This is a genomic window from Cellulosilyticum sp. ST5 (assembly GCF_046529625.1).
Classification (GTDB): domain Bacteria; phylum Bacillota; class Clostridia; order Lachnospirales; family Cellulosilyticaceae; genus Cellulosilyticum; species Cellulosilyticum lentocellum.
Window position 1 is genome coordinate 2,016,806 of record NZ_CP132338.1, and the last position, 57,671, is coordinate 2,074,476.

The following is a 57,671-nucleotide window of genomic DNA, read 5'->3' on the forward strand; positions in this document are numbered from 1 at the left end:
AGCATCCTAGCTGCTTTTGAATCTAAAGCCCCTGTCGGCTCGTCTGCTAAAATAAGGCTAGGTTTGGTCACAATCGCTCTTGCTGCTGCTATTCTTTGCTTTTGCCCCCCTGACATTTCATAAGGATATTTATTTAAAACCTCTTCTATTTCTAACCTCTTAGCAACTTCTTTAATCCTATCATCAATAGCTTTTGCTGGCGTCTTAATAATGGTTAACGCTAGCGCAATGTTTTCATAAGCAGTCAAGGTATCTAACAGATTAAAGTCTTGAAAAATAAAACCTAGCTCCTCTCTTCTAAAGCTAGCTAGCTTCTTACTATTTAAAGCAGTAATATCTTTCCCTTTAATTAAAATATGACCTGAAGTGACCTGATCTAAAGTAGCAATACAATTGAGAAGTGTTGTTTTACCGCTTCCTGAAGCTCCCATAATCCCTATAAATTCACCCGATTCTACTTCAAAACTGATATCATTTACAGCTTGTGTAATATTTCCTCTTGTGCCATAGTATTTCTCTATATGACTTACCTTTAATATATTCTCCATTGTTTTCACCTCTTTTTTTGATACCTTTATTTTAAGTCTCTAAGTAGTCAGGCTCCATGGCTTTTACTTACAATAACCTTACAGTAATGTCACAAAACCAATAGATGCATTTTACTCTTAGGGAAAACAATGCTAACGGTAGTTCCTATTTGCTCTGTACTCTGAATACCTATTTCTAGTCCTAGCTTGCTACAAAGCTTTTTTGCAAGGTAAAGTCCTAGACCTGTAGACTTGCTATAGCGTCTACCATTTTCTCCTGTGAAACCTTTGTCAAATACTCTTGATAAATCTGTTTCTTTAATGCCAATACCATTGTCTTGTATCTGCAAAACAATGCTATTTTCTAAGATGGTTGCTTTAAAAGAAAGCTGAGGATGATTACTTCGGTACTTAATAGCATTACCAATGACTTGTCCTAATATAAAGTCCATCCACTTGCTATCTGTATAAACACTATAATCTAATCCTCCTAATTCAATGGCTATTTTATGTTCTATGAGTACTCTCGAATATTTTTTAATACTTGCTTTAACCAGACTTTCTAGATTTACCTTCTTTATAATATAATCTTTTTCCACATCGCTACTTCTTGAATAAAATAGCGCCTGCTCAACAAAACCTTCTATTTTGTCCATTTCTTCGCCTAAGCTTTTTGAAATAGATGAAGGATGATTAGACAACATTAGTCTACTAGCTGCAATAGGTGTTTTCACTTCATGAACCCAAGTCTCAATATACTCTCTATACTCCTTGGCTGAGTATTTATAAAGAGCAATTTGATCATTCATACTTTTAGTAGTTCCTCGAAACAAATCATACAAAAAAACACCCTCTTCAAAGGTAGGTCTTTCCATTACCTCTGATAACAGATATTTCTTCTCCAACCCCTCATATTGTTTCACTAATTTTTTATAAAAATGATATTTTCTTAGATAACTATGTAAAAACACCAACCATTCAGCACCTATTAAAACACTCATAATAAAGCCAATAGCATAACCACCTATATCAAGTACACTTAATAAGGCTGCTATAAATATAAAAACAAAAGCCTTAATCATTAAATCTAAACTTCTATCCTTTAAATAATCTTTTAAGCTCATAAACGATACCCCTGACCACGTTTTGTCATGATATAATCATTAGCCCCTACATCCTCTAATTTACGCCTTAATCGATTAATATTAACGGTCAAAGTATTGTCATCTACAAATTCATCTGATTGCCAAAGTTCATTCATGATTTCATCTCTAGATACAATGGTTGTTTGATGCTTCATCAGCAAATGTAAAATGCGAAGTTCATTTTTTGTCAGTTCTACTTCTTTATTTTCAAAACTAGCTTTACTTTGAGATAAATCTAAAGTTAACCCTTTGTAAGTAATGGCTTTAAGTTCTTGGTGTCTCTGAGTTCTTCTTAAAACTGAAGCTATACGTGCTAATAAAATTTGGATATTATAAGGCTTGGTCACAAAATCATCCGCACCTAGATTCATGCTCATTAATTCATCCATTTCACTATCCCTACTAGTGACAACAATAATGGGGATACTCGAAGCTGCTCTAATCCCTTTACAAATATGATAACCATCTACATAAGGTAAATTAATATCTAATAAAATAAGATCTGCTTCACTACTTAAGGCCTGTTCTATTACATGTTCAAAAGATTCAATCAGAATACATTCATAGTCATAGCAAGTTAATAGGTTACTTAACTCTGTCCTAATTTTGACATCATCCTCAATAATTAAAATCTTAGCCATTTCTCCGCTCCTTTATATCAAACGTTCATATTATTTTTAGGATTTCCTCTTTGCTTTATTATAACTAAATACTTGTTTGAAAGTAACCATCCGAGCCTATTAAATTCATATCCTATTAGTCATTTTGAAAAACTACATGTCACTGTTAGTGAGCTTAGTAGTAAAAGGATGGCATAAAAATACCAGTAGCAGCTTCTTTAGTGAAGTCATTACTACTGGTCATATTTCTTATTCTTCCATACGATAAATACTCATTTTAGCTTTAAAAAGTTCTGTATTACTAGGTGGCGTATAGGTAATACAATTAGCGCCTGCTTCAACTGTTTCTCTTACTGTTTCCTCTGTCGGTCCACCCGTTGCAATAATCGGCAATTCTGGATATTGAGCTCTAATAACTTTTACAATCTCAGCCGTTTGTTTCCCACCACTTACATTGATAATATCAGCACCTGCTGCAATTTTACCTGCTATATCTGCATCACGACTTACAACCGTTACGATAACTGGAATATCAATGTGTTGTTTTACATGAGTAATCGTTTCATGAGGTGCTGGGGCATTTAAAACAACACCTATAGCACCTTGAAATTCAGCATGTAAGGCAATATTAGCGGAACGAATACCATGAGTTAGGCCACCACCTACGCCACATACTACTGGAATATCTGATACTGCTAAAATGGCTTGAGTAATCGTAGACTGTGGGGTAAAAGGGTATACTGCCATAACCGCATCTGCATTATTATTTTTAATAATAGCAACATCTGTTGTAAAAATAAAAGACTTAATACGCTTTCCAAAGATACGAATACCACTACATAACCGTGTGGCTTCTGGTACTTTCACATAGTTTTTTCTAAGGTTACTAGTTACTTCTGGTATGTAGTTCTGTTTCATGTCGGTCTCCTTATCAAGTCATTATAGTGTCATTTACTATCATTATAGGCCTATCTATGCCTTTCTTATACTGTAAAAGATTAATTTCTGTATAAATTAAAAATCCTCAATTCTAACACCATCGTTAGAGATTGAGAATACCCAAATATTACTGATTTTGTTTATTCATAGCTGCCTCTGTCATTTGTGAAGGCGAACTTGGTTTAAACTTAATAGTTTCTAGTCCTTGTAATTCACCACTTAGCTTGTATGTCATTTCACAATCTAAGCATACTGCCTTGTAAAATGCTGTTTTAGTAGTGATTCTTACAAGTGGTTTCCCACAAGTTGGGCAAAAATCAAGTCTCATATGCTTCATCCCCTTTTGCTTATATTATAGTTATTATACATTTTTCATCTATAGATTACAATAGACAGCCTGCATATTCTTATATAAATCAAGGTGTTTTTATCAAGTAAATATTTTTCATTTAACTTACGCATACTACTAAATAAATATGACTTATGAAAGAGAGGTTTTGTAATGAAGCGTATCATTCAAACTTTATTTTTACTTCTTCTTAGCTTATGCTTTATTTTTCCTTTTTCACTTTCAGCTAGCAGCATAACTCCTCCTCAAGAAACAGATGAAAAAGTTGTTTATCTTACTTTTGATGATGGGCCAACACCTAAAGTAACAGAACAGATTTTAGATGTTTTAAAAGCAAATGATGTAAAAGCTACATTCTTTATAGTAGGCAAAGAAATCAAAGGTCGTGAAGCAATCTTAAAACGCATTTATGAAGAAGGCCACGGTATTGGCCTTCATACTTATAGTCACAACTTCAAGATTATTTATAAAAATCCTGAATCCTTTATTATGGAAATGGAAAAGGTTAAATCTACCATTAACGAAACCTTAGGAACTCATTTAGATATTAAAGCCATTCGTTTTCCTGGCGGTAGTGCTGGTAGACTTAATACTAAATTCTATAACGCTCTTTGCGCCAAAGGATACTGTATTTATGACTGGAACGTTGATTTACAAGATGGTATTAAAGGTACCTTACCCCCTTCTACTTTTGTGAAAAATGCAAAAAAATGTCAAGATGGTCGTATGCGCCGCATTATTTTAGCTCATTGTAACGGCAATAATAAAAATACTGCTTTAGCTTTAAATGATATTATCACTTACTACAAACAAGAAGGCTATATCTTTAAAGCCATTGATCATACCACTACACCTTATTTTTATCGCTTTAAAAAATAAGAATTATATTAACCTATTTATAAAGTAGGCGTACTTTAGTGTTTTTCTCTTCCTACTAGGGGAACTCAGTTCCCCTAGTATAAGAATAAGGGTACTCGTTTATTTTCTAATGTCCTTTCATCATTGACATAAATATTGCCATTTATATCTTGTATGTTTATACTAAAATTATCACAATGAAAAGGATTTTTTTATATGAATAGAATAATTAAACTTAATTTGTTTACATATTTTTCTTTATGTGCTATTGTTTTAATCTTTATTTTAAAATTTATTCTTTATTTTAATACTACTACCTATCAAAACTCTATTGTGGTAGGTGTTGTTAATTTTCATAGTGAGTGGGGTGATAAGGCAGCTAATATCGAACAAATGAAAACTTATATTGAAGAAGCGTCTACCCACGGTGTTAATATTCTTGTTTTTCCTGAACTTGCTTTAACCGGTTATTCAGACGAAGAAAAACGCGATGGCGCTTACTTAAACGGACTTAGAAAAAATGAAAAAATGCATGTTCAATTAGCTGAAACCGTTCCTAGTTTAGACCCTCTAGCTTCTTCTAATCAAATTGCTGGCTTATGTGAAAAATACAATATGTATGTGGTCTATGGACTGCCGGAAAGAGACCCTAGTAATGATACTGTTTATAATGCTGCTGCCATTATCTCTCCTTCTGGTGTAGAAGGTACTTATAGAAAAATCAACCCCATTGAACCAGAAACTTCTTGGTGCGTAGCTGGTAGTGATCCTTTTGTACTCGACACAAAATGGGGACCTATAGGTATTAGTATTTGCTATGACACCTATGCTTATCCAGAACTTAGTCGTTATTATGGCGCTAAAGGCTGCAAACTTATTTTAAATCCTACAGCAAGTTCAAAGGCTTATGGTGGTGCTAGTAATGATATGACTAAATGGTTTTGGTATTATACCAATCGTTTAGAAGGTGTCGTTAATACTAACGGTCTTTATATTGCGAGTGCTAATTTAATTGGTGAAGAAACTGCTCCTATTGATCGCACGATTGCTGATAATACCTTTCCTGGAGGTAGTGTCATCGTTGGGCCTTCTGGTAGTTCAAAAGACTTACCTTCTACTTATTACGGTGTTCGTGCTTCTTCCCCTTATATTCCTGCTAAACCACTTAATGATGAGGAAGGTCTTTATTTAGCTACCCTTGATTTAAGTTTAGCCACTTTGGAAGGCTTTTCTACTGAAATGTATAAACCTGCTCTTTATCAGACTTGGTACACCTTTTTAGCTTCTGCTGATAAAGAAGAGCCTTCTACTGCTGAGGTTCGTGTGGGTGTTATGGACTTTACTCCCGTATGGGGTAATAAAACTGCTAATTTAAATCAGATTAAAGAAGCTATTATAAAATCTGGGGAAGATGGCCTAAAGCTTCTCCTCTTTCCAGAGCTTGCACTGTCTGGTTATAGCTTAGATGAAAATGGTACTTCTACTATGCAAGAAACTTTAGCTGAATCCATTCCTGGGCCCTCCACTCAGGAAATAGCAGCTCTTTGTAAAAAGTACAACCTTTATGTGATTTTAGGCATGCCTGAAAAAGCAGAGGATGATAAATTTTATAATGCTTTAGCTATTATTGGTCCCCAAGGCATTATTGGCTCGTATCGAAAAATTCATCCTGATCCAAGTTCTTCTTGGTATGAAACAGGCGAAACACCTTTTATCATTGAAACTGAATTTGGCAAAATAGGTCTTTGTATAGATGATGAACTTTCTACAGAACTCATTCGGTATTATGCAGGTATGGGATGTCAAATCGTCTTAAATGCTACTCATGATTCACCTACCCTTCACACTGATCAGAGTTCACCTTACTTCAAAATGGCTTACAAAAACCAACTGGAGTATGTGGCTGATACTAACAGTATTTTTATTTTGGTTGCTAATCTAAGCGGAACAGAATATGGTAAAGCGGGTGATATTTTAGCTACTTATCCAGGTACAAGTACCATCATTGGTCCTAAATACGGAGCTGTTACTCATGCTAAGCATGAAGCTAAAAATGATTATTATGTCGATTATTATGGCGAGCCACTTGCCGAAATGCCCTCCTTATTATCCGAAACAATTAAACTTACCAAAGCTCGTTTAGGAAGTTTATACGCTACTCTACCTAGTAAAATTGCTCTTTATGCTACTTGGTACCAAAAGCTTAAGTTCGATACTTAAGCTTTTTTTAGCGACATAAAAAGGCCCGATTTTCTCTTCTTGCTCTAACTATAAAAATAAAAAGCTATTGACTTAGTAAATTATATTTGTTATACAATATATATAACAAATATAATTTTTATATTTTAATAAAGGGGGCGCTCCTATGCTACGTATTGTGAATTATAGTAAATCATATAAAAATGGACATAAGGCCGTGGACCAACTTTCTCTAGATGTACAATCAGGCGAAATCTATGGTTTTATCGGTCATAATGGTGCAGGTAAAACGACCACCATTAAAGCCATCGTAGGCATTTTAGACTTAACGGAAGGAGATATTTTTGTCAATGGTCATTCTATCAAATCAGAGCCTCTGCTTTGTAAACAAACCCTTGCTTATATTCCTGATAATCCTGATCTGTATGATGCTTTTACAGGTATTGACTATTTAAGTTTTATTGCTGACCTATTTGGTATGTCAACCAAGGAAAGAGAAAATCAAATCAAAAAATACAGTGAGGCTTTTGAACTTACACCTTACCTAGGAGACCTGATTGCCAGTTACTCTCATGGTATGAAACAAAAGTTAGCTTTAATCTCTGCTTTTATTCACTCCCCTAAACTCTTAGTGCTGGATGAACCTTTTGTAGGACTTGACCCTAAGGCCAGTCATACCTTAAAACAGCTGATGCGAGAGTTTTGCGATAAGGGCTCTGCTATTTTCTTTTCCACTCATGTTTTAGAGGTAGCAGAAAAGCTCTGTGACCAAATTGCCATTATTAAAGCAGGTAAACTTATGGCAAAAGGTAAAGTAGCTGATGTTATTGGTAATCAAAGTTTAGAAAATGTATTTATGGAGTTGATTGATAATGAATCCTTATCCAATATTAATTAAAGCTTATTTAAAACAATTATTAGGGCTTAATCAATTACGATATACCAAATCCAAAACCGAAAAAGCTAAAATGATTGCTATGGGTATACTAATGCTTTATGCTGCTGTGGTTTTTGTAGGGCTCTCAACCTGGTATGCTTTTATGTTAGCTAATGGCCTAGAAAGCGTAGGTGGCTTAAACCTTTTACCACTTCTTGGTTTAACTCTTATTAGTTTAATCATCATTATTTTTTCTACCTATAGTATCCAAGGTAGTGTATTTACTGCTAAGGACTATTCCTTACTTTTTTCTTTACCGATTAAACCTTTAGCTATTTTACTGAGCAAATTATTTTTTACTTACCTCATGAACTGTTTATTAACAGTTGCTTTCTTTACACCTATTATGATTATTTACTACTTGAAAACAACTTGTTCACCTTGGATATTTGTTATGATGATTTTCGCCATCGTTTTAGTACCGTTACTTCCTACTTTAATAGCAACTATCCTTGCTTATGGCACCTCTTTTATTGCTTCTCGCTCTAAAAAGCATGGGTCTATGGTCGTATTATTTTTAATGGTTGCTTTAACACTTGGTGCTTTTGCTTTGCAATTAAATGCCAATAAACTATTACCACTTTTATTGACCCATCGTGAGATGATTTTTGAAAGTATCAAACGTTTTTATCCACCTGCTTATTACTTAACAACGGCACTGGTTGAGTTAAATAGTGTTGCCCTTATAAGCTTTGGCCTTTATTCTATTATCCCTACTGCCATTATTCTTGTTTTACTGGCTAAAGGCCTAAAAAAAATTGTAGCCAATTTAAGTGAAACACATCAAATGGCTAACTTTAAACTAGGGCATTTGGAAACAAAATCCGTTATTAAAGCGCTGTATCATAAAGAAGTCAAACGCTATTTAGCCTCACCTATTTATGTCATGAATACCTCTATTGGTATGCTTTTAGTTGTCATCATGGCTATAGGTTCTTTCTTCTTCTCGCCTGATCAGCTTGAAGCTTTATTACAAATGCCAGAACTTCAAAATTATTTAGTAGGTGGTTTAGTCACCATCTTAGCCGGTAGTGCAGCAATAAGCTTTACAAGCTCTGTTTCTATTTCAATGGAAGGTAAAAACCTATGGATTGTTAAATCCTTACCTGTAACACCCACAACTTTATTTACTGCAAAAATTTTGCTGAACCTAACCGTTTGTTTACCTGCTATTTTATTAGCTAGCTTGTTATTTGCCTTTAACTTTAAACTGGGCCTAGTCGATTTATTTTATCTTTTGAGTATCCCTAGTTTATATGCCTTTTTAACTGCTACCTCCGGCTTACTCATTAATCTCTTTTTTCCTAAACTGAATTGGAGTAATGAAACTGCTGTGGTTAAGCAAAGTGCAAGTAGTATGATTTCTGTTTTCCTAGGTATGGGACTCATAGGAGCACCAGTTGGCCTTTTCTTTTTACTAAAGCCACAAAACCTTACCCTCTTTTTCATAGGTGTTATTGTGGTTTTGCTCCTTTTAAATAGCCTCTGTCTTTATCTACTTAAAACTATAGGTATCAAACGTTTTAATACGATTTATTAAGCATAATGGTTTCTATAGAAAGGAGAGCGTAGCTTCTTAAATATAAGATTGCTACGCTCTCCTTTGTTCTATAAAAACTATTTTTCTATATTTTAATAGGCAATGATTTCTATGCCTGTTTCTGTAATATGGATAGTATGCTCCCACTGTGCTGAAAGTGAATCATCTTCTGTATAAACAGTCCATCCATCTTCGTCATCAATATAGACGCGGTAATCACCTGCATTAATCATTGGCTCTACCGTTAAAGTCATCCCCGGTACAAGCAGCATTCCTTCTCCTTCTTCTCCTACATGAGGAACAAAAGGTTCTTCATGGAATAGCTTTCCTATACCATGTCCACCTAAATCTATTACGACAGAGCATCCATTTGATTCGGCACAAGCTTGTACTGCAGCCCCAATGTCTCCAAGGTGTCCCCAAGGTTTAATAGCCGCTATACCTACTTCTAGGCATTTTTTAGCTACCTCTACAAGCCTCCTAGCTTCTTCACTGACTTCACCAATCATATACATTCTAGAAGCATCAGCAAAATAACCATCTACAATAGTGGTTACATCCACATTCACAATATCGCCTTCTTGTAAAATGGTTTCTTCTGAAGGAATACCATGGCAAACCACATTATTAATAGATACACAAACACTCTTTGGATAGCCTTCGTAATTAAGAGGTGCTGGAATACCACCATGACTTACTGTATACTCATGAACTAATTGATTAATTGCTTCTGTAGACATACCCGCTTTAATCTTTGTGCCTACTAAATCTAGTACAGCATTATTAATCTCGGCAGCTTTTTTCATACCTTCAATATCAGCTTGTCCTTTGATAATTTCTCTAGGCGGCACTTCCTCACCTTGTAATTCTAAATGTTTAAGCTTTTCATCAAAGCTTAAATGACACTTTTTATATTTTTTCCCACTACCACACCAGCATGGGTCATTACGGTCAATTGACATCTTTTTACTCCTCCCTACTAGATAAGTTTTCTCTTACCATCAGTCCTTATTATATACCTGTTTTGAAAAATTTACACGTTTTCTTGGAAATCCTACTAGAATCTCTTTTAGGAGTGGTTTATACTAAAAGCAATTGTTCTACATATAAGTCACGCAAAATGCCATAATACTTATGACGGCTTTGACATTTCATACAGCCCTATTGAATTGTATCATTACACATTTTAGAAAAAATCAGAAAATAACATGGTATAAAGTTACTTTTTTGAAGATGGCTGATTGATACATTTTACTATTATTTGTAGAATATGATTAAAACTTATAGGAGATTAAAATATGATTAAACATTTTTCACATAATGATTTAGATGGGTATAGTTGTGTACTTTTAGCACAATTAGCTTATGGACCTAACGAAGTGAGTTTTGACAACTGCTCTTATGAAGATATTAATGAGAAAATCTCTCTTTATATCACTAATAAGGAATATTTAAATTATGAACATTGCTATATTACAGATATCTCTATTACCAAAGATTTAGCAGAAACCATTCAAAGCTTGATTGACACTACTGATAGTGACCTATCTGCTTCACATTTTCAGCTTATTGACCATCACCTTTCTGCTACAGCCCTAGAAGTTTTCCCTTGGTGTCAAGTACGTATTCAAGATGAAGCAGGTATTAAATGTAGTGGTACTTCTTTATTTTTTGACTATCTTAAAACACATGCATCAAGTAAGCTACTTCTAAATCCTCTTACAGCTGCTTATGTTGAAAAAGTAAGACGTCTAGACACTTGGGATTGGCAACCTTTAGGAGACCTTGAAGCGAAACAGCTCAATGACTTATTTTCTATTTTAGGTAATGAACGCTTTATGACTTATTGGTGGGAACGCCTGCAAACAGATGAGGGCCCTTTTACTTTTGATGAAACGCAACAGCTTCTTTTAGAAATTCGTCAAAATGAAATTGATAAATATATTGAGGCACGTAACGAAGAAATTATTGAAAAAACAATTTTAGGTTATAAAGCGGGAATTGTTTTTGCTAATCGTTTTCAAAGTGAACTTGGTAATAAGCTAGGGGAACTCCATCCAGAATTAGACTTTATTGCTATGATTAATGTGGGCGGCGGTGTTTCCTGCCGTACTGTCAAAGATAATGTGAACCTTGCTACAGATATTACAGAAGTTTTCGGTGGTGGCGGTCATGCAAAAGCTGCTGGTATGCCAGTTCCTCCTTCTATTAGAGAACTGGTTATTAATACTTTATTTCACTTGACAGAGGAAAATAAAGCCAAGTAAAACAAGTGAATGGAGGGAGATTTATGACAAAAACGCTTATTAAATGTTTTATAAAAAATTACGAAGATATTACTAATCCTAAGGTGCGAGAGGCTTATGGACATTTAGGAAGTATGGTTGGTATTATTGCTAATCTTATCTTATGCTTAAGTAAAATGGGGATTGGCCTACTCTTTAAAAGTATGGCTATCTTTGCCGATGGTATCAACAACTTATCAGATGCCGGTTCATCAGTAGTAACTCTCATTGGCTTCAAGCTTTCTGCAAAACCAGCAGATGAAGACCATCCTTTTGGTCATGCACGTATTGAATATATTTCAGGTATGATTGTTTCATTTATTATTTTACTTTTAGGTTTAGAACTTATTCGTTCATCTATCAGTAAAATTTTAAATCCTGAACCCATTTTATTTAGCCCTATCTTAATCATGGTATTAGTCTTTTCTATTATGGTCAAACTTTGGTTAAGTCGCTTTAACCGCATACTGGGTACTAAGATTCAATCTACCACAATGATTGCTACAGCCACAGATAGCCGTAATGATGTTTTAGCTACAAGTGCTGTACTTCTCGCCACCATCATTGCCTATTTTACAGGTATTAACCTGGATGGTCTAATGGGCGGAGTAGTAGGCGCTTTTATCTTTTATTCAGGTATTTCACTCATTAAAGAAACTACAAGTCCTTTACTAGGGCAAGCACCTGACCCTGAGTTTGTAAATGCTATTCAGACCAGGCTCCTCAGCTATAAAGAAATTACTGGCTTTCATGATTTAGTCATCCATAGCTATGGGCCTAACCGCTGGTTTGCTTCTGTCCATGCAGAAGTACCTGCAGATGCTAATTTACTTCACTGTCACGATATAATAGATAATATTGAACGTGACCTTCAAAGAGAAATGGGGATTGATTTGGTCATTCATATGGATCCTATTGTCACTAACGACCCTGTGATTAATGACTTAAAAGCACAAGTTAAAGAATTCGCTAAAACTATAGACCCCAGACTTTCCATTCATGATTTCCGTATGATCATGGGACCTACTCATAGTAATATTATTTTTGATATTGCTATTCCTATAGGTTTTAAGCAATCACCTTCTGAGTTAGCTAAAGCTTTAGATACAGCTATTAAAACAATTAATCCAGACTACTATACAGTCATTACAGTAGATACCAATTACATCTCAACCTCTATTGCTTCACACATAACCAATCAATCTTCTTAGCTAGGTAAGTGTATTCCTCTTTGGACGTACACTCACTTAGCCTAATAATATATCCTTTAAAAGAGCTATAAGGTGTACACCTCCTTTGACAAGGTAGTGCTTCTATAGCTCTTTTACTATTTTAACTTTCATCTACTGCTAAGATTGTTGCTATAAACATGCCTGAAAATAGCATGCCAGAAAGAGCAATCATTATGGTGAGTACCTTAGCCAAAGTTGTTTGAGGGTAAACATCCCCAAACCCAACTGTAGTAAACGTAATCACCAGATAATAAAATAAGTCCACCGCACTTTGCTGATTAAAGGTTTCAGCTTGTATAAAATGATGAACTCTAGAGTGTCCTGTAAACTGAACCAGAACTAATAAGGTATAAAGATTACTTAAAATAATAACCAGCCATGCAATAATACTCTTTACCTTTAATGCTTTTCCTCTTTTTGTATCTGGCTTATAAGGTACTTCGCCTGTTATAAAATGAAGCATTTCTAAATACACCATGACAACACTTGTAATAAGTGCCATAAAAGCTACCTGTCTTGTAATAACCGTATTAATTGTTGAAAAAAACATTAAAATCACAGTAGGTGTTAAAATAGAAAATGCAATATCAAGTGTCATACTCATTAAGTATTCTTCCAGCCACAGTGTAAAACTGATAAGTAGTTTTAGTAATAAACTATACATTACAAATGCTAGTAAAAACACAATGCATTTTTGAATTTCACCTTCTTGTTTTAAGACCTTGCCAATGCTTAATAAAATCACAACGCCCTTTTGCAGCAAATCTATCATTTGATCTTGCCAACTACCTTCTACCCAAAAGAATTCCTTTACTATATTCTTCAAAGATAATTGCTTACTTTTTGCCCCTACTATTAATTGCCCCATTAGTAATATTAACAATATAAGAACGAGGTACATAGTCTTCCTCCTAGCTTATCCACCTTGCTTCATTATATTCCGCCTTCGTCCTAGTCATGCCCATCTATCTGTATCTTTCATAGCTCCTTCGAAACGAATAGATTGATAGTAATCCTAAAAGATGTTATACTACTAAAGCAAATTCACAAAACAGATTTACATACAAAAATGAGTAAAAAATTGTAGTTTATAAAATAATATATCGAAGAGCTTATTTTGATAGGCTCTTTTTTAGTAGCAAAGACAAGAAAGGACATTCTATGATAAACGTTGATAACTTATCCTACTCTTTTCCCCAAAAAGATCTCTTTAATCATATTTCATTTACATTAGAAGAAGGTCAGCACTGTGCTTTTATAGGTGTAAGTGGTAGTGGAAAAAGCACCTTGATTGATTTAATCATGAACCCAGAAAAATATATGTTCGAGGGTGATTTAGAGATAACACCTAACTGCCGCATTGGTTATGTGAGTCAGTTCATTGAACCTACACAAACAAAAGATATGACTGTATTTGAGTATATAGGCGGCCCATGTATTGGGTTACAAAATGAATTAACAGCCATTTGCACTGAAATGGAAACCTCTTCTGATATTGAGGCCTTACTTGAAAAGTATCAAGAAACGTTAGATGCTTTTGAAGCACTTGGTGGAGATGATTTTGAAAGTAACATTAATAAAAAATTAAATTTAGCCGTTCTTATGAAACATAAAGACCTAATGGTTTCTCAGCTAAGTGGCGGTGAATTCAAGCTTGTTCAGGTTATTAAGGAAATGCTCAGTAACCCACATTTAATGATTATGGATGAACCAGATGTATTTTTAGATTTCGAAAATCTTAATGCCCTTAAAAACCTCATTAATGCCCACAAAGGCACACTTCTTGTCATCACCCATAATCGCTATCTACTCAATTATTGCTTTAATAAGATTATTCACTTAGAAAATAAGGAGCTACAAGAATTTGACGGTAACTATATGGATTATAACTTCTCACTCCTTGAGAAAAAGATTGAACTACAAGAACTGGCTCAAGCTGATACAGATGCCATTGAGCGAAATGCTGAAGTTATTGAAAGACTTAGAACTGCCGCAACGAATCTGGCTGACCCTTCTAAAGGGAAATCTTTAAAAGCTAGAGTAAAGCTCCAAGAACGTTTAGAAGCACGCAGAATTAAAGCACCCTTTGTTTACATCAAAGAGCCTGCTATTCATTTGCTTACCAATCATGAAATAGAACCAGAAACCACTATTTTAAAAGTAACGGATTACAGCGCTGCCTTTGAAGAAACACTTTTAGAAAATGTCAGCTTTGAAATTAAATCCACTGATAAAGTAGCCATCATTGGCGCTAATGGCACTGGAAAAACGACTTTACTACGAGAAATTTTTAAAAATGATCATCCAAGCATTGCATTTAACCAAGGCACTGAAGTGGCTTATTTATCTCAACGCCAAGGTGAAATGCTCGATGAGTCTCATACAATTTTTGAAGAATTTCTCGAACTTGGTTTTAAAAATGATGATGAAGTACTCTCCCATATTGTGGGCTATAGCTTTGAAGAAGAAATGCTTCATCAAAAGATTGAGGCTTTATCTGGTGGAGAAAAGAATCTCCTTCAATTAGCCAAAATTGCAACAAGCCATGCAAACCTACTGCTATTAGACGAGCCTACAAGTCATTTAGACACCTACTCACAATTAGCTCTTGAAAAAGCTCTTGGAAATTATAATGGTGCTATTCTTATGATTTCACATGACTTCTATTCTATCGTTAACTGTATGGATTACGCCTTAATCATTGATGATAAGACCATCAGAAAAATAAGTATGCGTAAATTTAGAAAAATGATTTATGCAAGCCATTTTGATAAAGACTATCTAGAACTTGAACAAAAGAAAAAGGCGCTTGAAACAAAAGTAGCTCTGGCTTTAAAAGATAACGATTTTATACGTGCTAAAATACTATGTGACGACTTAGAAGCACTGATTAAGCTATTTTAAATTATGATAAAAGGCCTCATTGAATCCCTACGATTTAATGAGGCCTTGAAATTTATAATTAAATTTCCGAAAATCCTTCATATACCTCTGTATACTTAGGATTCCCTAACTCCTAATAATTTTTAAACTACTTTACTTGTTCTCCATTTACAAATAGTTTATAACCATTTGTTTCAATCTGACTTAAGTCACCCGTGAATTCAGTAATATAAGAATCTCCTGTGAGCACCCATTTACTACTGTCATCTATTGTAACTGTGGTTGTTCCTGACATATTTTCAGTATTTATTGATCCTGTAAATTGTGTTCCTTGTTGTAACGTTAGATCTAATATAGAGATATCATCTACACGGATTTTACCATTCATCGCTTGATTGGTTGCAATAAAGGTACAATCACCACCATTACTTCCTTGTGTTCCCCAACCTCTTGAACTTGTATTTCCAGATACATTAAGAAGTGTATCTGTTGCTAGAGTAAGTGCAACATTTGTTAATTCCACTGTACAAGTTGTATTGGTAATATAAATCATATCACCTTGGTTAGCTGTGATACTACCATTTTTTGCAGTAAAAGTAGAGTGTCCAATGGCGGCATCACCTGACATACTTTGATAAATCATGATATTGTGTACGCTATCATTTTCATCAAGATTACTACTATCCATATTACCTGTTACATTACAGTTTTCAAGAGCTATAGCGTTCTTACCTTCTATTACAAGTGCTTCAGAATTATTAGCTACAAGTGTAGCATCAGCTACAGAAATATCAGCTGTAGAATAGATCGATGGACTACCAGTACCATTTGTTATATAGCTTCCACCTAATACTTTTACAGTACCGCCTCCTCTATCACTACGAATAGCCGCAGCTGAGTTACCTTTTGTCTCAATTTCTAAGTTAGTAGCATTCATAGTGCCACCACCTGTAGTTTGAATACCACCTGAATTATTACCTGTTGTATGAATGACACTATCTGATACATTAACAACTGTTCCTTCACCATAACTAAAAATACCATTTCCATTTGTTACCGTTGTATTGACTGCACTATTTTTAATAGTCACCTCTGCTCCGTTTGTTACAAGTAAGCCAGCATTTTGTCCATAAAAATCACCATTTTCAGTGTTAGAAGAGTTTCCTTGTGTTTTTTCTACTGTAATACCATCTAAGGTTACTTTTGCATTGTCAACACGGAGTGCATTTTCATCATCTCCAGTAGAAATATATCTTCCATCTGTTATATTTTTATCCGTATCAATTGTATTAGCCGATGTACCTTGAGTTACGGTACTACTTCCACCAAAGCCTCCCCCTGCATTAAGATTTTTGACAATAATGCTTTTAGCTGTATGATCATCATTAAGTGCTACTTCTAAAATATCGTTGACACCAATTTGATTAAGAGTACCTTCTTGTGTTCCCTGTAACATTTCTATTGTAATTTCTGTGGTATCATCAATAGTAAAAGTAATTGTTTCCTGGGAAGCACTAAATGATTGCATACCACCTTCATCAGATGGTGGCGTATTATTTGTCATTGCCTCACCATCAGGTAATGCAGATGGTGTACTCTCTGCCTTAGTCTCTCCATCAGGTAATGCAGGTGGTCCATCTCCTGTCACCGTCTCTCCATTGGGTAGTACAGGTGGCCCATCCTGTGTTAACTCGCCAGTTACTGCCGTTATTGTATGATCTGTAATATTTTGAACTTTAACGACATATACTTTTTCTTCTTTGTTTTCTTGCAAATTAGTGGCTTCTTGAGTACTTTGTGCTTCATAAGTTGTATCTGTAGTACAACCGCCCAAAAGACTTGTTGTTACCACTAAAGCTAAAATAGGTGCTACTTTTTTAAAATTCATTTTAACATGCTCCCTTCCATAACCTTAATCAACTTTACAAGAATAGTTTAATATACAAAGCTTAATTTAACCTTAATTTTTATACGATGATTTATCAATTTAAGTGCAACAGCTCTTCCATAAATGATGCATATGTATTTCCCTAATCTAGGCATTTACGTGCCTAGCATTGATTAATAGTTTTATATTCTCTTTCAAGAAAAAAACCTTCAAATCCATCGGATTCAAAGGTTTTCTTCTTCATTATAAACGTGATTTAAAATCCTCATAGCCAAAGCTTTTAATCATTTTAAATCCTTCTTTTTCACTATAAAGTACAATACTTGGAAGGTTAATTCCATTAAAGGTATTATTCTTAACCATGGTATAGTGTGCCATATCACAAAATACTAGTCGGTCACCCTCTTTTAGTGGTGCGTCAAATGAATAATCACCTATCACATCACCAGCTAGGCAAGTCGCACTGCCTAGACGATAGGTATAAGCTTTTTCTGTTGCTAGGCCACTGCCAATAATCTGTGGTCTATAAGGCATTTCTAGTACATCAGGCATATGGCAAGCTGCTGAGGTATCTAAAATTGCAATATCTATATCGTTATGAAGTGTTTCTAAAACCGTACTTACTAAGTAACCTGTGTTCAAAGCCACTGCTTCTCCTGGTTCTAGATAAACCTCTATATCATAGGCTTCTTTAATATGCTTAATGCACTTAATGAGCTTTTCTAAATCATAGTCCGCTCTTGTAATATGATGGCCACCGCCAAAGTTAATCCATTTCATTTGATGAAGATAAGCGCCAAACTTCTCTTCTACCACTTTTAAAATACGTTCCAGGGTATCTGAATTTTGTTCACACATAGCATGGAAGTGTAAACCTTCAATCCCTTCTAGATCTTCACCTGCAAAATGCTCTAAAGTAATCCCCATACGTGACTTAGGTGCACAAGGATTATAAAGCTCTGTTTCTACCTCTGCATATTCAGGGTTAATACGAAGACCGCAGCTAATAGGTTTTCCTGCTGCTTTTATCTTTTCTTTGTACTTATTCCACTGATTAAAGGAGTTAAATACGATATGATTACAATAGTGCATAATCTTATGGAATTCTTCTTCCTTATAAGCTGCTGCATAGATATGAACTTCTTTTCCCATTTCTTCATAGCCAAGTCTAGCTTCATGAAGAGAACTTGAAGTCACGCCGCTTAAATATTTGGCTACTAGAGGAAAGGTTTCATACATAGAAAAGGCTTTGGTAGCCAAGAGGATACGGCAGCCCGTTTCCTCTTCTACCTTTTTTAAAATCTCTAGATTCTTTATTAGAAGGCGTTCATCTACCACATAGCAAGGGGTAGGTACTTTTGTAAAATCTAAATCCATAGTCCTCTCCTTACTCTACTAATTCAGGAGCAAAAGATTCTTTCCATGGTAAGCCCCACTTATTAAGCGCTTCCATAAATGGATCTGGATCAAACTCCTCTACATTGTAAACACCCGGTTTCTTCCATTTACCTTGAAGAAGCATCATAGCTCCAATCATAGCTGGTACACCTGTTGTATAAGAAATGGCTTGCGAACCTACTTCTTTATAGCATTCTTCATGGTCACATACATTGTACACATAGTATTGAACGGGTTTTCCATCTTTAACACCTTGGTAGATACAACCAATATTTGTTTTTCCTTTTGTTCTAGGTCCTAAAGACGCTGGATCTGGTAAAATAGCTTTTAAGAATTGAAGTGGTACAATTTGCTGACCTTCATACTCAATTGGTTCAATAGAAGTCATTCCTACGTTTTCAAGGACTTTAAGGTGTGTTAAATAGTTTTGTGAGAAAGTCATAAAGAAACGAATACGCTTAATCCCTGTAATATTAAGTGCAAGCGATTCTAACTCTTCATGGTGTAACAAATACATATCCTTATCCCCAATTTCAGGGAAGTTGTACACTCTCTTAATCTCCATTGGCTCTGTTTCTACCCATTCACCATTTTCAATATAGCTTCCTTTAGCTGTTACTTCACGGATATTGATCTCAGGATTAAAGTTTGTTGCAAAAGGATAGCCGTGATCTCCTGCATTGGCATCTAAAATATCAATATAATGAATTTCATCAAAGTAATGTTTAAGCGCATAAGCTGAGAAGACACCTGTTACACCTGGATCAAATCCGCAACCTAAAATAGCTGTAATCCCGGCTTTTTCAAATCTTTCTCTATAAGCCCATTGCCAGCTATATTCAAACTTAGCAGTATCTAAAGGCTCATAGTTAGCGGTATCTAAATAATGTGTTTTAGTGGCTAAACAAGCATCCATAATGGTTAAATCTTGATAAGGTAATGCCACATTGATAGCAAGATCAGGCTTATAATCTTTAATAAGTGCAATAAGCTCATCAACATTATCAGCATCCACCTTAGCCGTTGTAATCTTTGTTTTACCCCCATCTAATTTTTCCTTAAGGGCATCGCACTTAGATTTTGTACGACTCGCAATACAAATTTCTTCAAATACTTCCCAGTTTTGTACACACTTATGTACTACGACACTAGCAACACCGCCAGCTCCAATAATTAATGCTCTTCCCATCTCTTAATCATCTCCTCGTTATGTATTTTTTCTTTATTCATTATTTCAATAACTTTTTAACGTAATTTGGCATAGCAAAACTTCCTCTATGCACCTCAGTATTATAATACTGCGTCTCTATTCCTAACTCATTCCAAGCCTTAGCATCTAAATCTTTTATTGGATCATACTTCTTAGAAGCAAAGCCAAAGAGCCAGTGCCCTGATGGATAAGTAGGAATATGAGCACTATAAAGCTTGGTAATGGGGAAAAAACTTATAATCTTCTCATGTGCCTTTCTCAGTGAATTAGCATGCATTTGATAGTAAGGACTTTCATGTTGATTCACTAAAATCCCGTCTTCCTTTAAGGCTTTATAACAATTACCGTAAAACTCTTTTGTAAATAGCCCTTCTCCTGGGCCAAAAGGATCTGTAGAATCTACAATAATCAGATCATACTCCCCTTCTATATGGCGGATATATCTAAGGCCATCTTCATAAAAAATATGAACTCTTGGGTCATCTAAACCACAAGCAGTTTGCATCAGGTGAAGCTTGCAAGCTTCTACTACCATTTCATCTATCTCTACTAAATCAATATGCTCGATACCTTTGTAGCGAATAAGTTCTCTTACAGTACCACCATCACCACCACCAATAACTAACACTTTTTTAATCTTTGGATTTGTAGCCATAGGCACATGGACAATCATATCGTGATAAATAAATTCATCCTTTTCAGTGAGCATCATACACCCATCCAGGGTTAAGAAAGTACCAAATTCATATGAATTCATCACATCTATACGTTGGTACTTACTTTGCTTCGCATAGAGGTGACGATCTACCTTAATCGAAAAACGAACATAAGGGCTATGTTCCTCTGTATACCATAACTCCATTAAACTCGCTCCTTTCGCCTCTTACTCTTTCACCACATTGATATGCTCAATATGAATGTCTTCTGTTCCTGTTAGGAAGCAGCCTTTCATTTTGGCATAGTGAATATAATCTAAAATCTCTTTTGTAATTCTTTCACCTGGCGCTAGTATAGGAATGCCAGGAGGATAGCACATAACAAACTCACTACAAATATAACCTGTACTATCTTCTATTGGTATAGACCTCTTATCTGCATAAAAAGCTTCTTGAGGTGTCATTGCCACCTGCGGATTAATATATTCGTGGTCTAGCATACCTGATGGACTTTTAAGATAACGTCTTTTAGTTTCTGCTAAAGCTGAAATAAGACGTTCTATCGCTAAATCTGTATCACCTACAGAGATAATAGCTAACACATTGCCAATATCTCCAAATTCTATTTGTATATCATAATCATCTCTAAGAACATCATAAACCTCAATGCCTGCAAGGCCCATGTCTCTTGTATGTATGGATAACTTAGTTACGTCAAAATCAAATACTGTGTCTCCATTAATAAGCTCTTTACCAAAAGCATAGTAACCACCCATTTTATTAATCTCTTCTCTTGCATAACTCGCAAGTTCTATCACCCTATCAAAAATCTCTTTTCCATTTAAAGCAAGATTTTTTCTGGAAATGTCAAGAGAAGACATGAGTAAATAAGAACCACTTGTGGTCTGTGTTAAATTAATAATCTGACGTGTATAACCTTCACCCACATTGTTATTGATGAGTAAAAAAGAACTTTGCGTCAAAGACCCACCTGTTTTATGCATACTCACAGCTGCCATATCTGCTCCTACACTCATGGCTGAAGCAGGTAATTCATCATGAAAATAAAAATGAGTCCCATGTGCTTCATCAACTAGCACTAGCATACCATGTTCGTGAGCTAGCTCTGTAATACGTTTAAGAGGTGAACAAATGCCGTAATAAGTCGGATTGTTAATCAGCACTGCTTTGGCATCTGGATGTTCTAAAATAGCAGCTTTAACATCTTCATAGGACATGCCTAAAGGAATTCCTAATTCCTTGTTAACCCCTGGATTCACATAAACAGGAATAGCACCGCATACAACTAAAGCATTAATGGCACTACGATGAACATTCCTAGGCATAATGATTTTATCCCCTCGCTTGCACGCCGTCATCACCATAGCTTGTACGGATGAAGTGGTTCCTCCTACCATGAAAAAAGCATGTTTCGCGCCAAAAGCCTCTGCTGCTAACTGCTCAGCTTCTTTAATCACTGATACTGGATGACATAGATTATCTAAAGGCTTCATAGAATTCACATCAATTTGCATACAGGATTCACCTAAAAACTCTGTAAGCTCCTTATTTCCTCGTCCTTGTTTATGGCCAGGTACATCAAAAGGTACAATGCGCATATCCTTATATTTTTGTAAGGCCTCATAAATAGGCATACGTTCTTGAGAACTTTTATACATCATTCATTTTCCTTTACAAATATATTTTTTCTGCCATTTATAGTGTATGTAATATTAAGTTATTTGTTTAGTAATAATAGATAACTCCATCTAACACACACGTCCTACGGCTTGTTATACCATAGGCTAACACCTATTTATGGATTTCGTTACACATTGTACAATAGACAAAAAAAAATAGCAATACCTTATCTTATTTTCTCTAACTATTTTGTTTATACATACTAAACTTTTGTTCGGTATTTTTTATTTATCTGAAAAGTTATCTTTTTTATTTTTTTAATTACTTTTCTTCTAACACTTCATAATATTGACTTTTTAGTTGCTACTAATCTGTAAAGGGCTTTATGTATTTTTTAGAATAATTTTTTTTGTTTTTTTCGTTTTACTGTACTATTTAAGCAAAATATTAGTTATTTTTCTCTCCTATTAACATCATAGAAGATAATTTCTTTATTTTATAAAATTAATCTTCATCATTCAGAAGCAATGCTACATCATATAAAAGCAGTACAAGAATCTCCTCTAGATAGAGATACTTGTACTGCTTCTGCTTAATATATCTTTGACTTATCTACTTTATTTTAATTATCCTTTTTTAGACGATAGATCATAGGTGTATATCTTAAGCCATCAGTGACTTGTTCAATATCACTGTCGATAAACCCTAAATGATGATAGACTTCCACAGCAAAAGGAGAGGAATTAACTGTCATATTACCAGAACTATTATCCAAACAAGCTTTTTCAAATAACTGTTTTCCAATTCCTTTTCTATGATACTTGCCATCTACAAAAAACAAAGCAATGTGATTTCCATTGCTACGAGTCGCAAGCATACCAATGAGTTTAGTATGTTCAAATGCTCCATATATTCTAAGCCATTTTATATATTCAGTGTCGTGCAATGAATCATAAAACGATTTTATTCCTTGCTCAGAATAATCAGGGCCTTCATATTCCTGAAAAACTGTCCAAGCTAATTGTAATGCCATTTCATATTCATTTGATAAAAGTTCTCGTATTTCCATATTTCTGCTCCTTAAATAATCTCTCTTAATATCTTTTGTAGTTCTCTCACTATTATCAGCATAATTCATTTGGCATTTTATAAAATTAATAAATTTGTTTATAACCTTCTCTAAACAAATTAGCATTTTAGGTATTACTATTATTATAGATTATGTTCATAATCCCCTATTCTTTAAATCTTTTACCATATTAAAATAAAACTCCCTAACATCAAAGCCATGTATATTTTCACGATTTAAATCTATCATATCTCCGTGAGAAATACCTCGGCAGCCGTTGGCCTTGACAAACGTAAACTGTTCTCCCCATTTCATTGATTCAACTGCAACAAGTCCATCACTTTCACCATCAAAATGACGAACAAGTGGATAAGACACATTAAGAGGAAACTTCCCACTAGTAGCTCTTTTCATCTTAGAACCTACACTTTGATAGAAAACATGAGGCATATCAGGGGCTGTTTCGTTGAATTTGCTACATTCTGAAGCTGTCAAATCTTTTACCGCAGTCATGAAATCAGGATTTTTATCTCCGAGTTTTAGTAATGTCCTATTATATTTTCGGGCAATAGACTGACAAAAGCTTTCAGGCAGCTTATTAAGTAAATAATCTGCAAAAATACAACCTCTGTGTGGTGTATTGATCGTCGTTAATGATGCTACAAATGCCGCTACATCTAAACAGCTTATTGCATACCTACTATCCAAACCACCTTTTGAGTGAGCAATGATATTAACTTTTTTACATCCCGTTTCTTTAACAATCTCTTTTATCCGCTCAGCAATTTCTTTCCCACATTCTTTAACCGAAGCAGCCGAATCCTGAACGCCATAATATACTGTTGCTCCATTTTTTATGAGCTCACTCGGTATACGCCCCCAGTAGTTGAGGTATCTACTGTCTCTAAAAAACACGCCATGTACTAATAACAAAGGATACTTTGTCTTACATTCCATTTTTTCTGCTCGGCCTATATTAATATAATATTTTTGATTCTCAAATTGTATTTCTTTCATGACTATAGAAATAATTTTGTATAAGGCAACTAAGTTCACAATAGGGATCATACCACAGGCTATTTCAATAATCCTCCATTTGATTCCAAGCTGAACTGAGGTCAAATAAACACGGATGATGCCATTCCAAAATAGCACAGCTTCACCTATCACTACAATAAGGCAATTAATCCAGAATGCAGTTACATTTTGGGAATGCAAATTAAACCAGAGCCATACAGTATATAGAGTTGATAAAATAGTAGAAAACACAAAAAGTATAAGTAGCTCTGCACCATTTGTTAGCATTCCATTGCGTTTACTTGTTCCGTTCCTAAAGGATGGCGCTATATTGATTAAAATAAAAGCAATACATGCTGGAATAATGATATAATAACTATTCATTAAAGTAGCAAAACTAAAAACGTTAACTATAAAAAATGTTAAAATACAAAGTCCTATTCGTTCAAAAATATTTCTTCTCATTTTTCACCCCTGTTTCCAACTTCATTCTCTTATCACTAGGAGATTCAGCTTACCCTATAGTATATTTCAAACTTATGCCAGCTTCCATTCGTCATTCAAAATACCATACAAACAAGTATCTGCCCAAATCGGATTTCCTTTCTCATCATGTTTAAAATAAAGATGTTTTATAAACATGCCTTCTTTTCTCATACCGAGCCTCTCTAATAGCATTTGTGATTTTATATTTAATGCATCACATCTAGCAGTTATTCTTCGTACTCCTAAGCTATTAAAAGCTACATCTAGTAATGCTGATACAGCTTCTGTAGCGTAGCCCGCCCCTTGATATTGCGTATTAAAAAAGAATCCTACCTCCTTTGAATCAAATTCTCCATTTTCATAAATTAGTTCACCTATAACTTTATTAGTTTGCTTTAAACTCACTGCCATAAAATCATCAGTATTTATTCGTTTATGAACTTCCTCTTTAGCCATTTCATCTGTATGTACCATATAAGGTGAGTATCTAATAACTTCTTGATCAGATAAGTATTCCTGTAAATCTTTCCAATCTTCCTCTTGAAAGTTCCTAATGATTAATCTCTCAGTTTCTATTGTTTTCATTTTTTCTCCTTATGCTATATACGTATTTAAACTATGTTTATTTTTCCATTTTGGACAGAATAAATAATTAAGTCGAAACGTTCTCCTGTTTCCTTATCAATTCTTCTATTCTTAAGTACCGCTTCTTTTTTCATTCCTGCTTTTATTAGAACTCTTCCAGAAGCCATATTTTGACTACTATGTTTTGCTTCAATAAGGAATACTTTTTCGCTAGAAAATAAATACTTTATGACTTCACTTACTGCTTCAGTAGCATAGCCTTTCCCCCACCATTTTGTGCCAATAAAATAGGCTAATTCTCCCACCTGTAGTAGCGGTAAATAAAGGCTATCAAGATTAATATTTCCTATTACCTGATTACTTTCCTTTTCAACAATAGCCCAAATATATGTGTTTTCTTTTTTATATTCCTGTATCCAATTTTCAATGCATTGCCTAGTCTCACTAATACTTTTGTGGATAGAAAATGCAAAGTATTTAAATACATTCTTATCAGACATTACATTAAAATATAATTGCTCACTATCATCTTCGACAAATTTTCTTAGGTACAAATGTTGTGTTTCTAATTGTTTTGTTCCTTGTTGATTCATTAAAACTTCCTCCTTAACCAATTGGATTTTTCTTATTTGATTGAATAATCTCTTTTACAATTTCTAGATTATCATTCAAATCATCTTCTCCATTTACAACTATTTGTTTACATCTTAGCAGCTTTTGCCACTCATCATGCTTAGTCTTACTTCTCATGTTCACATCTCCATTGTCATATGCAGCCGCCCACTCCATAAATTCTAGATGATTCTCATACATATCTCCACCCAGCTCAATTCTTGAACCAAAATGAACTTTTTCTCTTTCCTTTAATCGCCTAATACGAACATCTTTATCCGTTACTACTCGAATTGCAAGTGTAAAAAATGGAATCAATTCATCTCCCCAGTCCACAAGGGAACCTGAAATAACCACCTTATCTGAGTGCGATATATCTTTCTTCATTATCTGAATCCGCTCTGTTACTTCTCGCTTTGTAGTATACTTTGGATTTGTGGGTAACCAGAAATAATCATCTGTGTCCATAAACGTATATCCAAGCTACTTAGCTATGAATTTCCCTAATGTAGATGTTCCTGAGCCTGATGCCCCATAAATATGAATTACATTTTTACACATATTTTCCCTCGTTCTTCAATATTCTTCTCGTTGTATTCTCATTGATCAACATAAAGTCATTATATACTCGAGAGGGGTAATTTACTATATAATCCGAATAATTTAATATTTTTAACATAAAATAATCCAAGCATCTCTAAAATCACTAGAAATACTTGGATTATTTTATGTTACTTATCATATTACTGATCAACTATCAGATTTCATAATGACGTATTCTTTTCTCACTTTTTATTAGGCTTTCTTTTATTAGCAAGAGTTTTTCCATGTCTTCTAATAGTTCTTGGTTCTTCATCTCAAACATCATTTATTTTCCGGCATGATTGGTGGTTGTTGTCTCAGAGGCTTTATGCTTGTTTCCAGCGCTTTAAGGTAGGGAAGAACTCCTTCATCATAGCTCTTGCTTCTTCTGCAGTGGCACATACTTTTTCCTCTACTAAGATCGGTACACAGTTTTCTATTTCTTCTTCCATAGTCACATCACTGATAAAATCCCCTTGGTCATAGCAATACTTACAGTAATCTGTGCTTTTACTTCCATCTTGCTCAGTGCCATATAACTCATCTGTTTCCCCCATAGGCATACCACAAGATTGACAATATTTATCTTCCATCTAAAAAACCTCCTTATAATAAGTTATTTGATAGACTTATTATAAGGAGATGAATATGACAACAGCATGTCACATTAATAAAGTTTTTATTTCAAATCAGCTTATAACCTCTGCCAATCCTTAATTTAAATAATCCCTTTATTTTTTTCTTCTAAAATTTTAATAGCATCATAGAACACTTCATTAATAGGTGTTGGTACACCTACTTCCTTACCCATGGCAATCATTTCACCTGCAAACATTTCTACCTCAGTTACTCTTTTATTTTCAATATCTTGCAGCATAGAGGTTTTATTACCATATGGAACATGACTAAGTAACTCTCTTTGCGCCAGTAATTCTTCTTCCGTAAAAATAATACCTTTTTTAGCTGCCACAGCAAACACTTCTCGCATAGCTGCTTCTCTTAAATGATTAGCTGTTTCACTTACCTGCCAAGCCCCAAAGGGAATACCTAATATGGCAGAGCTTTGGTTTTCAGCTACATTACAAGCATATTTATGCCAAAGTGCCTTTCTCATATCTAGAGGAATTTTATACTGAATTCCTGCTGTTTCAAAAAGCGTTTTAATAGCCAAAATACGTTCTGATAACACGTCGTTACGTTCTTCTCCAAACTCAATATACCCATTACGTTCATTAAACGAAATGCCCTCATCTGTTCTAATACTACTTAAACGCATTAAAGCATAAATAACCTTGTCACCATAGACCTCTTGAAGTTTTTCTTCACTATTTACCCCATTTAAAAGGGACATAATCACTGTATGCTTACCTACTTGATTTTTAATAGCTTTTGTAGCTGCATCTAACCCTTGATATTTAGTGGCAATCATAACTAAGTCCGCAGGCTCACTTTTTTCCTTAGGTGTAACAATTTGAAATTGATAGGACTTACTATTGATTAAAAGACCTTTTTCTAATCTTGCTTTTCTTTCTCCCTCAGCAATAACAACTAATTTTCCATTTGATAATACAGAAGAAAGCTTAGAAGCCATAAAAGCACCGATTGCACCTATACCAATAATGGCTACTTTTTCAATCTTCATTATTCACTCAGCTCCTCTATTTCACTTAACCATAAACTACTACAAGCATCACTTGGCATACGCCAGTCTCCTCTTGGTGATAAACAAATACTTCCGATTTTTGGTCCATCAGGCAAGCAGCTACGTTTAAATTGTTGACTGAAGAAACGACGATAAAAGACTTTTAGCCATTTTAAAATGGTTTCATGACTATAAAGCTCATCTGTTTCCTCTTCTTTAACTGCAAAAGCTGTTTTCGCTAAGAAATAAATTTTACTTGGACTAAAACCAAAACGTAATAAATAATACAAGAAGAAGTCATGGAGCTCATAGGGCCCTACTGTATCTTCTGTTTTTTGAAGCATCTCCCCGTTTTTACCAACAGGTAAAAGTTCAGGACTAACAGGAGTATCTAACACATCTATTAAAGTATCCTTTACCTTTTCACTTTGACGTTTAGAAATAGTATAAACCAAGCTTCTTACTAAAGTTTTTGGTACACTTGTATTAACGGCGTACATGCTCATATGGTCCCCATTATAAGTACACCAGCCTAGTGCTAACTCACTTAGGTCTCCTGTACCGACTACCATACCTCCACCTTGATTAGCAATGTTCATTAAAATCTTAGTACGCTCTCTAGCTTGGGTATTTTCATAAGTAATGTCATGAACATTTTCATCATGCCCAATATCACTAAAGTGCTGTTTGCAAGCTGCTGCTATAGGAATCTCTCTCATGGTAATGCCTAACTCTCTCATGAGTTGAAGGGCATTTTCATAAGTACGGTCAGTAGTTCCAAAGCCTGGCATAGTTACACCTACAACCCCCTTGCGATCCCAACCTAAATCATCAAAAGCTTGAACTGCTACTAGAAGCGCTAAGGTAGAATCTAAACCTCCTGAAATACCAATAATAGCACGCTTGCTGCCTGTATGACTAAGACGCTTTTTAAGTCCTGCTACTTGAAGTGAAAAAATATCTTCACAGCGTTTATCTCTCGTTTCTGTAGCATGAGGCACGAAAGGTTTTCTTGCAATCCTTCCTTTGAAAGTTCCTCTATAGCTTAAAGTCTCACCTTCTATGCGCCTTACTTCTGGCATAAAGAACTTTCTGCTATCTCCATAGCTCTTTCCTTTGATACGATCTTTTTGAAGGCGTTCTAAGTCTACGTCCTCTACTAATACATAATCAGTATCAATAAGCTTTTTATTTTCCTTTTTAATAGCCCCATTTTCAGCAATTAAACTATGACCACTAAAGACAAGGTCTGTTGTAGATTCTTCTGCTCCTGCTGAAACATAAAGGTAAGCACATAAGGTTCTAGCAGATTGCTGACTTACAAGCTGACGGCGGTAATCTCTCTTTGCAATAATTTCATTACTTGCTGATAAGTTCACGATTACATTGGCACCAGCTAGTGCTAAAAGAGAACTTGGTGGAATAGGTGTCCAGACATCTTCACAGATTTCTACCCCTACTTTTAACTCACCACACTCAAAAAGCAAATCCGTGCCTACAGGTACCTTTTCACCTAATAAGGTCATTTCACCTATACCTAAATCCGTTCCTAGGGCAAACCATCTTTTTTCATAAAACTCATTATAGTTAGGAATATAGCTTTTTGGTACAACCCCTAGCACTTTTCCTTTTAAAAGAACAGTCGCGCAGTTATAAAGTTCGTCTTCAATCATCAATGGAAGACCTAAAACAATTAACATTTCCATCTTCTTAGTTGCCTTGGCAATTTCACCTAAAGCCTTTTTAGCGCTTTCTAAAAGGGTTGTTTGGAAAAATAAATCAGCACAGGTATAACCCGTTATACAAAGCTCAGGAAATCCTATGACCTGCACCCCTTCCTGATCAGCTAGTTGAATTTGCTTTAAAATCTGTTCTTTATTATAGTAACAATCAGCTACTCTTACACTAGGTACTGCAGCTGCTAGCTTTACAAAGCCATACATATAGTCGTCATCTCCTTTTTAAAAGTCTCCTCTATGAAGTCTATCACGAATCTCCCTCAATGTGTATTGTTTCGTCATTTTTCCGTCCTTAAACACGGTCTTTAATTGATTTTCTGCAGTGATTTCTTCTTTAAAGCTAGTACCATAGCCATCGATATATGTTAACTCACCATCTTTTTCATATACATAGCATAATCCTTTTTGAGATTTTTTAAAGTTACCTGTATCTGTCTTAGGATTTTTAAAAATCTCAATACGATTCTCTTCTTGCTCCGCATAAGTAGCTTTAATGGCAATACCAAAGGTATCTCTAGTATAAGGGTTGAAGCTACCATCTTCATTTTGAAGACATTGCATAGAAAAGCTACCTACACCTAATACTACATTGTTACAAGCAAATCCTTTTTCTAGTAATCTTTCATAAATGGCAATAGCACGTTGTGGTGTAATGCTGTCTCCATAGATTGCTTTAATATGTGAATCCAATACTTTATAACCTTTACTATTAACGCTGCCACCAAAACTTTCCCATAAACACTGAACCGTTCCTTTTTCTTCTGGTGTTTCACCACCGTTTCTGCTAGTACCGCAAATAATATCCACAGGATCGCCACTATCTCCTCTAACAAGTAGTGTCCCTTCGTGAGCCATAATCTCTTTTTCACAAGCTGGTAGAAGCTCCGTCACTAGGCGCCAGTAATCATAGCTATCACTTACCATAGAAAAATTATGCTTTGGATAAATTTCCGTTAAAAGGCGTTTAATCATCACTGTTTCATCGCCATCTACAGCATAGTTAGAACACATCACACTATGCTCTGTGCTAATAGCTCCAAAAGCCACCTCTTCCTTGGTGCAATCACAGTTATATAAATGCTCTAAATAACTAATAGCTGGGACTGTGGCAGTATTTACAAAAGATAAGCAAAAGGCCGCACTACTTTTAATAGCACTCTCTGTGCTTTCTTGACCTCTCATAGAAAAATCTCCTAAAGCACGTCTCCTTGGTACATTGTCTTCTACACTTAAATCATAATAGTGATTAACAATTTGACGGTATTTATATCCTACATTGGCACTTATCATCGTATTCCATAAATTACATGAAATATTGGTTTCAATAGTATTCACAAGCCATACAAAATCCGGATGGGTATTACTTACTTCTAACATAGGTACTTTAATAGGTACTCTCGTTCCTTCTGGCACCGCTTTGATTTCTAATGGCAAGTATCCTAAATCATGAAGTGCTGCAATTTTCTCTAAGCCATAAGCCCCTTTTCCTAAGGTAGCCGTTAGCAGCCTCTCATACTCAGCCAGTACCTCCTCTTTAGGTCTCTTAAAGAAATTATCATTAAAAGCTTCCATCAGATAAGTCTTAATAAAACCTTGGAGGCCAAACATAATGAGATGTTCTTCCCCTTCTAATCTGCTCATACGAGGTGTAAAATAAGAAGCCATTTTAGTTAACCCTTTAGGATACTGCTCAGCATGTGTTGTTTTATAATAATCTAATAATAATAATGGATTTATATTGATTCCAAAATTCATTTTAATCTCCCCTTATTTCTTTCTATTTTTCAATATCTATTTTCATTGTCTTCTATTATTACAAAAGCAATTTTATACAAATATAATCTACTCCACTCATTTCTCAGTAGTGATTGTTAGATCAAGTGATTCTTATCTGTAACCAACTGGTAGCACTGTGATTTTCTCATGTGTATTGGTTAATAAGCTGGATGTCGTATAAATATGGCGAATCAAATCACCTTCCATGAGTTTACCCTCCAAAATACTATTTTCACAATGTGTAATGTATAAATCGATTTGATCTGCACCTAAGGCTTTTAGCTTTAAAGCCGAAAAATAAAAGGTGCCTCCAAAGCTACTAATATCATCAATAATGAGTACATTAAATGGTTCCTTAGGTAGATACCCTGAAACTTCTAAACCTTTAATCTCTCCTGTTTCCCAATCTCTTTGCTTAATCCCAAAAGCATTTGGAAATTGAAATTGTTCACTATAACGTTTCTGACTACCACTATCAGGATAAAAAATAATATCCTTGCTAGCTACTATGCCACTTTGTTTAACTGCTTCTTCTACATAAGGCTTCACTGACATCTGCTCTACCCTATGTAGTAGCGCACTGGTCACATCTGAATGAGGGTCTAGTACATGAACCTTACTAAAATTTAGGGCATTAATCATTTCACAAAAATACTTCAAAGTAAACACATCTTCCGGTCTCTTAGTGCGATCTTGTCTAGCATTTGGCACATAAGGCATCCATAACTCAATATCATGAATCCCCTTATCCTGTAAATGCCTTGTTAAAAAAGTCACTACTAAAAGTTCTTCATTGTTTTCGTATTGCCAATCAATGTGTATCTTTTCATTCTTCTTTGTGAAGTGTTTAATAAGTAAAGTACCATCTGGAAAATAGCCTGGCTCTATTTGCTTACCATTTATTCGAATCATACCTATGCCTCCTTTATCTACTATCCTTATCCTATACACTCATTTGTCATATGCCTCTTCCCTTTTGCTAAAGTAAATGAGTGTAAAACCTTAGATAGCCATTTCTAATTTTCGTTAATAACATTTACCTGACACATCTTCAAGGTTGTTAAAGCACTTGTATGGGTTTCAGATGTTACACCTGCACAGCAGCTAGCATCTACTGTTAGTGGGATTTCTGGACAATAAGCTTTAAGTACTATGGCATTAGAAACAACACAAATATCTGTACACAAACCAACAAGCTCTATCTCTACTGCTTCTTTATCATTAAGTACTTTAATCTGCTCCCCTAAAGCTATGCTACCAAAAGTCAGTTTATCAATCACTGGTGTATGAGCTTCTACCAGCTTCTCAATTGGTTCTGCTAATTCCCAACCCCAGGTAGATTTAATACAATGTTCTACCGGTAATTTATTCCCCTCTTGAGTCGTCAAATAATCTTCGAAGTGAGTGTCCCTTGTGAAGAAAACCATTTCTCCCCTAGCTTTATAGTCTTCTATCTTTTTGACAACGCGTGGCACTATAACCTCAGCTTCTTTGGTTCCTAGGCTTCCTGTAATAAAATCATTTTGCATATCGACTACTATAAGCACTTTTTTCATACTATCATCCTCCTTTTAATCATCATGCTTTAAACTTTATTTTAGTGTTAAATACAACCACTTTCAACTTAGTAACTTTTTGTTACTAACTATTTATATGCCTATTATATTCAGTCAAAACTAATTTGTCAATTAATTTAATAAATTTCCTCGTTAAGAATCAAGTCTTTAACTAAGCAAGATAGCAGACACACTAGTTAGCTCCTATGATCTATGAAATGTAAAATGAAATCTTTTCTAAATAGCAAAAAGGAATGTCGCTCATCTCACAACATCCCTTTTGTTTTTATGAATCTCTTAGTATATCTCTACTTTATAAACAAATAGAATCTCTCATAAATGCCACATCCTCAGTCTCAAGTGTAATATTACCTGCTAAAGCATTTTCTTCTATTTGTTCTAATTTTCTAGCACCACACAATACGTTCATATTATTGCTTTGTGCTGCCACCCAGGCAATAGCTAAATTTCCAAGCGTACAACCATATTTATCACAAAGTGGTACCCAAGAATCCACACCATCTACAATCTTACTTAAATTCTCTTGCTTGTACCACTTCTTACCGTCTCTTGAGCTACCTAACTCTGGTACATAATCCTTACGAATCTTTCCTGTTAACAAACCTTGTTCAAGTGGTGAATAAGCTTGAAAAGTAACACCATACTTTTCGGCAGCTGGTAAAATTTCTTTTTCAATACGTCTATCAATTAAGCTATACTTTTCTTGAATAATATCTAGCTCACCGTATCTTATATACTCTTCAATATGCCAAGCAGACATATTAGACCCACCAATAGCTCTAATTTTACCTGCTTTTTTAAGTGCCATTAAGGCTTCCATTGTTTCCTCTATAGGCACAATGAAAGGCTCTACACTTTGCCAGTGAGTAAATAAGATATCTATATAATCAGTACCTAAGCGCTTTAAGCTTTGATCTACAGAGTCAATAATAGCTTGTTTTGTTAAGTTTTTATAGACATCAAAACCATCTCTGGAGAAATAATAGCTTCCTACAGTTCGGTCGAACATTAAACCACATTTTGTTGATAAAACCACTTGGTTACGTACAGGCTTAATCGCCTTTCCTACTACTTCTTCACTATGACCAAATCCATATACTGGTGCTGTATCTACAAGGTTAATTCCTTTATCTACTGCCGTGCGAATGGTTTTTATAGATTCATTATCATCATTAGTTCCCCACCAAGAACCACCACCTATAGCCCAGGTTCCTAAAGCTATTTTAGATACTTCTAAATCAGAATGTCCTATCTTCATCGTTTGCATTTTGTCTCTCCTTTTAGTATCTATTATTTTACTATCATCTTATATAATATCAAATAAATAATCAATAGTTTATAAATAACAAAAAAGATTAACAAAAAGGAAGAATACAGGCTTGTATGCCTCATATTCTTCCTTTTCTACTATTTACTAACGTCTCTAACTAATATAAGTCTTCACACACCAACCAATGGTGCCATCTGCTAATTTCACCTTATACCAATCTCCTAATACAGATGATATCGTAACCTTTGTTCCTTTAGCTAACTTAGCTACGATAGGTCTATCTGTTCTAGCTCCTGCTCTAATATTAAGGCTCGTCGCATTAACTGTACCTTGTTTTGGGAAACTGCTAGTATTTGTTGTACTACCAGCTGTATTGCCATTATTGGTTGTACTTTGACTGGCATCTACCTTGATATACGCTGCACTTGCCCAACCCACTGTGCCGTTAGACAACTTTACTTTATACCAATCCCCTAAAATACTTAGGATAGTAACCTTAGTTCCACTACTTACTTTTGCAACAACTGGTCTATCTGTTCTAGCACCAGATCTAATATTTAAAGTTGTTGCAGATACAACACCTGTTTTTCCCACAGCATTAGGATTTACATTGCTGCTAGAAGAACCTGAACCCGTACCATTTTCAGTATTACTATTACCATTGTTACTACTGTTTCCTCCAGAACCCGTATTTCCTGTACCTGTCACTGGGTTTGCTTTGTAATAATTGCTAATTTTATCTTTGCTTCCCATACGATTACTCAAAAGATCTCTCAAACTAAAGTAAATACTGCCCTCAACTTGGGTATACTTTTCATTGACAGCTAATTGCGTATCAATTTGAGTTGCCACTACATCACGATAAATACCTTGTCCAATATATAGCTTAGTAGAAGTACCTACTACTTGATTAGACCACCATTTCACTAAAGTTTCATAATCTGCTTTAGCATGACCTGTTTCCCAATAGATTTGAGGTGTAATGTAATCTAGCCAACCATTTTGAATCCAGGTTCTTGCATCAGCGTATACCGAATAATACGCTTCATTACCTGATGTTGCTGAGCCTAAAGGATCAGAAGTATTATTCTTCCAAATACCTGCTGGGCTAATACCAAAACTGATATTCTTTCCTGAAGAACGATTAATCGCTTTAATAGCATAGCTTACACGAGATACCATATCATTAACTGCTTGGCGTCTATTATTAGCTACGGTGCCATCTTTGCTTTCACCTGCTGGAAGTGGATAAGAAGAGGGGTAAAAATAATCATCAAAATGAATCCCATCTACATTATAGTTTGTAGCAATTTCTTTAACTGTATCTACAATATGTACTTTAACTTCTTCTAACTCCGGATTATAGTAGAGTGCATTATTATAACTAAATAACCAAGAAGGATTTAAGCGAGCTGGATGATTAATTGCTAAAGCATTAACATCTGTGCCACTGGTTGTTACACGATAAGGATTTAACCATGCATGAAGTTCCATTCCTCTTTTATGTGCTTCTTCTACCATAAAAGCTAATGGGTCATAGCCTGGATCTTGCCCTTGCGTGCCTGTTAATACGTCTGACCAGGGATTAATATGAGACTTATATAAGGCATCAGCTTTTGGCCTTACTTGTACAAAAACAGCATTAATACCTATGGCTTTTAACTGATCTAATTTTGTGGTGAACTCATCTTTTTGAGCACTTATATTATTTTTAGTGCTTGGATAATCTAAATTATAAACTGTCGATATCCAAACCCCTCTTAATTGTTTACTTTGTGTTTGTGCTAGTGCATTCACACTAAACATACTCACTATGAGCATAAACACAGTGAATACTGAGACTACTTTTTTCACTTTCTTTCCTCCTTTGGCGATATTCTAGCTTTTTTTAGGTTTTTCTTCTTTAAATTATAAAGGGACTCCCACAATTTGTAAATGTTTGTCATCTATTTGTTATGTAGTTATGATGTTTAGCTTCTAAATGTTACAAAACTGAAAGAAAACTGTCACCAAAATCCTATAGTTTAGCTGTTCATTTAGCTTTATAATAAATCTATAAATAAAAGAAAGGAGCTTATTACTATGAAATATATTAAAAATCTATTTAAAGGTATGCTCATTCTTCTACTTGTATTAACTATTAGTGGCATAGGCTATGGTTACTCTGCTTATCATCGCACTATTAATGCCTATCCCATAAAAGAAACAATCGTAGCACTTCAAAATAGTGAGAACTATACACACTTTGATGAAATTAGCCCTACTTTTCTTGATGCCATCGTGGCCATTGAGGACCATCGTTTTTATAAGCATGGTGCTGTAGACCTTATTAGTCTTGGCCGTGCACTCATTACTAATGTAGTCTGTGGTAACATTGAGCAAGGCGGCAGTACCATCACTCAGCAACTAGCCAAAAATCTCTTTTTAGATAAAACACAAACTTTAGAACGTAAGCTCAAGGAAATGTTTATCGCTTATGAATTAGAGAATCTTTATAGTAAAGAAGAAATTCTCGAACTTTATGTCAATGCCATTTATTATGGAGATGGCAATACAGGTATTACTATGGCTAGTCAAAATTACTTTAATAAAACACCTAAAGAGCTTACTTTCGATGAAGCCACTTTATTAGCAGGACTTCCTCAAGCGCCTTCAGCTTATGCACTTAGTAACCATTATGATGCTGCATTAAAAAGACAATCACAAGTTATTACTGCACTTGTTGCCTTTTCTGATGATTATAATCATCTTACTGATGCCAATATGCCTTAACACCCAAAAATGTTCACCTATATTTGGACAATTTATGGGTATTTTTTTGTAAATAATTATGGCATTTAATGCAATTGACTATTTATACTAAATATTCTAATATATTATTATGTTTAATTTTTAATATTTAAGGAGTTTTAATGTGATATCTCAAAATCTCGAAGCCATAACAAGCTACTTATGGCGTCAATCCTCAGAACGTATTAATCATCTTTTGGCAACTGAAACCGGCTTCAATATTAGTGACTACTATTATCTTCTAGCTATTCATAACATGAAGCATCCCAATTTTGGAGATGTGGCAGACGCTTTATCTCTCACTAAACCAGCTATTTCTGCACTTATAAAAAGACTTCAAAAGCACCAGCTTATCGAAAAGGTTCAATCAGCAGAAGATAAACGTGTGTACTATCTTCAATTAACCACAAAGGGAAAAGAAATCGTAGAGGGCGATTACCAAATTTATTCCCATATTGAATCACTTATTTCGTCTAGTGTTAGTTCAGACCAACTTCAAGCACTAGATTGTTTATTAGAGGTCGTTATTTCTTTAATTCGTACTTCCCAAGAGCAAAACTAGACCCACTAAAAGGGCTAAGTCTATTCATGTTACTGCAATAGACTTAGCCCTTTTGCTTAATCTGCCTTTAATATTTCTTCTATATAAGCTCTATTCTTCTCAAGCAGGGGGGATTTAGCTATTAAAATATAAATATCTTTAATTTCTCTAATCCACTTATGGATATGCGCTTCTGTCTGCCTATAACTTGCTAATCGATATTTAATATCTGTCTCAGCCTTTATGCTCCATTCAGTTTTACCCTCCTTGGCTATTTGCTGATTTATAAAAGCAAATAACTGTTCTTTTAAGGCTTCTAAATTCAAATGAAGCTCTACATACTCCGGTAGCCTTACTTCTTCTCTTTTATGATTAATGGTATATTCATCACTCCAAAGTTCTAGTTGCCCTATGAGTTCTTCAAGTTTCCTCACATCTCCTTCAAATTCCTCATATTCTGCTTGTATGATGTCATTTTCCCTCATGCTTTTCTCCTTAATTACCTATGATTTTCTATTTATTCTTCTTTTGTAGCACTTTTCTTACGCTTTTTTACACACTCGGTAAGTAAATATTCTATTTGTCCATTAATCGAGCGAAAGTCATCTTCTGCCCAAGCTGCTAGCTCATTCCAAAGACCTGGTGACAATCTCAGTAGAACCTGTTTTTTTTCTTTTTCTTTCGCTTTGCTGTCCATATCCTCTAGGTCCTTTCTATATATGATTTCTAATAGATCGTACCACTATTAACGATTGGCTGTGCATCTTTATTCCCACAAAGTACCACAAGTAAATTACTTACCATAGCAGCCTTACGTTCTTCGTCTAGCTCTACCACACTATTCTCATTAAGTTGTTTAAGCGCCATCTCTACCATGCCTACCGCACCTTCAACAATTTTTTGTCTTGCTGCAATAATTGCTACTGCTTGCTGTCTTTGAAGCATAGCTGAAGCAATTTCTGGTGCGTAAGATAAATGAGTGATGCGTACTTCTAAAATCTCAATACCTGCAATATTAACTTTTTCTTGAAGCTCTTTTTTCATAATGTCAGCTACTTCTTGACTACTGCCACGCAAAGATTTTTCATCACTACCTTCTGTTTCTGCGCCATCATAAGGATAGCATCTTGCTACATTACGAATCACAGAATCACATTGAGTAGAAATATAATTTTTGTAATTGTCTACGTTAAAAACAGCCTGTGCTGAATTTCTAACCTGCCAAATAACAATTGCACCTATTTCAATAGGATTTCCTAATTCATCATTTACTTTTTGCTTTTTATTTTCTAATGTAGTCGCTTTAAGAGATACTTTTTTACTCCCCGTTTCAATCCCTTGAATATTAATATCATTAGCTCCTTGAGCTGTAGCTACTTGAACCCCTGATTTAACAGTTGGATTAATACTTGTGCAGAATGGATTTACCCAATAAAATCCTTCTTTTTTTAATGTACCCTGATACTGTCCAAATAATGTAAGTACTAATGCTTCATTAGGATTGATTACCTTAAGTCCTGCAAATAGAAAGAAGGTTGAAATAAAGCCAATACCTGCTACAATGCAAATAGTAACTGTTAATGCTACAGAAACTTTCGCAAGAAAGCCTATACTTAATGGAAATGCAGCTATGCAGATGACCATTAATAATAAAGTTCCCAATAACATTCCCATCCCACTTTTGGTTTTCATTTCTTTTTCATCATATATTTTCTTCTTATCCTCCATCACATTCACTCCTCAGCTTTTTATACTTTTGATATCATTCTAATATCATATTAATATGATATCATTTTCTATTACCAAGTCAATGTACTTTATAAAAATTTAATAAATAACCCAAATTCAATTTTATCTGATATTCAAACTTCCAAATTTAATTTTTTGAATCTGGTTTTTCTTTATGCTACAATTAGTCTATAGATATGTTTAAACATTATTGATTACTAGAAATGAGGGCCAATCGATGCAGACCACACATCATTATCAAGATTTTTTAGCCATACTAAAAGAAGAATTAGTCCCAGCAATGGGATGTACAGAACCTATTGCCCTAGCTTTTGCTGCTGCTAAAGCTAGAGAAGTATTAGGTGATTTTCCTGACCATGTAATTGCCAAATGTAGTGGTAACATTATTAAGAACGTTAAATGCGTTACTATTCCTAATACAGACGATTTAGTAGGTATAGAAGCCAGTGTTGTTATGGGTATTGTGGCTGGTGACGCTTCAAAAGAAATGGAAGTTTTATCATCTGCTACACCCAAGCAACTTACTAAGGTAAAGCAACTCTTATCAGAAGACTTTTGTAAAGTAGAGCTTTTAGAAAGTCCATTACAACTCCATATCCAACTGGAAGTCTTTAAAGATGATCAGCAAGTGATGCTAGAAATTAAACATAGTCATATCCATATCACTCAGATTATAAAAAACGGAGAACTTCTTTATAGCGGTGAAGATTCTGATGATAAATATTTAGGAACTTTTACGGACCGTAGCATTTTAAGCTTAAAAGCTATTAAAACTTTTGCAGATACAGTTAACCTAGAAGATGTTGCGCCTCTTATGGATTTACAAATAGCTTATAATATGGCGATTGCTAAGGAAGGGTTAAAAGGCTATTACGGTCTAGGCATTGGCAAAGTCATTTTAGAGTCTTATTCTAGAGGTATTGTAACAGACATAAAAGCTTATACTTCTGCTGCTTCTGAAGCACGTATGAGCGGCTGTGTCCTTCCTGTTATTATTAATTCAGGTAGCGGTAATCAAGGCTTAACCTCTTCTATTCCAGTTGTAGTGTATGCAAAGGAAAAGGGCATCTCTAAGGAAAAGCTTTATCGTGCTCTAGTCTTTTCTAACCTTCTAACCATTCATCAAAAGACGTTTATTGGTAGATTATCTGCTTTTTGTGGTGCTGTTTCAGCTTCCTGTGCAAGTGGCGCTGCCATCACTTATCTAGAGCGTGGCAGTATGGAACAAATTCAAAAAACCATAGTAAATACCTTAGCTAATATCTCTGGTATTATTTGTGATGGTGCTAAAGCCTCTTGTGCCTCTAAGATTGCCTCTAGTTTAGATGCTGCTATGATGGCTCATTATTTAGCCATGCAAAATAAGGCTTATGCACCTTTTACAGGTATTGTTCAAGATGGTATTGAAGAAACCATTAGCTGTGTAGGTTATATTGGTAAAGAAGGAATGAAACAAACTGATTTAGAAATCTTAAAAATTATGATTAGCTAATCATCTCTTTAAACACCTTGTCTTATAATAAATAGCTATTTTAATAAACAGAAAAAGAAGTTATCCTTTGATTTTAAAGGATAACTTCTTTTTCTGTTTATCTACTAATAAAAGCCTCACATAAAGTATCTTCACAAGCACAACAGGCTGTACTTGTACTACTAATAGGCACATATTCCGCTCTGCATTTCTCGTTAGCATTGTAAACACATTGAGTTGCACTACATTTAATCTGAACCACTTCTTCTGGTTCTTTTGCACAATTGCTAGCTACATATTCGCCTTCATTAAAACTTTCACAACAAGTTGCTTCTTTATTAGTTGCACCTTCTTTTCCTACATGAATATAATCTAACGAACAATAATTGCATTCATTATAAGAGCAATTCTTAACATCACATTTTAAAGTTGGCATCTGTATTCTCCTTTTAAATAGAAATCCTTCTATACTATTTTGGAGACTTTTTGCCGTATTTATTCTTATTTTTATGAACACAAATCATTTTAAATTTATATTTTTTTCGTTCTTACTAATAGCATAGCAATTATTACTGTAATCAGCTCTGTAATAGGCATTACTAACCAAATTCCTGTAACCCCTAACCATATTGGTAATATAAATACTAAAATCACACAAATAACAATTCCTCTTAAAAGGCAAATAATCAAAGATATCTTAGGTCTTAAGACAGATTGAAAATAGGTACTATAAAAGATATTTAAGCTCATCATTAAGAAGGCCACAAAATAAAGTCTTATAGCATCTCTGGCTAAAGTCAAAATTTCTGAGGTTGGATTAACAAATAACGTAACTGTTATATCTGGGTACAATGCCCCTAATAAAAAGATGACTAGTCCAATAACAAAAGCTGTTATAGCCCCTAATCTTCTTACATTTGCCACACGTTCTAACTGCCTAGCACCATAGTTAGTAGCCATAATAGGCTGTGCTCCCTGTGATACCCCATTAAACAGTGACATGGCTACAATAGCACTATTAGCAATAATACTATATACAACCACACCTACTTCTCCTATATATTTAAGAAGCTGTAGGTTGAAAAGCAGTACGACAATACCACTGGCAATTTCTATTAAAAAGCTTGGTAAACCACTATGGAGAATTCTCCTCATAATCTCCCAGTTCCACTTTTCTTTCATAAGCTTCATTTTATTATGATGTGATAAAAAGTGAGTCAGCAAAATACCAACTGAAAGTGTAGACCCTAAAACAGTTGCTATAGCGCCTCCTGCCATGCCCATATTGAAATCAAAAATAAAAATATAATCTAGTATAATATTGGTTACACCACCTGTAATAACAGCTACCATTGCTGTTTTCGGTGCACCGTCATTTCTTACAAAAGCTTGTAATAAACTAGAAAATACAAATATCGGGCAAAAGTTCACTAAATACTTACCATAACTTGTAAATAGTATTATATTTTCTTTCGTACAGCCTAAGGCATAACCTAAAGGTTCTAAAAAAATACTCCCGATCACCATATAAAGAATGGCTATCACACTACTTGCTATAACCGAATGTGTAAAATACCTGTTTGCTAATTTTCTATCACCACTCCCATTAGCTACCGACATGAGAACTGCGCCACCTACACCTAATAGTAAACCTGTTCCAAAAAACAAGTTAAACACAGGTAAAATTAAATTAAGAGCAGCTATACCTCTAGGGCCAACACCTTTTCCAATCATAATGGTATCTGCTAGTACATAAATAGAAGTGACTAAGGTTGCACTAATAGATGGCAATAAGTATTTAAAAAATAGCTTTCGTGTATCTTCATGAAGTAAATCCATAAGCCTTATTCCTCCTAATAAAATCAACTCAATTCTTTCGTACATTCGTACGACAAGATTCACTTTATCATACCGCCTAACCTATGTCAATCTTAATCATACAGCATAACAATTACCTTATGAACTACTAAAGATACCTCTATACTAGTTTCATCCAGTAACAATTGAAGTGCAATACCATCAATAATGGCTAGCAGTAAGCTGGCACTTAATAAGTGCTCCTTATCTTGTGCTTTAATTTCTCCATAAAGATATTCTGCAAATTGTATTCTCCACAAATGATATTTTTCTTTCATTTTTTTTAACATAATTGTATTACCAGAAAAAGCTTCTCCCATCAGATAATAATCCAGTTTCATAAAATACTCACTTGATGTCATTTGCTGAAAAACATTTTCTAATGCTACTTTTTTTTCTTCCAAGGTATTACATTTAAAAGCTTCTTGTAGTAATAAGTCTTGCTTTTCGGTAGTCATCTCAAAAATATCAAATAGTAATTCTTCCTTACTCGGATAATGATAAGTAAAAGTTCCCACACTAATTCCTGCTGCTTTAGCTATGTCACGAACAGAAGTTTCTTTTATTCCTTTTTGCAGAATCAAGTTAAAAGCTGCGTCTATAATTTTCTGCTTTCCTTTTTTCATTCATGTTGCTCCTTTTATTTTAATCCTAGTCCGTCTTATTATATCATTTTACCTATCAATTCATATCATTCATTTATGTTAAAAGACTTCTAGCCATTTTATTTAAAATCAGCTAGAAGTCTTCTTTATACTACTTTACATTATATTTAATCATTTCTTGATTGAGACGTTTCACTATTTCTCTATTAGCTTTTGTTAATTTCTCTGCCATTTTCATATTGCCTTCTAGATACTCTATACTATGAGTAACCGTTGCAATTTCTGAATTATTTTCTTCTGAAGTAGCAGCAATAGTATCTATCGCCTCTTGTACACCTTCAATGGCACTAAATAAACTATTTGTTTTGACCTCCAAGTCACACATACTTTTTTCAATGCTCTCCATATTTTTGGTATAGAACTTGCTTGTATTTGCAAATTCATTATACTCTTCTAATATATGATGATTAATAAAAGCAAGCATTTGTTTAGCCATTTCTGCTAAATCTTCCGTAATCATAATAATATGCTCACTGACTACCTGTATCTCTGTAGCCGCATTTTTAGAATAAGCGGCTAACTGACTGATCTCTCCTGCAACTATTGCAAAACCTTTACCAGCTTCTCCGGCCCTTGCAGCTTCAATACTAGCATTTAGTGCCAGCAAATTAGTCTGCGCAGATATCCCCAGTATATTATTGGTTAGAACTTTTATTTCCTCAATTTCTTTAGCTTGTTCTAGTTTTTTTACAAGAACTTCGTTAATGTGTGTAGAAGTCTTTTCTGCCAATAACTTTGAATCTGTTATCTTTTGATTTAAGTCTTCTGTTTTCTGATAAACACTTTTAATTAATGCAGTATTTTCCTCTGTTAAAGATACTAAACCTTCTGTGGTAGAACGTACATTACCTGTGGATACCTGCACTTTCTCTAAAGAACTTGCCAGGCCTTCTGTAGCACGATTCATTTCATTCATCATCATAGCAATACGAGCTACTTCATCACTAGATTGAACCATAGCCTGTGTCATTCGCTGTGTACTGCTATCTAGCTGCGTGGAAGAGTCTATTACCTCTGTTATGGTGAGTTTAGTTTTATCTAACATAGCATTTAAACTGTCTGCTATTACTTCAAACTCATCTCCCGTATGAATATCTACAGTTTTTGTTAAATCACCATCGCTAAATACCACATCACAAATCTTATTATTAACTATTCTTAAATTCTTTCCTATTTGACGTACAATCAGTAAAGCAACTCCAATGGAAAGTAAAATACAAATAACTGATCCTATTAATATATATTTAATAAGATTTTGTAATTCACTACGGATAGTAGCAATTTCACAATCAACACCTACTATTCCAACTACTGCTTGTTGACTATTATAAATAGGTGCATATGCTGTGAAATAAGTCCCCCACTTATCACTCGTTATCTCTTGGTCTACCGTTACATGACCTTCTAAGGCTTCAAGTAGTTCTGGATAAGCTTCATAAGCATCACCGATTAATGCTTTCGTGTCTGCATCATCTGCATCCACTACAAATTGAACATAGGTTCCATCTAAAGGCTTCATGGTATAAATATAGGTTATCTTTTTATCTTCCAAAAAATCTCTTAAACAAGTTAAGATTTCTATGTAAGCCTCTGAATCTTCTTCCCCTATTTGAATACCATCATGAATATCCCCATCAATTTGCTTAGCAATCACTTTAGCGATTTCCATCATGTGAGACTTATTGGTCCCGATTAAATAATTAGACATAGTCTTATAAGAAATCATGCTTATCATTAAAATAGTAATCATACACAAGACAATTATGGCGATTAAAAGTTTTTTTTCAACGCCTATTTTTCTTGTCTTCACCTCTTACCAGCTCCTTTATTTACCATTCTCATTTATCAATATAATTATTATATCAAATTCAATAAAATTTTAATACTCTAAAAATTCGTATACAAAAAGAGTATTACCCAACCTTGATTTAGCTAGGTAATACTCTTTTTCGGTTCATTAATAATGTTTCTATCTATAGTGCTTTATCACCATGCTCTGCTGTTCTAATACGAATACAATCGACAACATCATATACAAAAATTTTGCCATCTCCAAACTCACCTGATTGTGTAACTGAAATAATAAGTTTAATCATTTCATCTAAACGCTCATCTGGAATAATAAGTTTAACTTCTACCTTAGGTAAGGTATTAACAATAATCTCATTAGCACGAACATGCTCCGTATAACCATATTGATTACCACACCCATAAATCTGATTAATGGTCATTCCTGGAATATTTGCTTTTAATAAAGCCTCTTTAAGTTGCTCTAAATTTTCTGGCCTAATAATGGCTTCAATTTTTTTCATCATCTTTCCCTCTTTTCTCTTTATAATCACTCATGGTGTTGTGTTAATCTAAACCATTATAAGCAGGATAAGCTGCTTCATTATGCTCTGCTAAGTCAAGTCCTACACCCTCAGCTTCCACACTTACACGTAGATCCCCAAAACATTTCATAACCTTTAAGATAATAAAGCTTACTACTACTGCAATAACGATTGTTACGACAATACTAAGAAGTTGTGCTCCAAATAATTTTGTTTCTCCATAAATAAGACCATTCCATTTAATGACATCTGGATTAATAGATTGGTGTGCAAAAATACCTGTTGCAATCCCCCCCCAAATACCACCTATACCATGGCAACCAAATGCATCCAATGCATCATCATAACCAAATTTACCTTTTACCTTTGACATAAAGAAGAAGCAAAGTGGACTTACTACAAGACCTATAATAATAGAAGCCCAAATAGGAACAAAGCCTGCACCTGGTGTAATGGCTACAAGTCCTATAACACCACCTGTTGCTGCACCTAATACCGTTACCTTTTTATAAACAATCTTCTCAACAATTAACCAAGAAATAAGTGCTGCTGCTGCTGAAGTATTGGTTGTAAGGAAAGCGTGAACCGCTAAAGGACTGGCAGATAAAGCACTACCTGCATTAAACCCAAACCAACCAAACCATAATAAACCTGCGCCTAAAACAACAAAAGGAATATTATGTGGTTTATAGGAAAGCATACCATAACCACGGCGTTTACCTAGAATGATACATGCTACTAAACCTGTTACACCTGAGCTAATGTGTACAACATTACCACCTGCAAAATCAAGTGCACCTAACTCTCTTAAGAAACCACCTGCACCCCAAACCATATGAGCTAATGGGTAATATACTAATAAAGACCATATACCTATAAAAATAACTAATCTAGAAAACTTCATACGTTCTGCCACAGCTCCGCAGATAAGAGCAGGTGTAATAATAGCAAACATCATTTGAAAAGCTGCAAATAAGGTTTCGGGAATCGTTCCTGAATAGTCACCATTGGGCTGCATCCCAACACCGTTAAAGAACAAATGATTAAGACCACCTAAAACACCTGCATGATCTGTTCCAAAAGATAGAGAATAGCCACAAATAATCCACATTAATGAAGCTAAACCACAAATAAAAAAACAAGATAAAAGTGTGTTTAAAGCATTTTTTCTTCTTACCATCCCAGCATAAAAGAAAGCAAGCCCTGGTGTCATTAAAAATACCAGTGCCGAGCAAATCATTATAAATCCTGTATCTCCTGCATTAATTTGTAAATCCATTTTTTCACCCTCCTACAATTTCAATTTTTTGAAACGCAAAAAGGCGACCTCGCATCATCATGATGCAAGATCGCCTTTGACCTTTATCAAGAATCATTCTAACATTCATTTTTTAAATTGCAATATACATTTCAGAATATTTATACGTTCTTAACATTCCTAAAAATATTGTTGAATTGTCTTTTTATTAAGACTTGCATTTTTAAATAAGAGGACTATAATGTAGGTATCAACTTTTAGAGCTGAAATCTTCATCAAAGGAGGTCCTTGTCTATGTCACATAAAAAGTCTATCAACAAACGTTTAGCGGCTAGCAGGGTTTCTACTGATGCAGCTAAAGAAGCTACTTCAAGTAAAACTAGCACACAATCAAAAGCCAAACATTAAAGTATTTTTACAAAATGAAAAGAACACACTGACTATTCTCAGTCAATGTGTTCTTTTCATTCTATGAGTGATAAGCATTCATTCAAAACTTCTTCTGAAATCTCTTCCTGCATCGTAACCTCACCTCTTTTTAATAAAGCTCTGTTTCCTTTATTAAAACAGATCTGTGTTAAGATTGTGAGATGCTCTGTATTAAAATCACGTTAAACTTATCTATAACAATGCTCATCTTAGCTGTAGCTATTTTTGCTCACAAAAATCAATGTTATGGATAAACACTGTCTTCTTTAATTGATTTATTGATCCATTTGGGCTGTAACTTCTTCCTTATCATTTAATTACCTATATACATTAGCCATTGTAATATTCATATACGGAATAAGCCAAAGATACCCGATTCCCAAAGTTAAATTAGCAAGTATCCCCCTGCAAAGTATTTTTACCCCTTCTTTATATGTATTACGTATGTTCTGAAATTATTCCCCTCAATCAATAACAGTATTTTCCATCTATTTTCTTTGCTTCGCTATTAATTCACCGCTACTAAAAGATTGCCTTTGCAAAAAAACAGCTTAGGCGTTCACACTTAAAGCCTAAGCTGTTTTTACTTATTTTATAATACCCTTTGCCCTTAAATACGCACCTAACTTCTTATTTTCTACATGAGTAAAGGTTTCATTATAGTCTTTTGTACTATATTTAATAAGACCACACTCACGTGCACCACGTAAGGCCTCTCTTACCTCTTCACGAGATACCTTGGTGCGCCTTGAGATTTTTTCCATATTCTCACAACCTAAATAAAATGCTTTAAATACTGCCATTGTTTGATTAGTGTCCATTATTTTATCCTTTCAACTTCTGCGCCTCTGGCTTAAGCTCTATTCTATCTTAAATTCGCACAAATGAAAAGCTATTGATTTTTTTTCATCATTGCCATCTTATTTCTAAGAACCTCATAAGCTTCATTGACTTCTTCTATCTCGAGCACACTTGCTTCCATAGGGCACATACCATCGCCTTGTCGATTAATAATATAAGGGACTACTTTTTCATAGGTTACTATAATCTCTGTGTCTTTTAAAGCCCTTAGAGCATGCTCACTTATAATACTTGCATACAAACTATGAATTTGTGCTTTTTTATAAAGCATTGCCGCTGACTTACCTACTACTTTATCAGCTACAATAGCTCCTTTAAAGAACTGTTCATTTTTTTCTAACTGATTTAATATAGGTGAAATTCCCCTCTCTTTTGAAAGATAGCTTTCTTCTCCTATAAGTGCTATACAAGTAGAGTCTGTCTCCCTAAGAAGCTTTTTTGCCCTGTCTAATAATGTCACTTAATACGCCTCCTTTTTTTAAAGCCATAATAAGAACAGGAATACATACTACTTGAATGACTATCCCAGGTATACCTGTTATAATAGCCGTTCCTACCATCCCTATACTTAAACCTTTAACACCAAATAAGTAAATTGCCCCAACTATCATTAAGCCATAAACGATTCTTCCAACCAACATAGCACCTAATAAACTTATGTAAATACCAAATCTTCTTTTATAAAGACCTAATTGTTCAAATAACAGACCACTAATAGCTCCGTATGTAGCTAACTCTCCTATCATAAAAGGTAACCTTGCTATGGCCGGCATGCCTGTTGTCATGGTGCTAATGATGGGTGAAAGCATGCCTATTATTAAACCATAAAGCGGTCCTAATAAGAAACCTGCTATTAATACAGGAATATGCATAGGTAAAAAAACAGCTCCAGAGGCTGGAACACCTGTAAAGTGAAAAGCTTGAGGAACTAGAATCCCCATGGCCAATAGTAATCCTCCTGCTGCTAAACGTTTAACATTCATTTTTGTTCTCCCTTCATTTTGATCACCTTTTCCTTTTCCAGCACCTGCCATCTTTTTAAGGCTTCCACTTAGGATTTTCTAGGTCAATCATCACCTGTTCTAAATCTTTTCTAATGGCAATCTTTTGCGGACAATGCTGCTCGCATTTACCACATTTGATACACGCATCTGCTTTGGCTTTTCCTAAATTTCTCTCCCAATCCCAATTTACAGCCCAATAATTTCGATATATATGATAAGTATTCCACAGCTTAAAGTTAAAAGGAATATCTACCCCAGCTGGACATGGCATACAATAACGGCACCCTGTGCAACCATTTTGTACACGACTTCTTAAAATACCTACTATTTCATTAATTGCTTCTTTCTCTTTCTCTGTCATAGGCTTATAATTACAAAAAGTATTTAAATTATCCGCTACTTGTTCTGGCGTAGACATACCACTTAAAATCACTTTTACATTAGGATGACTTGCTACCCAACGAAGTGCAAAAGAAGAAATACTTGCTGTTTCATCCATAGCTGTAAAACGGGCATTAATATCGTCAGAGAAATTAGCTAGGCTACCACCCTTAATAGGCTCCATAATCACAAGTGGAATCCCAAGCTGCTCAGTTAAGGCATAGCCTTTTTCACCTGCTTGTTCTTCAGTGTCCATATAGTTGAGTTGAATTTGACAAAAGTCCCATTGACGATAAGTAGCAATTTCTTCAAATACTTCATAATCATCATGAAAAGAAAAGCCTAAATACTTGATTTTTCCTTCTCTTTGTAGCTGCTCGCAATATTCAATAATGCCATAATCTAATACTTTTTGCCAAGTTCCTTTATTAAGGGCATGGAGTAAATAAAAATCTATGTACGTTTTGTCTAACCTTTCTAACTGTTCTTCAAACAAGCGTTTTGCGTCTTCTACAGAATTAACTAACCACACAGGAAGCTTTGTCGCCAAATAATAGCTACTGCGTTCATATTCATTGAGGACTCTCCCTACAAAAGGCTCACTTGCACCATTATGATAAGGGTATGCTGTATCAATATAATTAACACCCTTTGCCATAGCTTCTTTAATCATATTCGTTGCTACTAATTCATCAATCTTTCCCTCATTCATTGGAAAGCGCATACAGCCAAATCCTAAAAGAGAAAGATCAATTCCTAGGTTTTTCATCTTTCTTGTTACCATCATAGATTCTGCCCCCTCTACTTACATCATGCTTTTTCTTATTACTTATCTATTGTATCATACAACTTTTAAATAAATACAATTAAGCAAAGTTTTTCTCTTTTAAAAAGCTAATAACCTTATAATCATGTTCATCTTAACTGAAACTACTTTTACCCACAAAAAAAGACAGTGTTATTAGTAAACACTGTCTTTTAAAATTGATTTATACTAATTACTCTTTTCATGTTTCCCATGTACACCTATTTTGTCACCATTAATTCTTCCTCTATCAGCATAGGTGGTAGGATCCATCTTTCTTAACTCGGAATTACTTTTTCCTCTATCTTTTACTCTATTTTTATTATTATCCATACTATGCTCTCCTTTTATTTTGCAGTACCATTTTCCTTAGATGAGCTTATACAAAAAGCTATCTCTTTTTATTATTAGAGAATGAAATGGAGTTTATTTATAATCTATGTTAGTATATTCTTCCATAGACTCCTTTTATATTCAAAAACTATTGAATATAAAGGTCTAATGATACTTTTTATAAAATCTTTCTTTTAATAAAACCATAAGCCCCCAAAATTATATACCGATTGTTTGCATTTCCTGATTAATCTTCTCCATTCTTTTTTCAAGGTCTATAACATGAGCCTTTGGAAGCCTAAGTTCACTTACAATTTTTCCATCTCTCATAAACATAATACGCTCTGCTCTTGCTGCCACCTTGGCATCATGTGTTACTAGCATAATGGCTGTTCCTTGTGCATTGATTTCCTCAAACATCTCCATAATCTCCTCAGCTGCCTTGGAATTTAAAGCTCCTGTAGGTTCATCTCCAAAAATAATTTTAGGATTACTCATAAATGCACGGCATATACCTGCACGTTGAAGCTGTCCACCTGAAACCTGGGTGATTTCTCGCCTCTCTAATGTCTTAATTCCTGCTTTTTCCATTAACCTTCTCGCCCTTTCAAGTATTTTTGCGGAATCTTTTTTATTTCCTTTCATAGCAGGCAGTATAATGTTATCCAATAAATTAAGATTTTTCAAGAAGGTAGGCTGTTGAAAAACAAAGCCCATCTTAGTAAGGCGCATATCCGCCAGTTCATTTTGATTAAGCTTTGATAAATCCCTTTTATCAAAAACAACCTTACCGCTATCAAAGGTGTCCATGTAACTTAGGGCATACATCAGTGTTGATTTACCTGAGCCCGATGGCCCCATTACTGCCACAAATTCTCCTTCATAGATTTGAATGGAAACATCATTTAAAACCGTATGCTTTTCCTCTCCTTCACCAAAAGTTTTTACTATCTTTTCACCGTTCATTATCTTTTCCATAAGCTACTCCTTTATATTCTCAGATATTTTCGTATTTTTCACATCTGATGTCCCTATTATTGTGGCAATAAGTATAGTACCTATCATCATTAACGGACAAAGTAGATACGCTGAAACAGGATCAACTACAAACCTAAAAGAAGTTGCACCAAAGGTAGCAATAACTGCCCCTGCAAGGACTCCTCCTAATGTATTTGCTAAAAGCATTCCAAGTACAATACCTATAATCATTACAATCATTGAACGAGTCATATACTGAGTTTCTATATCCTTACTTGTCAATCCAAAAGCTTTCATCACAGCAGTCTCATAGCGATCTTTTATTACTAGCATTTTCATAAATAAAAGTGTCACAAGTCCTGATATCATCAATGCCACAAGGATAGATACAGATGAAGCTTTTCCTACTGCCTCTATAGTCGATCCCATAGTTTGAGTAATATAATCATCCACACTTGACACCTTTGCGAACCTCAGTTGATTTTTATAATCTAAAATCTTACTTGCTACAATTGAATTATCCGAAAATTCCACGCAGATAATACTCCACATTATATCAGTTGACGTATCCTTAAAAACTGCTTTTGCCGTTTTACCCCCGTTGGTAATGTCCGAATAAATACCACATACATTAAGCTGCTTCTCCTTACCGTCTATTATTAAGGTAATAACCTCCCCAACCTTTTTCCCTAATTCATCTGCCTGAATTGATGAAAGGGCTATTTCCTCTTCTACTATAGGCGCTCTCCCTTTAGCATAATTAATCGGAAATACCGACTGATTACCAAATTCAATTTTTAATCTTTCCTCCGTACCATCCTCTAGCTTCACAGTAAAAGCTTTAGTGGTCAGTACCACATATTTTGAAATAGTACTGTCACTAGCCATTACCTTTACCACTTCATTAACTTTTTCTGAAATATTATCAGTCTGCTGAATATCTATACGCATATCACAGCTACCGGTTCCCATAAAAGTAATAAAGCTTTTAGAAGAAAGCGTATGGTACATATTTTTAGGAACAATCATGATAAAAGCGGAAATCATAATGACTACTAACATAGTTCTATAAAGCTTTTTACGGCTAAGGACATCTTGAATCCCAAGAAAAACATTGGTACTAAGAAATCTATTACTACTCAAGCAAAAATGCTTTGTGCCTTTAGTCTTTTCTTGTGCCATGCCAAAACGGATAGCCTCAGCTGGTGATATTTTTTTAAACCGCCTTAATACACCATTGACATAAACAATTATTGCTAGGGCTACAAGAACAACACTCATTCCTCCAAAAAGTGGTGCTAAATACCCCTTTTGACTTTCTCCCATAGAAAGCCGAATATTTTCAAGTAACGCTCTTCTAAAAAAAAGTGAAAGCACAAATCCCAAAATGCAACCTACTCCCCCAAGGGCAGCATATTTTGCAAGGTAAATTTTTTTAATTTCTGAAATACGTAGTCCTATGGCTTTCATTACTCCTATTTCTTCATAGTCTTCTTCAATTTTTGCAAGTAGTGTAAATCGGATACACATTAATGAAACAGCAACCACTAATACACTTACAAGAAGAATCACTGCAATCATTAATCCATCCGAAAGCGCATTAATCATCTTAAAAAGTGGATAAGTAATTGTAGGGCCATTAGCTTCAAGCTTGGCCATAGTATAAGCCTTTTCAAATTCACCCAGCCTTTCTAAGTCCTTTAAGCGAAACTCTACTAGATACTCTGATTTTCCAACGGCCTTAAGTTCCTTAAAGTCCTCTTCACTAACAAGAAATCTTTTTGAAGAAGCTTGCAAGGAATTCATTTGTGAGTCTCTTAAAAAACCTGCTACTATTAATGCCTTTCCTCCTATGAGGGCCTTATCACCTATCTTTGCTAGACCATCCTTTCTATAACATAGTGGGACATAAAGCTCTCCCTCTTGGGGATGAATCACTTCTCCATTAAGGTCAAGAAGGTAATCAAATGTTTTACTTTGAATGCAGAAACCATTATCTTGAACATTATCTACTAATGAATCTTCCCCAATGATAATATCGCTGCTATCAACATTGAGAAACTCTAAGATTTGAAAAGCCTCCACATTACTGTTTTGATGAGCAAAACTGGTTAATCGCTTAACATTAATCGTTCCTGAATGCATCTGTAAAAAGTGAGGCGTCTTAGCTGTTGTCATTAAGGTTTCTATTGAACCAGAAAGATTCACAATAAGTATTGCCGCAAGTGAAACGAGCATGGCTGCTGCTGCAATAAAAACAATGGTTATTAGTGTAATCAGCTTGCTTTTTAAAAAATCATTTTTAATTATTTTGTAGTACATAAGTCACCTCTTTTTTCAAGGTTCTTGACTGATTTAAGTTGATATAAAATAACTGCCGCTATACTTAATAATAAACCGGCAATAATAATCAGTAGCCCCGTTCCTCTACCACTGCCTATACCAATGATTTTCCCTATACTATTAGCCAGAGGACCCTCTTCTACTAAAAGTGGTGTAAAGACGTAGTCTGCCAGTACTCCCGAAACAGCATAAGCTGCCACAAAACCAAGCTGTGAAATAACACCTATAAGTGCCCATGCTCTTCCTTGAACTGCATTATCCATATTGGTACGTACTAGATAATCTAAACTAGAGTTAGCAAGCGGCATCATAGCAAAAAATAAAAAGCCTGTTATGCTCATTAGCAAAATATTTTCCCGAAACCCAAAACCTGCCATAAAAACTCCCTCTAAAAATAATGCAAGTGAAAGGATTTTTACATAGCCCTTTTTAATAGGAATGATGCCTACAACTATACTTGTTACCAGCATTCCCATAGCAACTACTGTTTGAAGTGTTCCTACCATGGCACTGGTTGTAAAAGCTAGCGCCATGGGCATAGCTAGTGTTTGTATAAAACCCATAAAAAAAGTCATAACTGAAGTCGTGATAACTAAAACGAGAACTCCTCTATTCTTAGAAACAGTAATCCATCCATCTTTCAATTCTTTCTTAAAAGACATGGCACTTTCTGCTTTCTTTGAAATAAGTCCTTTACGTACTACAAGAGTTGAGGTGACCGTTACAAAGAACGTACAAATATCAAGGATGATTAAGAGCTTAATATCTGAAATAGAAAGTAAAAATCCTGCTAAAGCAGGTGATATGAGATATTTTGCATTGCTTGCTATCTGAGCAAGACCACTTGCCCTAGTGTATTCTTCTGCCGTGAGTAAATCGATAATAGTTGCCTTATAAGCAGGTTCTAATAAAGAAGTAAATATCGAGCTAATGGTAACTCCTACACAAATCTGCCAAAGCTGTGTCTTTCCGAAAAGCATACAAAGTAGGATAAACACAAGGCCTATAACAGAAAAGCTATCCCCTATTACCATTAGAAGCCTACGATCATAACGGTCTGCAAATACACCTGCTATTGGAGCTAATAGTAAAGATGGCAAAAAAGCAAGTAAGGTAACAAGTGCCATAGCAGATGCTCTGCCTGTCTGCTGAAATACATACACCCCAAGTCCAAAAGAAGTCAGCCCACTTCCTATGGCTGAAATAAATTCCCCTCCCCAAAGCACAATGTCATTAAGTTAACATTGTGATAGAAACGCATCCCTAGGAAAAGAAGTTGAAGATTTATTTCTTCAGCTTCTTTTTCTATTTCCAGGTACCACAAATAGACAGATTTGCATCTGCCTCAAAATTTATATTCTTTTACAAAGATTTATGCTACTCTATAAAGGAAGCCATGAAAAATCTTAACAATTAAGTTTCGTTCCCTATGCCTATCAGGTCTTATAGGAATGAGATTTTTTGCAATTATGGCTTCTACATCAGGTGATGTTGCTTTTCCATGATAGAATAACCTACACATATGCACTGCAACTGAGAAATTTGCTTTATATGTATGCTTTCTTTGCTTTTTTTCAATGACTACGTGGGAGGTAATCATTTCTGCAAAGTTATACATTATCATATGTGCATAGATTTCTTGTTGGATACACATCACCTTTTTTGAATGAAAATCTAACATTCCAATCGTATATTTCAAATCTCGAAAAGATGTTTCAATCCCCCAACGAGAAGCATACAGTTTTTTTACCTCATCAGGAGGATACTTTTCACTATTTAGATTTGTAACTATTGTTTCATAGGAAGTTTCTGAAATAGGAAATCTCACTATTCGGAAGTGTAATTCATAGAATTTAGCAGGTTCAGATTTCTTGTTTTTAAGTGGTAAATAATCAAACGGTTGGGCTGAAGAAACACTTCGATAATGATTTTTGTCTTTGAAAAGTTCTTTGACTGCATTCGTTTTCTTTCTTGTAAGTTTTAAAGAAATATCAATATCAAAACAGTCTGTTTTGGGTAAATCCAATCCATTCTTTATATCATTAATTCCATCTTTGACACGAATAAGAAAGAACCATCCTTTTTCTTGAATGTGAGCCATGCTGTTGAAAGATTCATAACCTCTATCAGCTATCACGAGTGCTTTAGGAATTTCAGAACGATCAACCATTTCTTGTAGAGCGTTATGTTCATTCTTTTCTTTAGATTTTTGTATTATCACATCATGATAAATAGAATAATTTATATTATACAACGCATTTATATGCAGAAGATTATATGATTTTCTTCCATCTTTTCCAGAATGAAATGAATTTAAATCATCAGGATTGGTAGGAATCTGTACATCAGACCCATCAACAGCAAGTATGGGCATATCTTCATTAAAGTTATCTATAAGTTTACTTGAAAAGCCGTCAAATATCTTCTTAAACGCTTCGGGCTTTATCTTTTTCCTCTGCTGAACAAACGCAGAAGAAGTGGGTGTATCTGCAGATGCACCAAATAGATCTAATAATTCGTTTGTAAGGCTCCCACTTCCCATTCCAATAATTCCAGCTAAAATTTTATTCATGGGCAATTTTCTTTTGCGTAAAAAATCACTACCTGGATTGGTACAATAATCTTGCGGATTGTCAGCTAACTTTTGGATTTCATCTACTAAAAGCTTTTTAATTTGTTTGGGTTTCATATGTGTCCTCCTTGTAACTAAGTTTCCTTTAATTACAAGGGCCGCTCTCACTACCTCTTTATTCAATCAGTAGTGAGAGCGGCCACACATTTTCTTTGTCTTGTCAACTACTTTTTCAAAAAAAGATCTCTATACCATTTGATTGGTATAGAGATCTTTTTTCGTCATCTTAACTTAATGACATTGCCCCAAAGCAAAAGAAACTTTTTAAATGGTTTTCCTGTATTATTCATCATCAATTCCCCTTTTCATTTCCAAACACCTGTAATACTTTCATTAAACTACCACTTTCGGCACCAAATAGTCTTTCTACGTTAAAAACAAAACCTTGCATGCGTGAATAACGTTCTACATCTGACATTTCTACTAAATCTCCATCAAAAATAGTACTGGCATAGACAACGACCATCTCCATACATTCATAAGGAAATGGTGTATTAAATACTCCTTCTTCAATGCCTTCACGAACAATAGCTGTTAAAATTGGAGTAATACCATTAATAATAGCTCTTTGTATTTTTT

54 protein-coding genes (2 of these 54 running past the window's edge) are annotated in these 57,671 nt (G+C 34.7%); 10 read left to right on the plus strand and 44 right to left on the minus strand.

The annotated features are described in order from the left end of the window. The 5 genes from QTL86_RS09810 to QTL86_RS09830 all read right to left on the minus strand — a co-directional run. Positions 1-548 carry the 5' portion of an ABC transporter ATP-binding protein gene (locus tag QTL86_RS09810; protein WP_127066233.1) on the minus strand. It extends 220 nt beyond the left edge of the window, so only the first 548 of its 768 coding nucleotides appear in the window; its start codon is at positions 546-548; its stop codon lies off the left edge, out of view. Positions 549-637: 89 nt separating this feature from the next. Continuing rightward, the gene (locus QTL86_RS09815; RefSeq protein ID WP_410497090.1) at positions 638-1,651 is read right to left on the minus strand and encodes a sensor histidine kinase; all 1,014 of its coding nucleotides are present in this window, start codon (positions 1,649-1,651) and stop codon (positions 638-640) included. Next, positions 1,648-2,313, minus strand: a complete 666-nt coding sequence (locus QTL86_RS09820) for a response regulator transcription factor (protein WP_410497091.1) — start codon at positions 2,311-2,313, stop codon at positions 1,648-1,650. The genes QTL86_RS09815 and QTL86_RS09820 overlap by 4 nt, the downstream gene beginning before the upstream one ends. A 228-nt stretch (positions 2,314-2,541) precedes the next feature. Continuing rightward, positions 2,542-3,210, minus strand: coding sequence for a hydrolase (locus QTL86_RS09825; protein ID WP_013656589.1), 669 nt, complete (start codon positions 3,208-3,210; stop codon positions 2,542-2,544). A 148-nt stretch (positions 3,211-3,358) separates the two neighbouring features. Then, entirely contained in the window at positions 3,359-3,559 is a 201-nt protein-coding gene (locus QTL86_RS09830; RefSeq protein ID WP_013656588.1) for a hypothetical protein, read from the minus strand. Between the two features lie 174 nt (positions 3,560-3,733). Between QTL86_RS09830 and QTL86_RS09835 the strand changes: the two genes are divergently transcribed. The 4 genes from QTL86_RS09835 (at position 3,734) to QTL86_RS09850 (ending at position 9,114) form a co-directional block, all read left to right on the plus strand. Beyond that, positions 3,734-4,459, plus strand: coding sequence for a polysaccharide deacetylase family protein (locus QTL86_RS09835; RefSeq protein WP_013656587.1), 726 nt, complete (start codon positions 3,734-3,736; stop codon positions 4,457-4,459). Between the two features lie 195 nt (positions 4,460-4,654). Next, positions 4,655-6,658, plus strand: coding sequence for a carbon-nitrogen hydrolase family protein (locus QTL86_RS09840; RefSeq protein ID WP_410497093.1), 2,004 nt, complete (start codon positions 4,655-4,657; stop codon positions 6,656-6,658). Positions 6,659-6,803: 145 nt separating this feature from the next. Then, entirely contained in the window at positions 6,804-7,535 is a 732-nt protein-coding gene (locus QTL86_RS09845; RefSeq protein ID WP_127066229.1) for an ABC transporter ATP-binding protein, read from the plus strand. After that, entirely contained in the window at positions 7,510-9,114 is a 1,605-nt protein-coding gene (locus QTL86_RS09850) for a hypothetical protein (protein WP_127066228.1), read from the plus strand. The genes QTL86_RS09845 and QTL86_RS09850 overlap by 26 nt, the downstream gene beginning before the upstream one ends. 92 nt (positions 9,115-9,206) lie before the next feature. Here the strand turns inward: QTL86_RS09850 and QTL86_RS09855 are convergent, their stop codons facing one another. After that, positions 9,207-10,076: a methionyl aminopeptidase gene (locus QTL86_RS09855; RefSeq protein ID WP_410497094.1), complete on the minus strand. Its 870-nt coding sequence runs from the start codon at positions 10,074-10,076 to the stop codon at positions 9,207-9,209. A gap of 336 nt (positions 10,077-10,412) precedes the next feature. Here QTL86_RS09855 and QTL86_RS09860 point away from each other — a divergent pair, with 336 nt between their 5' ends. Continuing rightward, positions 10,413-11,381: a DHH family phosphoesterase gene (locus tag QTL86_RS09860; RefSeq protein WP_410497095.1), complete on the plus strand. Its 969-nt coding sequence runs from the start codon at positions 10,413-10,415 to the stop codon at positions 11,379-11,381. 23 nt (positions 11,382-11,404) lie between these two features. Further along, positions 11,405-12,610 carry a cation diffusion facilitator family transporter gene (locus QTL86_RS09865; protein WP_410497096.1) on the plus strand — a complete coding sequence of 402 codons (1,206 nt, stop codon included), beginning with the start codon at positions 11,405-11,407 and terminating at the stop codon, positions 12,608-12,610. A 121-nt stretch (positions 12,611-12,731) separates the two neighbouring features. Here the strand turns inward: QTL86_RS09865 and QTL86_RS09870 are convergent, their stop codons facing one another. Then, positions 12,732-13,499, minus strand: a complete 768-nt coding sequence (locus QTL86_RS09870) for a potassium channel family protein (RefSeq protein ID WP_410497097.1) — start codon at positions 13,497-13,499, stop codon at positions 12,732-12,734. A gap of 293 nt (positions 13,500-13,792) precedes the next feature. On the opposite strand from QTL86_RS09870, the gene QTL86_RS09875 reads away from it, so the two are divergent. Beyond that, positions 13,793-15,535 carry an ABC-F family ATP-binding cassette domain-containing protein gene (locus QTL86_RS09875; protein ID WP_410497098.1) on the plus strand — a complete coding sequence of 581 codons (1,743 nt, stop codon included), beginning with the start codon at positions 13,793-13,795 and terminating at the stop codon, positions 15,533-15,535. A gap of 127 nt (positions 15,536-15,662) precedes the next feature. Here QTL86_RS09875 and QTL86_RS09880 read toward each other — a convergent pair whose 3' ends face one another. From QTL86_RS09880 to QTL86_RS09965, 18 genes are all read right to left on the minus strand, one after another. After that, positions 15,663-17,402, minus strand: a complete 1,740-nt coding sequence (locus QTL86_RS09880; protein ID WP_410497099.1) for a hypothetical protein — start codon at positions 17,400-17,402, stop codon at positions 15,663-15,665. Between the two features lie 243 nt (positions 17,403-17,645). Beyond that, positions 17,646-18,779, minus strand: coding sequence for a carboxynorspermidine decarboxylase (gene nspC, locus QTL86_RS09885; protein ID WP_127066221.1), 1,134 nt, complete (start codon positions 18,777-18,779; stop codon positions 17,646-17,648). Positions 18,780-18,789: 10 nt separating this feature from the next. Continuing rightward, positions 18,790-19,989: a saccharopine dehydrogenase family protein gene (locus QTL86_RS09890; protein ID WP_410497100.1), complete on the minus strand. Its 1,200-nt coding sequence runs from the start codon at positions 19,987-19,989 to the stop codon at positions 18,790-18,792. A gap of 40 nt (positions 19,990-20,029) precedes the next feature. Then, positions 20,030-20,872, minus strand: coding sequence for a polyamine aminopropyltransferase (speE, locus tag QTL86_RS09895; RefSeq protein ID WP_127066219.1), 843 nt, complete (start codon positions 20,870-20,872; stop codon positions 20,030-20,032). Positions 20,873-20,893: 21 nt separating this feature from the next. Beyond that, positions 20,894-22,345, minus strand: a complete 1,452-nt coding sequence (locus QTL86_RS09900; protein ID WP_410497306.1) for an aminotransferase class I/II-fold pyridoxal phosphate-dependent enzyme — start codon at positions 22,343-22,345, stop codon at positions 20,894-20,896. 584 nt (positions 22,346-22,929) lie between these two features. Next, positions 22,930-23,445: a GNAT family N-acetyltransferase gene (locus tag QTL86_RS09905; protein WP_410497101.1), complete on the minus strand. Its 516-nt coding sequence runs from the start codon at positions 23,443-23,445 to the stop codon at positions 22,930-22,932. Positions 23,446-23,532: 87 nt separating this feature from the next. Further along, on the minus strand, positions 23,533-24,858 hold the full coding sequence (locus QTL86_RS09910) for an esterase/lipase family protein (RefSeq protein WP_410497103.1): 1,326 nt from the start codon (positions 24,856-24,858) through the stop codon (positions 23,533-23,535). A 72-nt stretch (positions 24,859-24,930) separates the two neighbouring features. After that, on the minus strand, positions 24,931-25,464 hold the full coding sequence (locus QTL86_RS09915; RefSeq protein WP_410497104.1) for a GNAT family N-acetyltransferase: 534 nt from the start codon (positions 25,462-25,464) through the stop codon (positions 24,931-24,933). Between the two features lie 26 nt (positions 25,465-25,490). Further along, complete coding sequence (locus QTL86_RS09920; RefSeq protein ID WP_410497105.1) at positions 25,491-26,057, minus strand: GNAT family N-acetyltransferase; 567 nt, start codon at positions 26,055-26,057, stop codon at positions 25,491-25,493. Between the two features lie 13 nt (positions 26,058-26,070). Continuing rightward, positions 26,071-26,544, minus strand: coding sequence for a shikimate kinase (locus tag QTL86_RS09925; RefSeq protein WP_410497106.1), 474 nt, complete (start codon positions 26,542-26,544; stop codon positions 26,071-26,073). Positions 26,545-26,984: 440 nt separating this feature from the next. Beyond that, positions 26,985-27,251: a zinc ribbon domain-containing protein gene (locus QTL86_RS09930; protein ID WP_127066215.1), complete on the minus strand. Its 267-nt coding sequence runs from the start codon at positions 27,249-27,251 to the stop codon at positions 26,985-26,987. Positions 27,252-27,376: 125 nt separating this feature from the next. Further along, positions 27,377-28,300: a ketopantoate reductase family protein gene (locus tag QTL86_RS09935; RefSeq protein ID WP_410497107.1), complete on the minus strand. Its 924-nt coding sequence runs from the start codon at positions 28,298-28,300 to the stop codon at positions 27,377-27,379. Next, positions 28,300-30,243 (minus strand): NAD(+) synthase, encoded by a 1,944-nt coding sequence (locus QTL86_RS09940; protein ID WP_410497108.1) that lies wholly within the window; start codon positions 30,241-30,243, stop codon positions 28,300-28,302. The genes QTL86_RS09935 and QTL86_RS09940 overlap by 1 nt, the downstream gene beginning before the upstream one ends. A gap of 18 nt (positions 30,244-30,261) precedes the next feature. Next, the gene (locus QTL86_RS09945) at positions 30,262-31,794 is read right to left on the minus strand and encodes a nicotinate phosphoribosyltransferase (protein ID WP_410497109.1); all 1,533 of its coding nucleotides are present in this window, start codon (positions 31,792-31,794) and stop codon (positions 30,262-30,264) included. Positions 31,795-31,926: 132 nt separating this feature from the next. Continuing rightward, complete coding sequence (locus QTL86_RS09950) at positions 31,927-32,727, minus strand: ribose-phosphate pyrophosphokinase (RefSeq protein ID WP_410497110.1); 801 nt, start codon at positions 32,725-32,727, stop codon at positions 31,927-31,929. Positions 32,728-32,831: 104 nt separating this feature from the next. Further along, positions 32,832-33,371 carry a cysteine hydrolase family protein gene (locus QTL86_RS09955; protein WP_410497111.1) on the minus strand — a complete coding sequence of 180 codons (540 nt, stop codon included), beginning with the start codon at positions 33,369-33,371 and terminating at the stop codon, positions 32,832-32,834. A 313-nt stretch (positions 33,372-33,684) separates the two neighbouring features. Then, a complete protein-coding gene (locus QTL86_RS09960; protein ID WP_127066209.1) occupies positions 33,685-34,659 on the minus strand; it encodes an aldo/keto reductase in 975 nt (324 codons plus the stop codon). A 156-nt stretch (positions 34,660-34,815) separates the two neighbouring features. Continuing rightward, positions 34,816-36,516 carry a family 10 glycosylhydrolase gene (locus QTL86_RS09965; RefSeq protein WP_410497112.1) on the minus strand — a complete coding sequence of 567 codons (1,701 nt, stop codon included), beginning with the start codon at positions 36,514-36,516 and terminating at the stop codon, positions 34,816-34,818. 228 nt (positions 36,517-36,744) lie between these two features. Between QTL86_RS09965 and QTL86_RS09970 the strand changes: the two genes are divergently transcribed. Beyond that, positions 36,745-37,434, plus strand: a complete 690-nt coding sequence (locus QTL86_RS09970) for a transglycosylase domain-containing protein (RefSeq protein ID WP_127066207.1) — start codon at positions 36,745-36,747, stop codon at positions 37,432-37,434. 142 nt (positions 37,435-37,576) lie between these two features. Beyond that, entirely contained in the window at positions 37,577-38,014 is a 438-nt protein-coding gene (locus tag QTL86_RS09975; RefSeq protein ID WP_410497113.1) for a MarR family winged helix-turn-helix transcriptional regulator, read from the plus strand. A gap of 56 nt (positions 38,015-38,070) precedes the next feature. Here the strand turns inward: QTL86_RS09975 and QTL86_RS09980 are convergent, their stop codons facing one another. Genes QTL86_RS09980 through QTL86_RS09990 form a run of 3 tightly spaced genes read right to left on the minus strand, consistent with a single transcriptional unit; the run spans position 38,071 to position 39,721 of the window. Next, complete coding sequence (locus QTL86_RS09980) at positions 38,071-38,478, minus strand: hypothetical protein (protein ID WP_410497114.1); 408 nt, start codon at positions 38,476-38,478, stop codon at positions 38,071-38,073. 32 nt (positions 38,479-38,510) lie between these two features. Further along, positions 38,511-38,690 (minus strand): hypothetical protein, encoded by a 180-nt coding sequence (locus tag QTL86_RS09985; protein ID WP_013656558.1) that lies wholly within the window; start codon positions 38,688-38,690, stop codon positions 38,511-38,513. 29 nt (positions 38,691-38,719) lie between these two features. Next, entirely contained in the window at positions 38,720-39,721 is a 1,002-nt protein-coding gene (locus tag QTL86_RS09990) for an SPFH domain-containing protein (protein WP_127066204.1), read from the minus strand. A gap of 238 nt (positions 39,722-39,959) precedes the next feature. On the opposite strand from QTL86_RS09990, the gene QTL86_RS09995 reads away from it, so the two are divergent. Further along, on the plus strand, positions 39,960-41,234 hold the full coding sequence (locus QTL86_RS09995; protein WP_127066203.1) for a serine dehydratase subunit alpha family protein: 1,275 nt from the start codon (positions 39,960-39,962) through the stop codon (positions 41,232-41,234). 97 nt (positions 41,235-41,331) lie between these two features. On the opposite strand, the gene QTL86_RS10000 is transcribed toward QTL86_RS09995, so the two are convergent. From QTL86_RS10000 to QTL86_RS10075, 16 genes are all read right to left on the minus strand, one after another. Next, positions 41,332-41,649: a DUF1540 domain-containing protein gene (locus QTL86_RS10000; RefSeq protein ID WP_127066202.1), complete on the minus strand. Its 318-nt coding sequence runs from the start codon at positions 41,647-41,649 to the stop codon at positions 41,332-41,334. A gap of 95 nt (positions 41,650-41,744) precedes the next feature. Beyond that, positions 41,745-43,097, minus strand: a complete 1,353-nt coding sequence (locus QTL86_RS10005; protein ID WP_410497116.1) for an MATE family efflux transporter — start codon at positions 43,095-43,097, stop codon at positions 41,745-41,747. Positions 43,098-43,144: 47 nt separating this feature from the next. Beyond that, positions 43,145-43,696: a TetR/AcrR family transcriptional regulator gene (locus QTL86_RS10010; RefSeq protein ID WP_127066200.1), complete on the minus strand. Its 552-nt coding sequence runs from the start codon at positions 43,694-43,696 to the stop codon at positions 43,145-43,147. Between the two features lie 130 nt (positions 43,697-43,826). Next, positions 43,827-45,545, minus strand: a complete 1,719-nt coding sequence (locus QTL86_RS10015; RefSeq protein WP_127066199.1) for a methyl-accepting chemotaxis protein — start codon at positions 45,543-45,545, stop codon at positions 43,827-43,829. A gap of 163 nt (positions 45,546-45,708) precedes the next feature. Beyond that, positions 45,709-46,047, minus strand: coding sequence for a P-II family nitrogen regulator (locus tag QTL86_RS10020; RefSeq protein ID WP_041712938.1), 339 nt, complete (start codon positions 46,045-46,047; stop codon positions 45,709-45,711). A 43-nt stretch (positions 46,048-46,090) separates the two neighbouring features. Continuing rightward, on the minus strand, positions 46,091-47,347 hold the full coding sequence (locus QTL86_RS10025) for an ammonium transporter (protein WP_127066198.1): 1,257 nt from the start codon (positions 47,345-47,347) through the stop codon (positions 46,091-46,093). Positions 47,348-48,342: 995 nt separating this feature from the next. Beyond that, positions 48,343-48,576, minus strand: coding sequence for a hypothetical protein (locus QTL86_RS10030; protein WP_127066197.1), 234 nt, complete (start codon positions 48,574-48,576; stop codon positions 48,343-48,345). A 71-nt stretch (positions 48,577-48,647) separates the two neighbouring features. Continuing rightward, positions 48,648-49,076, minus strand: a complete 429-nt coding sequence (locus tag QTL86_RS10035; RefSeq protein WP_410497117.1) for a DUF1893 domain-containing protein — start codon at positions 49,074-49,076, stop codon at positions 48,648-48,650. Then, positions 49,042-49,650, minus strand: a complete 609-nt coding sequence (locus tag QTL86_RS10040) for an ECF transporter S component (protein ID WP_243118659.1) — start codon at positions 49,648-49,650, stop codon at positions 49,042-49,044. Before QTL86_RS10040 ends, QTL86_RS10035 begins: the two co-directional genes overlap by 35 nt. A 4-nt stretch (positions 49,651-49,654) precedes the next feature. After that, positions 49,655-50,785 carry an aldo/keto reductase gene (locus QTL86_RS10045; protein ID WP_127068036.1) on the minus strand — a complete coding sequence of 377 codons (1,131 nt, stop codon included), beginning with the start codon at positions 50,783-50,785 and terminating at the stop codon, positions 49,655-49,657. Between the two features lie 210 nt (positions 50,786-50,995). Further along, positions 50,996-51,139 carry a hypothetical protein gene (locus QTL86_RS10050; RefSeq protein WP_190283569.1) on the minus strand — a complete coding sequence of 48 codons (144 nt, stop codon included), beginning with the start codon at positions 51,137-51,139 and terminating at the stop codon, positions 50,996-50,998. 219 nt (positions 51,140-51,358) lie between these two features. Continuing rightward, complete coding sequence (locus QTL86_RS10055) at positions 51,359-52,117, minus strand: ABC transporter ATP-binding protein (protein WP_127066195.1); 759 nt, start codon at positions 52,115-52,117, stop codon at positions 51,359-51,361. 3 nt (positions 52,118-52,120) lie between these two features. Next, positions 52,121-54,439 carry an ABC transporter permease gene (locus QTL86_RS10060; RefSeq protein ID WP_127066194.1) on the minus strand — a complete coding sequence of 773 codons (2,319 nt, stop codon included), beginning with the start codon at positions 54,437-54,439 and terminating at the stop codon, positions 52,121-52,123. After that, positions 54,424-55,686: an MFS transporter gene (locus tag QTL86_RS10065; RefSeq protein WP_410497118.1), complete on the minus strand. Its 1,263-nt coding sequence runs from the start codon at positions 55,684-55,686 to the stop codon at positions 54,424-54,426. The genes QTL86_RS10060 and QTL86_RS10065 overlap by 16 nt, the downstream gene beginning before the upstream one ends. A gap of 146 nt (positions 55,687-55,832) precedes the next feature. After that, positions 55,833-57,149, minus strand: a complete 1,317-nt coding sequence (locus tag QTL86_RS10070) for an IS4 family transposase (RefSeq protein WP_410496731.1) — start codon at positions 57,147-57,149, stop codon at positions 55,833-55,835. 235 nt (positions 57,150-57,384) lie between these two features. Beyond that, positions 57,385-57,671, minus strand: partial view of a TetR/AcrR family transcriptional regulator gene (locus tag QTL86_RS10075; RefSeq protein ID WP_127066192.1) — the end only. 352 nt of this gene lie beyond the right edge of the window; only the last 287 of its 639 coding nucleotides appear in the window; the start codon falls outside the window, past its right edge; it ends in the stop codon at positions 57,385-57,387.

Bases quoted from the DNA above. Each gene is read 5' to 3' on its own strand.
- QTL86_RS09815 (WP_410497090.1), bottom strand. From the start codon at position 1,651: ATGAGCTTAAAAGATTATTTAAAGGATAGAAGTTTAGATTTAATGATT.
- QTL86_RS09820 (WP_410497091.1), bottom strand. From the start codon at position 2,313: ATGGCTAAGATTTTAATTATTGAGGATGATGTCAAAATTAGGACAGAG.
- QTL86_RS09825 (WP_013656589.1), bottom strand. From the start codon at position 3,210: ATGAAACAGAACTACATACCAGAAGTAACTAGTAACCTTAGAAAAAAC.
- QTL86_RS09830 (WP_013656588.1), bottom strand. From the start codon at position 3,559: ATGAGACTTGATTTTTGCCCAACTTGTGGGAAACCACTTGTAAGAATC.
- QTL86_RS09835 (WP_013656587.1), top strand. From the start codon at position 3,734: ATGAAGCGTATCATTCAAACTTTATTTTTACTTCTTCTTAGCTTATGC.
- QTL86_RS09840 (WP_410497093.1), top strand. From the start codon at position 4,655: ATGAATAGAATAATTAAACTTAATTTGTTTACATATTTTTCTTTATGT.
- QTL86_RS09845 (WP_127066229.1), top strand. From the start codon at position 6,804: ATGCTACGTATTGTGAATTATAGTAAATCATATAAAAATGGACATAAG.
- QTL86_RS09850 (WP_127066228.1), top strand. From the start codon at position 7,510: ATGAATCCTTATCCAATATTAATTAAAGCTTATTTAAAACAATTATTA.
- QTL86_RS09855 (WP_410497094.1), bottom strand. From the start codon at position 10,076: ATGTCAATTGACCGTAATGACCCATGCTGGTGTGGTAGTGGGAAAAAA.
- QTL86_RS09860 (WP_410497095.1), top strand. From the start codon at position 10,413: ATGATTAAACATTTTTCACATAATGATTTAGATGGGTATAGTTGTGTA.
- QTL86_RS09865 (WP_410497096.1), top strand. From the start codon at position 11,405: ATGACAAAAACGCTTATTAAATGTTTTATAAAAAATTACGAAGATATT.
- QTL86_RS09870 (WP_410497097.1), bottom strand. From the start codon at position 13,499: ATGGGGCAATTAATAGTAGGGGCAAAAAGTAAGCAATTATCTTTGAAG.
- QTL86_RS09875 (WP_410497098.1), top strand. From the start codon at position 13,793: ATGATAAACGTTGATAACTTATCCTACTCTTTTCCCCAAAAAGATCTC.
- QTL86_RS09880 (WP_410497099.1), bottom strand. From the start codon at position 17,402: ATGAATTTTAAAAAAGTAGCACCTATTTTAGCTTTAGTGGTAACAACA.
- nspC (WP_127066221.1), bottom strand. From the start codon at position 18,779: ATGGATTTAGATTTTACAAAAGTACCTACCCCTTGCTATGTGGTAGAT.
- QTL86_RS09890 (WP_410497100.1), bottom strand. From the start codon at position 19,989: ATGGGAAGAGCATTAATTATTGGAGCTGGCGGTGTTGCTAGTGTCGTA.
- speE (WP_127066219.1), bottom strand. From the start codon at position 20,872: ATGGAGTTATGGTATACAGAGGAACATAGCCCTTATGTTCGTTTTTCG.
- QTL86_RS09900 (WP_410497306.1), bottom strand. From the start codon at position 22,345: ATGTATAAAAGTTCTCAAGAACGTATGCCTATTTATGAGGCCTTACAA.
- QTL86_RS09905 (WP_410497101.1), bottom strand. From the start codon at position 23,445: ATGAATTATGCTGATAATAGTGAGAGAACTACAAAAGATATTAAGAGA.
- QTL86_RS09910 (WP_410497103.1), bottom strand. From the start codon at position 24,858: ATGAGAAGAAATATTTTTGAACGAATAGGACTTTGTATTTTAACATTT.
- QTL86_RS09915 (WP_410497104.1), bottom strand. From the start codon at position 25,464: ATGAAAACAATAGAAACTGAGAGATTAATCATTAGGAACTTTCAAGAG.
- QTL86_RS09920 (WP_410497105.1), bottom strand. From the start codon at position 26,057: ATGAATCAACAAGGAACAAAACAATTAGAAACACAACATTTGTACCTA.
- QTL86_RS09925 (WP_410497106.1), bottom strand. From the start codon at position 26,544: ATGGACACAGATGATTATTTCTGGTTACCCACAAATCCAAAGTATACT.
- QTL86_RS09930 (WP_127066215.1), bottom strand. From the start codon at position 27,251: ATGGAAGATAAATATTGTCAATCTTGTGGTATGCCTATGGGGGAAACA.
- QTL86_RS09935 (WP_410497107.1), bottom strand. From the start codon at position 28,300: ATGAAGATTGAAAAAGTAGCCATTATTGGTATAGGTGCAATCGGTGCT.
- QTL86_RS09940 (WP_410497108.1), bottom strand. From the start codon at position 30,243: ATGTATGGCTTTGTAAAGCTAGCAGCTGCAGTACCTAGTGTAAGAGTA.
- QTL86_RS09945 (WP_410497109.1), bottom strand. From the start codon at position 31,794: ATGAATTTTGGAATCAATATAAATCCATTATTATTATTAGATTATTAT.
- QTL86_RS09950 (WP_410497110.1), bottom strand. From the start codon at position 32,727: ATGATTCGAATAAATGGTAAGCAAATAGAGCCAGGCTATTTTCCAGAT.
- QTL86_RS09955 (WP_410497111.1), bottom strand. From the start codon at position 33,371: ATGAAAAAAGTGCTTATAGTAGTCGATATGCAAAATGATTTTATTACA.
- QTL86_RS09960 (WP_127066209.1), bottom strand. From the start codon at position 34,659: ATGCAAACGATGAAGATAGGACATTCTGATTTAGAAGTATCTAAAATA.
- QTL86_RS09970 (WP_127066207.1), top strand. From the start codon at position 36,745: ATGAAATATATTAAAAATCTATTTAAAGGTATGCTCATTCTTCTACTT.
- QTL86_RS09980 (WP_410497114.1), bottom strand. From the start codon at position 38,478: ATGAGGGAAAATGACATCATACAAGCAGAATATGAGGAATTTGAAGGA.
- QTL86_RS09985 (WP_013656558.1), bottom strand. From the start codon at position 38,690: ATGGACAGCAAAGCGAAAGAAAAAGAAAAAAAACAGGTTCTACTGAGA.
- QTL86_RS09990 (WP_127066204.1), bottom strand. From the start codon at position 39,721: ATGGAGGATAAGAAGAAAATATATGATGAAAAAGAAATGAAAACCAAA.
- QTL86_RS09995 (WP_127066203.1), top strand. From the start codon at position 39,960: ATGCAGACCACACATCATTATCAAGATTTTTTAGCCATACTAAAAGAA.
- QTL86_RS10000 (WP_127066202.1), bottom strand. From the start codon at position 41,649: ATGCCAACTTTAAAATGTGATGTTAAGAATTGCTCTTATAATGAATGC.
- QTL86_RS10005 (WP_410497116.1), bottom strand. From the start codon at position 43,097: ATGTACGAAAGAATTGAGTTGATTTTATTAGGAGGAATAAGGCTTATG.
- QTL86_RS10010 (WP_127066200.1), bottom strand. From the start codon at position 43,696: ATGAAAAAAGGAAAGCAGAAAATTATAGACGCAGCTTTTAACTTGATT.
- QTL86_RS10020 (WP_041712938.1), bottom strand. From the start codon at position 46,047: ATGAAAAAAATTGAAGCCATTATTAGGCCAGAAAATTTAGAGCAACTT.
- QTL86_RS10025 (WP_127066198.1), bottom strand. From the start codon at position 47,347: ATGGATTTACAAATTAATGCAGGAGATACAGGATTTATAATGATTTGC.
- QTL86_RS10030 (WP_127066197.1), bottom strand. From the start codon at position 48,576: ATGGACACTAATCAAACAATGGCAGTATTTAAAGCATTTTATTTAGGT.
- QTL86_RS10040 (WP_243118659.1), bottom strand. From the start codon at position 49,650: ATGGCAGGTGCTGGAAAAGGAAAAGGTGATCAAAATGAAGGGAGAACA.
- QTL86_RS10045 (WP_127068036.1), bottom strand. From the start codon at position 50,785: ATGGTAACAAGAAAGATGAAAAACCTAGGAATTGATCTTTCTCTTTTA.
- QTL86_RS10050 (WP_190283569.1), bottom strand. From the start codon at position 51,139: ATGGATAATAATAAAAATAGAGTAAAAGATAGAGGAAAAAGTAATTCC.
- QTL86_RS10055 (WP_127066195.1), bottom strand. From the start codon at position 52,117: ATGGAAAAGATAATGAACGGTGAAAAGATAGTAAAAACTTTTGGTGAA.
- QTL86_RS10060 (WP_127066194.1), bottom strand. From the start codon at position 54,439: ATGTACTACAAAATAATTAAAAATGATTTTTTAAAAAGCAAGCTGATT.
- QTL86_RS10070 (WP_410496731.1), bottom strand. From the start codon at position 57,149: ATGAAACCCAAACAAATTAAAAAGCTTTTAGTAGATGAAATCCAAAAG.